Here is a 50,663-nt window from a genome sequence, read left to right on the forward strand (position 1 = left end):
TCTTGCTGGAATTAGCGAAGGAAACATGCACCAGCAGTAGGTGAAGCATCAACCAGATAATCCGATGAGATGCCGGTCTGTCTCACTCTCATGCAAAGGTAAGATCAACCATTTAATCCGCTTACCCAGGAACAGAAGGTCGATGAGATCATCGTAGCCGTTCGTGAGCGTCGGGGAGGTGTGCTGCCGATACGCGAGTTGCTCGATTGCAAGGTGCGGGGGGTGAGAGTCTTCGACCTCTCGTCGTTCTTCGAGAGGACCCAAGGTCAGATCCGGATCGACTCTCTGAGAGCGAGCTGGCTCATCTACGGTGACGGATTCAGGCAAGGTTGGGCCAGAACCTTCGTCAAACGGTGCTTCGATCTGAGCGCCTCGATCATTTTGCTCATGATGGCCGCGCCGGTGATGCTTCTCACGGCTTTGCTGATTCTCCTTGAGGATGGGGCGCCTATCTTCTACAAACAGGAGCGGGTGGGACGCGGTGGCCGTGTTTTCAGGGTCATCAAGTTCCGCAGCATGCGGCGCGACGCAGAAGGCGACGGCAAGCCGCGATGGGCCACGGCGAACGACGACCGTACCACTCGGGTCGGGAGGGTCATCCGCAAGTTGCGGATAGACGAGTTACCTCAACTGTTCAATGTCATTGTCGGAGACATGAGCCTGGTGGGGCCGCGCCCCGAGCGCCCGTATTTCGTGGATCAGTTGAGCCAGGAAATCCCCTTCTATGCAGTGCGGCATTGCGTGAAACCCGGCGTGACGGGCTGGGCGCAGGTGCGTTATGCCTATGGTTCGTCGGTCGATGATGCCGTCCAGAAACTCCAGTACGATCTCTACTACGTGAAGAACCATACGCTTGTTCTCGATACGCTGGTCTTGTTCGAGACGGTACGTGTCGTGCTCACTGGAGAAGGCGCGAACTGACCCCACGCGTGAGCGGCCGGCAGGGCATACATATCGTATTATTTGTTTGTAGGCGCGTGCTGCGCGCCTGTTCTGCCGCCATGAGGTGACACTTGTTCGAGATTGCCGCTTGGGGTAGCGGACTTGCTGCCGGCGCTTACCTGTTGTTCCTGGTGTATCTTGGCCTGGCATGGCGAGGTGGCGTGGCCGGCGCGGCGCTGATTGGCGCGGTGACGAGCAGCGTCCTGTGGGGTTTGGCGGGGGGGCTGTATTTTCTTGCCCCTTCCGCAGTGAGCCTGCACCTCGCCATTATCGTCGAGGTGCTCCGTGGCGCTGCCTGGTTCGTATTTCTTGCAGTCCTGATTGCGCCGTTGCTTGGCCAGGGGCAGCGGTGGCCTTATTTTGCTACGGCTGCAGTTGCGGTTGGCCAGCTGTGCACTTGTGTTCGTCGCCGTGTTTCCGGAGCGGGTGGGCGATCCTGTCCGCGCTGTGCTTGCCTTGCTTCTGGCAGGGGTTGTTTTCGGGCTTGTGCTCGTCGAGCAGCTTTTCCGGAATGTCCCTGTGGCGTCCCGCTGGGGCTTGAAACCGCTCTGTCTCGGACTGGCTGCGGGGTACGTCTTCGATCTGTACTTCTTTGCTGACGGCTTCCTGTTCGGCCGACCTGATGTTGATATCTGGGCGGCACGAGGGTTCGTCGCAACGGTGCTCATACCCCTGATCGCCCTTTCCGCTGCGCGTAGTCCTTCCTGGACCGTGAAGATTGCCGTCTCGCGCGAGGTCGTCTTTCACTCCACTGCGCTGGCTTTGTCGGGGGTCTACCTACTGGTCATTGCGGCGGCCGGCTACTACGTCCGGTACTTCGGTGGCGACTGGGGCCGCGTGCTGCAGGTTGCGTTGGTGTCGGCGGGTTTGCTGCTGCTGGGAGTGTTCGTATTTTCCGGGACGCAAAGGGCTCGCCTGCGGGTATTCGTCAACAAGAATCTCTTCCCGTATCGGTACGACTATCGGACAGAGTGGCTGAGGTTTACGCAGGCACTGTCATCAGCTGACGACTCAATGAATCTGGGCCAGTCCGTGATCAAGGCGCTGTCCGACCTCGTTGAAAGCTCAGGGGGAGCGCTTTGGTTGCGGGACAAGGCAGGCATGTTCTTGCCACATGCGCGGCTCAATCATCCGGCAATCGATGTTGCCGAGAGCGCGGACAGCGACTTCTGTCGGTTTCTCGATGAGAGAGAGTGGATCGTCAACCTTGAGGAGGTCCGGATGATGGGGGGGCGGACAAGGTCCGGGAACGCACTACTTCCCGAATGGCTGTCGCGGCTGCCTGACGCTTGGTTGGTGGTGCCGCTGAAATCGGCGGGCACCTTGGTCGGTTTCGTCGTACTCAATTCCGCGCGGACCCGTTTCGAGGTCAATTGGGAGGTGCTCGACCTTCTCAAGACCGCACAGCGACAGGCAGCGAGCTATCTGGCGCGCATGCAGGCTGCCGAGGCGCTGATCGAGTCGCGCAAGTTTGATTCCTTCAATCGCATGTCGGCCTTCGTCGTTCACGACCTCAAGAATCTCGTCGCGCAGCTGTCACTGATGCTCAAGAACGCCGAACGACACCGCGACAATCCGGAGTTCCAGCAGGATATGCTCGATACCGTGGTGCACGTCGAAGCCAAGATGCGCTCCCTGATGCAGCAGTTGCAGGAGAAGAAATCGGTAGAGCCGACGCGCAGGATCGATCTTGGCGCGATGCTCGAAGCCATCCGGGCGTCCAAACGGCACCAGATCCCCGAGCTCGAGCTGGTGTTGTCTCATGGTGATCGAATCGAGGTTGTGGCACATGCCGAGAGACTGCAGCGAGTCATTGGGCATGTGGTGCAAAATGCACTCGACGCCACTGCAGAGGGTGGTAAGGTATCAGTACATTTGGATTGCACAGATGCGAGTAGCGTCAGCGTTATCGTCGCTGACACTGGCTGTGGAATGAGCCAGGAATTCATCCGCAACCGCCTGTTCAAACCGTTCCAGACGAGCAAGTCGAGCGGAATGGGGATAGGCATGTTTGAGACGATGCAGTACATCCGAGAGCTGGGTGGCAGTCTGCATGTCGATAGCACGCCGAATGTCGGGACGACGGTGACGATGAAGTTATCGCGAGCGGGCCGCGGTGAGCGAAAGCAGACAGCCGAGGTGCAGGCGGAGTGATCAGGAACGCAATGAGTGACAGACCCCGAACCCTTCTCATCGTCGAGGACGATCCTGCCCTGCAAAAGCAGATGCGGTGGTCTTTCGACGGTTTCGAGACCGTGGTTGCCAGCGATCGCGAGAGCGCGATCGCGCAGATTCGTCGGCACGAACCGGCCGTGGTGACGATGGACCTCGGGCTACCACCCGAGCCCGACGATGTGGGGGAGGGATTTGGACTGCTGGGCGAGATCATGGCGCTTGCACCGGATACCAAGGTCATCGTTCTCACCGGGCAGCATGATCGCGACAATGCCTTGAAGGCTGTCGCTTTGGGGGCCTATGACTTCTTCGGCAAACCCTTCGAGCCGGACCTGCTCACACTGACCATTGATCGAGCCTTTCGTCTTCATGAATTGCAGCTCGAGAACCGTCGGCTGCGTGATTCCCAGTCGAGCCCCTTGTCGGGCCTGCTGACCCGGGACCCCGGCATGCTGAAGGTATGTCGCACGGTCGAGCGCGTGGCATCGGCCAACGCGACGGTCGCCTTGCTGGGTGAGAGTGGAACTGGCAAGGAAGTCCTGGCGCGCGCGCTGCATGCCTTGTCGCCACGCACCAAACAGCGCTTTGTCGCAGTCAACTGTGCAGCCATCCCCGAGACCTTGCTCGAGAGCGAACTGTTCGGCTACGAGAAGGGGGCTTTTACCGGTGCATCGAAGCAGACACCCGGCAAGATCGAAACTGCGAACAAGGGCACGTTTTTCCTCGACGAGATCGGCGATTTGCCGATGGCCCTGCAGGCCAAGCTGTTGCGCTTTCTCCAGGAACGGGTCATCGAGCGTATTGGCGGCCGCGAGGAGATTCCGGTCGACGTCCGTATCGTTTGTGCGACCCACCGCGATTTGAAGCAGCGGATCAGTGAAGGGCTGTTCCGCGAGGATCTTTATTACCGGCTGGCTGAGCTGGTTGTCGAGATTCCACCGCTTCGCGAGCGTCTTGGTGATGCCCTGTTGCTCGCTCACGCCTTTATTCAGCGCTTTTGTCGTGAGAACGCAAGGCCCGTGTTGGGTCTTAGCGAGGATGCGGTTGCCGCCATCGAGGGGCATGACTGGCCGGGAAATGTCCGGGAGCTCGAAAATTGTCTGAAACGCGCGGTGATCATGGCCGACGGGGTGCGTATCACCGCAGAAGACCTTGGTCTTGACGCGGCCGATGAGACGCTCGAGATGCTCAATCTCAGGCAGGTGAGAGAAGCGGCGGAAAAGCAGGCGGTCATTCGCGTGCTTGCCCGCACCAACAACAACATTGCACGCGCGGCGGAGATCCTAGGGGTCAGTCGCCCATCACTGTACGACATGATGAACAGATACGGATTGAAGAAGGAGAACCAGGATGGCTGATTCTACCCACCCGATGCGTGACGGGCGGCTACGCGTGAAGCCGGCGCGGCTGGTCATGATGCTGTGTCTGTCGGTGACACTGACTGCGTGCGGGCAATCATCGGAGGACATGCTCTCGTCTGCCCGTGACTATCTCGCCAAGAATGACATCAACGCCGCGAGCATCCAGCTGAAGAATGCGCTGCAAAAGGATGGCACGATCGCCGAGGCGCGCTATCTGCTCGGTTCGGTGTATCTCCAGCAGGGTGATGTGCCCGGCGCGGTTCGTGAGTTGCGCCGTGCCTCAGAGCTGGGCTACCCGGCGCGCGAGGTGCTGCCTCTGCTTTCGAGGGCCATGGTTTTGGCGGGGGACTTCGACCGTGTGGTCAGTGACTTTGCGAACACACAGGTTGACGACGCCGCAGCCCAGGCGCGTATCCTGACCAACGTCGGCGATGCCCTGCTTGCGCGGGCAGAGATAGCCGCTGCGCGTGGCTTCTACGAGTCCGCGCTGGTTGCGAACCCTGACGATGTCGACGCTCGCGTCGGGCTTGCTCGCAGCATGTTGTTTGCCGGTGAAGTCGACGCTGCGCTGGCCGAAGCCGAAGCGATCGTCGCGCAAGAGCCGGGAAACGCAGACGCCCATGGAATCAGGGCTGAGGTGTACCGGGTGCAGCAACGCAGAGATGACGTGATTACCGCGCTCGATGCGGCGATCGCAGGTCAGCCCGGGGCGGTCAATTATCACTACATGCTTGTATCCGTCCTGCTGGAGCAGGAGCGTTTCGAGGAGGCCGAGTCGCGCCTCGAGGCCATGAAGCGGGTTGCGCGCAATCATCCTGGCACGCTCTACCTGCAGGCCTTCATGGATTTTCGCAAGAACAACCTCGAGGCGGCCCGAGAGGGCGTGGATGAGGTGTTGCGCCAGATTCCCAACCATCTGCTCGCGGACCTGCTGGCTGGCAATATCCATTTGCGTTTGAACGACCATGTGCGCGCGCGCCAGCATCTCGAACGCGTCGTTGCACGAGCGCCTGGGCATGCGCTCGCGAGGCGCTCGCTTGCGGCCTCTTATCTGGCCACGGGAGACGCCGCCCGAGCTCGCGAAACGCTGGATCCGCTTCTCGGTGCCGAAGTTCAGGAGGTGGCCACGATGAGTCTTGCGGGCCAGATCTATCTCGCCTCGGGTGATTTTGAGCGCGCATCGGATTATTTCGCACAGGTCAGCGCCGCCAACCCGGAAGATGTTCGCGCCCGAACGAGTCTTGGTCTCGCGCGGATGGCAGGTGGTGAGTCGGAGGCCGCCTTTGCCGATCTCGAGGCCGCGGCCGCGCTGGATGAAACGGCTGCCCAGCCGGATGTCGTGCTGATTCTTTCACACCTGCGTGCTGGGGAGTTCGACAAGGCCTTGTCCGCGCATGAACAACTGGCGCGCAAACTGCCAGACCATCCGCAGACGCACAACCTCAAGGGAGGCATTCTTCTCGCCATGGGTGATCAGCCTGGGGCGAGAGCGGCGTTCGAGAAGGCGTTGGAGGCCGCCCCGGGTTTTCTCTCTGCAGTAGTCAATCTGGCCCGCATCGATCTCGCCGAGAATCGTCCGGAAGACGCCAAGGCGCGCTTGGAGGCGGTTATCTCGCAGGACCCCGCCCGACCTGACCCCTACATCCTTCTTGCAGACCTGCAGCGGCAGACAGGTGCGAGCCCTGCTGATGTCAAGGCAACCTTGCAACGCGCGGTCACTGCGAACCCAACGGCTCGTGTGGCCCGTGCTGCATTGGCGCGTCAGCTGGTGATAACCAATGAGTTGCCCCGAGCGCTGTCGATCGCGCAGGAACTCGCAGCCGCCGAACCAGACGATCCGACGGTGCTGGGCGTGCTCGCACAGGTGCAGTTTTCGATGGGCGACCGACAGCAGGCGATTTCCACGCTCAATCGCATCATTCGCCTTCAACCTCAGTCTCCGGCTCCACTGCTCGTGCTTGCCGAGGTGCAGTATGCGTCGAACGACAGGGTGGGTGCCGAACAGTCGCTACGACGGGCGCTCGGGTTGCGTGGCGATTGGCTCGAGGCTCAGCAGCGTCTGGTCGTGGTATTGGCCGAACAGGGCAAGAGCAACGAGGCCGTGGCGGTCGCGCGAGAGGTTCAGCAGCAACGGTCCGAGGCGATGATTGGTTATGCGCTCGAAGGCGATGTGCACGCCGCCGCCGGACGCTGGGAGGACGCCGCACGGGCCTATGCGTCGGCTCGGGAAAGAGGTGGTGCCACAGACGTCGCGGTCAAGGAGCACCGCTCGCTTCTCGGAGCGGGTAAACAGGATGAGGCCGCTACGGCCGCGACCCGGTGGCTTGCCGATCATCCACAGGATGTCGGGATGCGTGCGTACCTGGCTGAACAAGCCTTGGCGACTTCAGATTTCGAGGAGGCCGAGCGCCTTTACAGGGCGGTCGTGGCGTTGCAGCCCGAGAATCCGCTGATCCTGAACAACCTGGCTTGGGTAGCGGGCCAGCTTGGGAAGAACGATGCGATTGCGCTCGCCGAGCGTGCTTTGGCACTGGCCCCGGAGAGTGCCGCGATCCTCGACACCCTGGGTATGCTGCAGGTAGAGGCCGGGCAGCATGAGCAGGGCTTGAGCAACCTGCGCAAAGCGGTGGACGCCGCGCCCGACCAGCCGGTCCTCAGGCTCAATCTCGCCAAGGCATTCATCAAGATGGAGCGCAAGGCCGACGCAGCTCGAGAACTGGACGAGGTGATCCGTTTGGCGCCGGAGGGCAGCCCCATCAGTCAGGAGGCCGCCCGCATGAAGGAGGCGTTCTGAGTCTCATCCGCGCCGACTGAAGGCATCATCATTAACTGTTGAATGATTGGTATCGGAATACACATATGACAACAATCGCCGTAATCGGGTTGGGTTACGTTGGCCTGCCGCTCGCTGTCGAGTTCGGCAAGAAGTACCGCACGCTGGGTTTCGACCTCTCCACGCAAAAGGTAGCTGCCTATCGCGACTGCATCGACCCCACCGGGGAAGTGTCCTCGGAGGACTTGCGCGCCGCAACCCAGCTCGCCTGCCATACCGATCCCTCGGTGATCGCAGAGGCGGATTTCATCGTCGTGGCGGTGCCGACGCCGGTGGATGAGGCCCATCAACCAGATCTCACACCGCTGGTCAAATCCTCCGAAACCGTAGGCAGGTACATCAAGCCGGGCGCGATCGTGGTCTTCGAATCCACTGTCTATCCCGGCGCCACGGAGGAGGTGTGCATTCCGATCATAGAGCGAGAGTCGGGTCTTCGCTGGAAGGAGGGCTTCTTCGTTGGCTACTCACCCGAGCGAATCAACCCGGGCGACAAGGAGCGCACGCTGACGAAGATCGTCAAGGTGGTCTCCGGCGACACCCCCGAGACGCTTGCCAAGGTCACCGAGGTCTACGGGTCGGTGATCACCGCCGGCGTATATCCGGCAAGTTCGATCAAGGTCGCCGAGGCCGCCAAAGTCATCGAAAACACCCAGCGCGACCTCAACATCGCCCTGATGAACGAGTTGTCGCTGATCTTTCACAGAATTGGCATCGACACCCTCGAGGTGCTGAAGGCGGCCGGCACCAAGTGGAACTTCCTGCCCTTCCGGCCCGGTCTGGTCGGCGGGCATTGCATCGGCGTGGACCCGTACTACCTCACCCACAAGGCCGACATGCTCGGCTACCACCCGCAGGTAATTCTCGCTGGCCGTCGTATCAACGACGGCATGGGCAAGTATGTCGCCGAGCAGACAGTCAAGGAGATGATCAAGGCAGGCCATGCGATCAAGGGTTGCGACGTCATCGTTCTCGGACTGACCTTCAAGGAGAACTGCCCGGATCTGCGCAACAGCAAGGTCATCGACGTGATTCGCGAACTCGAGAGTTTCGGCTGCCGGGTGCATGTGCACGACGCGGTCGCCGAGTCGGCCGAGGCCGAGCACGAGTATGGTGTACAGCTCAAGCGCTGGGAGGAACTGCCGCCGGCAGCAGCCATCGTCGCCGCGGTGTCGCACCAGGCCTACCTCGATATGCCGCTCGAGGGGGTGCTCGAAAAGCTGCAACCATCGGGTGTATTCACCGACGTCAAATCCGCCTATGACCCGGAGAAGCTCGCTGCAAGCGGTGCCCGGGTGTGGCGGCTCTAATTCAGGTCTGCTAGAAATAAGTCATGGCCTCCGTGATATCCAGTTCCCTGCCGTCCGGCGTCCGCCAGTCACCTTTGTGCCTGGCATGCCATATGGTGCTTCTGGTGGGGGTGCTGGTGACCGGGGCGGTGCAAGCCGATCCGCTGCGTCAGGGCCGTGCGCAGGATCTTGCGGCCCAAGCCCTTGCGCACGAGCATGGAGAAGGGGTGGCTCGTGATCTCGAACGCGCGGCCGAGTTGTATTGCCGGGCGGCGCGGCTCGGTGATCCGGAATCGCAGTTCGCTCTTGGCTGGATGTATGCCAACGGGAGAGGATTGGAGCGAGACGACGAGCAAGCAGGCGCCCTGTTCGCGCTCGCAGCCGCGAAGGGGCACGAACAGGCTGCGCGGATGCTGCGCTTCACCGGTGACGGCGGAGGGCGCTCGCCTTCCTGTATGAGAGGTGGTGGAGGATTCCTCGCCGAAGCCTCAGGCGACCTCGAGTCCCGCATCAATCGCCTGCCGGCAGATCGCAGGGCGATCGCGGATCTGGTCGTGCAACTCGCCGAACGGCACGAGATCAGCCCGACGCTCGCTTTGGCGATTGCACTGACCGAGTCGGCGATGAACCCGGCGGCCGTTTCCCCCAAGAACGCGATGGGCGTGATGCAACTGATCCCGGAAACCGCAGCGCGTTTCAACGTTCGCAATGCCTTCGACCCCGAACAGAACATCCGGGGCGGACTTTCGTATCTGCGCTGGCTGCTCGCCTACTTCGAAGGCGACATCGCGCTCGCCGCAGCAGCCTATAACGCGGGCGAAGGGGCCGTGGAGCGGTATCGGGGCGTGCCGCCGTTTCGCGAAACTCAGGCCTACGTGCAGCGGATCATGCAGTTCGTGCAACACCCGGAACACCCCTATGACAGCAGTGTCGTGCGCCCTAGCGCGATCATGAGCACGCTGCGGCCGGTTGCCCTGGCATTGAGCGACGATTCATGACTGGTGGGCGTGATTACGACGTGGCCTTCCATCGGGGCCGCCGCGGCCTCCTGCGAGCTACGATAGGGCTGGGTGTCGGTGTGCTGTTGCCTGCCACGGCGCTCGCGCAGCTAGTCGAGGTGGTTCCCCGGATCAAGCCCTCGGTTCTTGCCGTGGGCACCTTTCAGCGCACCCGAAACCCGTCTTTCGCGTTTCGCGGCACCGGCTTCGCGGTCGGCAACGGCCGCCTGATCGCGACCAACGCTCACGTGCTGCCGGCGGTGCTGGACGAAGCGAGAATGGAGACGCTGGCGGTCGCGGTACCCGGGCCGAGGGGAGGGACTGCCGCGGTGCGACCGGCCACGCTCGCTGCGCGGGACGAGGGGCGGGATCTCGCCCTTCTCCGGATCGAGGGCGAGCCGATTCCGGCTCTGCCGCTGGATGGGGAGGCGCTGGTGCGGGAAGGGCAGGACATCGCCTTCACCGGTTTTCCGATCGGCAACGCACTAGGCTTCGCGGCGGTTACCCATCGCGGCATCATCGCCGCGATCACGCCGATCGGCATTCCGCAGGACCGCGCGCGCGAACTCAACCCGGCCCTGATTCGCCGCCTCGGAACCGACCCCTTCGATGTCTATCAGCTGGACGCCACTGCCTATCCCGGAAACAGCGGGAGCCCGGTGTTCGACCCGCAGAACGGACGCGTCATCGGTATCGTCAACATGGTGTTCGTAAAGTCGACCAAGGAAAACGTACTGAGTGACCCCTCCGGGATCAGCTACGCGATACCGGTGCGCCATCTGCGCGAGATGCTGGCGCGGTTGTAGCGTCAGTCACGGCAGCGATTGGTCCCCCCGGCAGGAATCGAACCTGCATCTGCCGCTTAGGAGGCGGCCGTTCTATCCATTGAACTACGGAGAGAGGGGCGCATTCTAGCGCGTCATGGCCTCGTATGCCATTGGTGCAGCAAGGATAGGGTGCTGTTGAGCGCCACGCGAAACGCACCGCGGATGGTAGTTCCTCACCCACCCGCTCCGTTCTTTCCGGGGACGTCGGATTTTGCTTCCAGCGAGTTTTCGCCGGTGTCGGCCTTCGCATCCCTGGGGGGCGGCAGAAAGAAATCGCGAGGGCGGGTGACCAGCCGGTGCAGCACCATCATTACCAGCTCGCGGCCCTGGGAAAAGAGAATCCGCCGGGCGCGCATCGCCACGGTCAGCGTCAGCGCGAAGCTCACCGCAAGGTTGGTCAGGCCGATCAGCAGCACGCCGAGCAGGGAGAGAACCACAAGTTGGATGGGCAGGCCGAACTCCAGCCCGACGAAGGCGTGGCCGACGTAGGCTGACGAAAAGGCGATGTGACGGATATCCAGTGGCAAGCCGAAGAGTACGCCGAGGGCCGCGACGCCGCCGAGCAGAAAGCCAAAGAAGAAGTTGCCCGCGAGCGCGCCGAGGTTACTCTCGATGTAGGTCGCGATTCGTTGCATGCGGGCTTCGCCGAACACGCGCCGAGGCCACCGCAACTGCAGCAGACGCTGCGGGATGCGTCCGTAGGCGCACAGATTGTCGTAGTAGCCGGCGATCAATCCCGACAGGAACAGACACACGCCGGCGATGCCTGCGAAGATCACCGCACCGCTGAAAGGGTGAACCTCGGAGAGCAGATGGTGGGCATAGTCAGGGGACGCGAAATGCGTGCCTGTCCCCAGATAGACCAAGCTCGCGAAGAGCATCGCCATGGGGATGGCGACGCCGACGTTGCCGAAGATAGCGCCGAACTGACTGCGTACCGTGCGCGCGATGAGTTCGACCAGCGCATGCAGGTCGGTGGGTTTGCCCTTGGTCTCGCCGATCGAAGCGGCGATCGCGTTGGCGGTCATCGCTGGCTGCTTGGTGGCCACGGTGCCCCCCAGAACGTGGATAAGCACGAAGCCGATACCGTAGTTCAGACAAAAGGTGAGCGCCTCGCTGAGCGGGGCAAAACCTTGCCTGCCAAGAATGATCTTGAGTGCCGCCATGAGTGAGATGATCAGGCCGCCAAGCGCGGCAGATCGCACGATGCCGAAGTACTCACCGCGCGTCGCGGTGATATATCGCTCGCCGGTGCGGCTTGCGCTTTCGGTCATGCGCAGCGATAGCAGGTCGACGTTCTGTCCCCAGTAGTCGGACAGCTTGTTCTTGCGACATTCGGCCCTAATAAGCTGCTTGATGAGTCGCGTGACTTGGGGCGCGATCGAGTTTATGTTGCGTTCGATACGCAGTTGGGTCAGTACTTCCAGCAGCGCGGCGATCCGCTCCAGGTGCTGGTGCAGACGCTCCAGCTTGAAGGTCAGTGACAGACTGGTGCCGAGCTTGGCGGCGCGCCGGCGGATGCGCATCACCACGTCCTCGCATTGGTCCAGCATCACCGCGAGGTGTCTTTCGTCCTCGACCTGCGCACTGCCATCCCGCCACCATTCGCGATAGTGAGTCAGGTAATTCACGAGCTCCGCGTTCTGCGCGAGAAAGGGCGACTCGTGTTCTTCGAGCGTCGGGTCGATGCGCACCAGCTCCGGGTCGAGACCGATCGAGGAGACATGGTAGGAGAGCATGCGCAGCGCCTCGATCAGTTCGTCGAGCGGGTTGGGCAGCACATCGCTATTGCGTTGATCGAGCTCGGCTTCGGCCGGATCGAAGAGGACGTTGAACAGCGCAATCCAGTCATCGTCGGGAATCGCGTTGACCCACACCTCGTCGCTGACGCGGTTGAATACAGTGGCGAGCACCCCGCCCATGTAGTCGGTGTCGATGACTTCGGGCAGGAGTCGACCTGAAACCCGCCGTGCGGTTTCCGAGAAGAATCCTGTCGAGGGCAGCAGGCCGGAAGAGACATACAGCGAGACAACTTTGCGCTCGTTGAACAACCGGACGATTGCGTTACGCAGGTTCTCGCGCAGGTCGTCCCGACGTCGGAGCGACCGTGTCAGCAAACGAAGGTTCTCGACCGCCTTGTCGGTGTCGTTTGGTCGTGCCGGGCGCAAGCGACCGACCAGTTCGCGCCACAGCGCAATCGGGTCGTGATCGGGGTTGCCGAATTGTTTCAGTACTGCTTCCATCGAGCTCCTGTCGCCTTTGAGTTGCTTGTGGCAGCTGTCGTTAGGCGTCGTTTTGTGCGCTGCATTATCCACCAATTTGTGTTTGCCGGTGCCCGGGCCGTTAGAATCACGGCTTACGTCCTATCTGCCAGATGGCCTCCCATGCCGCTTCTTTCCGTCGAAAACGCCTGTCTCGCCTTCGGGCATGTCGATCTGCTCGATAACGCCGACTTCCAACTCGATGCTGGCGAGCGAGTAGCGCTGATTGGGCGCAATGGCTCCGGTAAGTCCAGCCTTTTGCGGGCGTTGGCGGGGCTGGCTGTACTCGACGACGGTGAGATCCGGCGTCAGGATGGCTTGCGGGTCGCCTATGTGCCTCAGGAGGCCGAGTTCGTGCTGGAGAAGGATGTGTTCTCCACCGTGGCCGACGGGCTGGGTGCGGTCGCCGGCCTGCTCGTGGCCTATCACGCGGCGATGCACAAGGTGGCGGAGTCGCCCGGTGATGCAGAGGCCCTGGCGGATCTCGAGCGCGTCCAGCACGAGGTCGAGGCGGCCGACGCCTGGCGCCTCAATCAGCGGGTCGACGAGGTTCTGCTCCGCCTCGGGCTCGACGGCGATCTGGCCGTGTCGTCTCTGTCCGGTGGCGGCATCAAGCGTGTGGCCTTGGCGCGAGCGCTGGTGTCCGAGCCCGAGTTGCTGCTGCTCGACGAGCCGACCAACCATCTCGATATCGACGGCATTCTCTGGCTCGAGGAGTTGATCAGGAGTTTTCCCGGCGCGGTCGTGGTGATCACCCACGACCGGGTGTTTCTCGACAACGTTGCGACCCGGATCGTCGAGCTCGACCGGGGACGCCTTGGCAGCTACCCGGGCAATTTCAGCGACTACCAGCGGCGCAAGGCGGAGGAGCTGGACGCCGAGGAAAAGGCCAACGCCCGCTTCGACAAGCTGCTCGCACAGGAAGAGGTCTGGATACGCAAGGGCATCGAGGCCCGCCGCACCCGCAACGAGGGTCGGGTGCGGCGTCTGCAGGCGCTGCGGGGCGAGCGGGCGGCGCGACGTGACCGGCTCGGCAACGTCAAGCTTGCGGTGGACAAGGGCGAATCCAGCGGGCGTATGGTTGCCGAACTTCATGGAGTGTCCAAGCAGTATGGCGACAGAGTCGTCGTGCGGGATTTCTCCACGCGCATCATGCGTGGTGACAGGGTGGGATTGATCGGCCCAAATGGCTCCGGCAAAACCACCTTGCTCAAGCTGATCCTTGGCGAGATCGCGCCGGACAGCGGCACGGTGCGCCGTGGGACCCGGCAGAGCGTGGCCTACTTCGACCAGCTTCGCGAGCAACTCGACCCGGAATTGCCCTTGACCGAAGTCATCAGCCCCGGATCGGATTTCATTGAGATCGGTGGTGAGCGCAAGCATGTCATCGGTTACCTCGGAGATTTCCTGTTCGCGCCGCAGCGGGCGCGTTCGCCGGTCAAATCCCTGTCCGGGGGCGAGCGTAACCGTCTGCTGCTCGCCCGACTCTTTGCGCGACCTGCCAACGTCATGGTTCTGGACGAACCGACCAACGATCTCGACATCGAAACGCTCGACTTGCTCGAAGACCTCCTTTGCCAATACGACGGCACGCTGTTTCTGGTCAGCCACGACCGGGCCTTTCTCGACAATGTGGTGACGCAAGTGATCGCCGCTGAGGGCGATGGCCGTTGGGGCGAGTATGCCGGCGGCTACGAGGACTGGAAACGCGTGCGCGACGCTCGCCTCCGAGTCGAGGCTGCCGAGGCAAAGGCGCAGAAGGCCGGCCCCGCGCCGGCGATGCAGGGAGGCTCTGCAAAACCTGAACGCGAGCGCACCGCAAAGCTCTCGTTCAAGGAAAAGCGCGAGCTGGAGCAACTGCCGGACCTCATCGCCGCACTGGAGGCGGAGCAGGCGGCACACCAGCAACGCATGGGTGATCCCGCGCTCTATCAACAGGCGCCTGACGAGGTCGCAGGGATAAAAGCCCGGCTCGAGGCGCTCGAAGAGGAGATCGAGACCGCACTGGTGCGTTGGGAAGAGCTCGAGTCGCGCGCCAGCGGAGTGTGAATCCGGTGAACGACATGACCTCGTTCCTGCGGCGCCCCGGCGTCGTCATTGCATGTGGCGCACTGATTCTCACGCTGGCGATGGGTGTGCGCCATACCGGCGGCCTGTTCCTGCAGCCAATGACGCTGGATCAGGGCTGGTCGCGGGAGATGTTCTCGTTCTCGATCGCGCTGCAGAACCTCTTGTGGGGTGTGTTCCAACCCTTTGCCGGGGCTTTCGCCGATCGCTATGGGGCGGGCAAGACGCTTGTGGGCGGCGCGCTGCTTTACGTGCTCGGGCTGGTCATCATGGCCAACGCCGACACCGCGTTCGGACTCAACATGGGCGCCGGGCTGTTGATTGGTATGGGCCTGGCTGGCACGACCTTCAGCGTAGTGCTCGGCGTGGTCGGGCGTATGGCACCCCCCGAAAAGCGCAGTCTCGCGCTCGGCATCGCCAGCGCGGGGGGCAGCTTCGGCCAGTTCGCGGTGCTGCCGGTGGGGCAAGGCCTGATCGCGTCGGTCGGCTGGCAAAGTGCACTGCTATGGCTCGCAGTCGGCATTCTGTTCATCATCCCGCTGGCATTCGCGGTCACCGGCACCAACGGCGCACCGGCTGGTGGGCAGTCGGTCGGCGAGTCCCTGCGGGAGGCCACGCGTACCGCCAGTTTCCACTTCCTCTTCTGGAGCTTCTTTGTCTGTGGCTTCCAGACCGCCTTCGTCATGCTTCACCTGCCGGCGTTCGTTGTCGATTCAGGCATGAGCGCCAACGTCGGCATGACCGCAGTGGCCTTGATCGGCCTCTTCAATATCGCCGGCTCCTTCCTGTCTGGCTGGTTGGGCGGGATCTACAGCAAGAAGTGGCTGCTTGCCGGGATTTATGCCTTGCGCGTGGTGGCGATCCTCGCGATTCTGATGCTGCCGCTGACGACGGTCACGCTTTATGTCTTTGCCGCTGCAATGGGGTTGTTGTGGCTGGGTACGGTGCCGTTAACCAACGGTCTGGTGGGTCACATCTTCGGCATGAAGTATGTCGGCATGCTCTACGGCCTGGTGTTTCTCGGCCACCAGATCGGCGGTTTTCTCGGTGCGTGGTTGGGTGGCTGGATCTTCGATGCCTTCGGATCATACGAACTGGCCTGGTGGCTCGCGATAGGACTGTCGGTGGCGGCGGCATTGCTGTGCATTCCGGTGCGCGAGAAACCCCTGGCGCGCGTCGCGGAGGCGACATGAGCCTGCTGAAGAAGATTCTCGTCGCGCTGGGTGTTCTGTTGGCGCTTGCACTGCTCGCGGCGATATTTCTCGCTTACCAGCATCCGGACATGCTCATCGACTTCAGCAATCTGTTGTTCTGCGGCTGAGGGTAGCGCTAATCCTGTGAGCCGAGCAGCCGCGCGAAGGCGTCCGGCGGGGCACCCAGTCGTCTGAGCAACGCTTCTCGGTTCAGCGGGAGCAGGCGACACAACTCGTCGATATCATCCGGCAGGCCTGCGTCGTCCCAGCCGGTCGCGACATGGCGCGTGAATCGGCTTGCCAGTTCGACGTTGCGTACTCGCGGATTGTCGCGGTAGCGACTATCGAGCAGGCTGACGAGCAACTCCGGCAGTTTCCATACACGTACCAGCTCGCGCTGCACGGAAACGGCTTCGACGCCGAATACGACCTTCTGCGCGACGCTGCTGCGCAGCTTCGGGTCCATGCTCTGCATGGCGGCGACGCGCAGCATCAGCGTGGGTGCGAACACCCACAACATGATCTCGGTAGCCTCGTGGAGCAGGGTGGCCACCGTGATTTCATCCGCATCGAGATCGTGACGGAGCAGGGCCCAGTCGCGAGCGTGGCGCGCGGCCTGACGGGCACGGGCTATGAGTTGCAGCGCACCGAGCAAGGCCTTGGGATGTTCGGTGAGTTGCGCCTCAAGCGTTGGTGCCTGGCAAAAAGCCTCGAGGAACGGGTCGACCCCGATCATCATGATTGCGCGATCGATCGTTGTGATGTCGTGGTTCTGTGAGGCCCGACGATGATTCTGCAGCCAAGACAGCAGGCGCATCGTCATCAGCGGATCGGCGAGCACGATGGCTGCGAGTTCACGGCTGTTCACCGAAGTGGCCATTTCGCCGAGTGCTTCGAGCTCGCGCACCGTTCTGCGCAGCACGGGCAAATCCTGGTGCGCGAAGTACGCAACGTAGGCATCCACCGATTTCAGCGGTGCCTCGAGCATGGCCATGTGTTGCCCTCCTGATCGATATAGACGCATTATCGTCCGCCACGGTGCGAAACTGAAGCAGTGATCCTGGAAACCGCAGTTGGACGTGCTCGAGTGCACGTCCAACTGCGGTTTCCAGGATGATGCGTTTCACCGACGGGAACGCGAGAGCGTTTTGGCTATAATCACACATCCGGATCGTGATGCCGGTGTCTTCGCGACAAGTTCGTCTGACACCGCCATGCTCCCGCCGTCCAACAAAGGAGAGACGAATGATTGCGCCTTTCAAGGCATTCATCATCGAGCAGGACGAGAACAAGAAAGTGGTCAGCGGCCTGGGGACGATGGAGGCATCCCGGCTCGATGCCGGCGAGGTCACGCTGAAGGTGCATTATTCGAGCATCAACTATAAGGATGCGCTGGCTGCGACTGGCGCCGGCAAGATCATCCGCCGCTTTCCCTGCATCGGCGGCATCGACATGGCGGGCGAGGTGGTCGAAAGCAGCGATGGCCGCTTCAAACCTGGTGATCACGTCATTGCGACGAGCTTCGACATAGGTGTCTCACACCACGGCGGTTATGCCGAATACGCCCGGGTGCCGGCGGACTGGGTTGTGCCGCTGCCCGACGGGCTCGATCTCTTCGAAGCAATGGCGCTCGGGACCGCCGGGTTTACCGCTGCGCTCGGCGTCGTCCGCATGGAGGATAACGGACTGGCGCCGCACAACGGACCGGTCATCGTGACCGGCGCGACTGGTGGTGTCGGAGCTCTCGCCATCGACATGCTCGCCCAGCTGGGTTATCACGTTGTCGCGCTGACCGGCAAGGCATCCGAAACCGAGTATCTCAAGATGCTCGGTGCGGCCGAGATCAAGCTGCGCGCGGAGATCGATTTCGAAAAGACACGGCCGCTCGAAGCTGCACAATGGGCTGGCGCGGTCGACAACGTCGGCGGGCAGATCCTGCATTGGGTGCTGGCCACCATGAAGCAGGCCGGTACCGTAGCGAGCATCGGCAATGCAGCGAGCTTCAATATCTCGACCACTGTATTCCCCTTCATCCTCCGTGGCGTCAGTCTGCTCGGCGTGGATTCCGGTTACATGGGGTTCCCGACCCGACAGCGCGTCTGGGACCGGTTGGCCGGCGACCTCAAACCTCGTCATCTCGATGCGGTGACCCGCACGATCGATCTCGATGAACTGCCAGGAGCTTTCGACGCCTTTATCCGGGGCGAGGTCAAGGGGCGTACCGTAGTGCGCATTGGTGCCTGAGGGAGGTTTGAACATGCAGGCTGCCAGTGATGACCAAGTGGACCTGCCCAAGATCCTGATCGTCGATGATTCGCGGATGGTCCGCGCGAGCATCGTCAAGCAGATTCGTGGGCGTTTCGAGTTTCGAGAAGAGGCCGATGGCGAGGCGGCCTGGCAGGCGCTGGTCATCGATCCCACGGTGGAGCTGGTCCTGACCGACATTGGCATGCCGCAACTGGATGGTTACGGCCTGCTTGAACGGATTCGTGCATCCAAGCTCCCGCGCTTGCAGCATATGCCGGTCATCATCATTTCGGGTGACGAAGACGACGCAGCCCGAGAGCGTGCGCGCATGCTCGGCGCCAACGATTTCGTCATGAAGGGCACAGGCAGCACGGAGTTGCTCGCGCGACTCGATTCACTCGCACGCCTGGCTCGCGCCCGGCGCGAACTCGAAGAGAGCCGCGCGGCGCTGGCGAATCGTGCCGTGACCGATCCTACCAACGGCTTGCCTACCGAGGCCTATCTCGCCCGTCGAGGCGAAGAGGCACTGGCGATGGCTCGGCGCCACTTTGGCGAAATCAGCGTCATGGTCATCGAGATCGATCGTTTCGACGGTCTCGCCTTGCGCCATGGTGCCGAGGTGCCGCAACTGGTCGCGCGCAAGCTCTCTCGCATTCTGACAACCAAGGTGCGCCAGGAAGACACCGTTGTCGAGATCGCCCCCGGTCGTTTCGCGGTGCTCTCGCCGGTCAGTGATGCGCTCGCGTGCTGTTCTTTCGCCTTTCGCATGCAGCAGGCCATTGAAAAACTGGTCATGACGTATCGCGAGGAACGCATCCGCATCAGCGTCAGCGTAGGAGTTTCCAGCTCGTCTGCTGACGCTGTCGAAGCGATAGAGGAACTGGTGGACCTCGCGACCGAGCGAATGCTCGACGGTCAGCGTGCCGGTGGCAATCGGGTTGTCGGCGAACAGGGCGAGATCAATCGGGCGGTACTCGAACGGATGTTCGCCCGAGTCGTCAGCGTCGACCAGATGCTCGGGCGTATCCGGCGTGGCGAAAGCACCCAGGTGCTCGAGCGGTTGCCGGACGTCATCGCAACGCTGTTACCATTGCTCGAACTCATTGAATCGGAGCAGGCCTGCGGCATGCCGCTGGAGGCTCTGGCGCGATTGGCGCATAAAGACGCCAGCACGCACTGAACGCGCTTCGCTTCCGGCAAGGGCCGGGTCGGGGCGCATATTGCTTGAGTGGAAGGGAATCGTAAAGGGAGAGGAAGTTTTATGACGACATATCAAGAGTTTCACCGCCGTTCCATCGAAGACCGCGACGGTTTCTGGTCCGAGCAGGCACAGCTGGTGCACTGGAACAAGCAACCGGAGCAGATCTGCGATTATTCGCGCCCGCCGTTCGTCAAATGGTTCAAGGGGGGCGAGACCAACCTTTTCTACAACGCGGTCGATCGTCACGCTGCCGAGCGCCCTGACGCCAATGCGCTGATCTACATCTCCACCGAAACCAACGAGGAGAAGGTCTATTCCTTTGCCGAGTTGCAGCGCGAAGTCGAACGCATGGCGGCGATCTACCAGGAGCTCGGTGTCCGCAAGGGCGACCGCGTGCTGATCTACATGCCGATGATCGCCGAGGCAGCCTTCGCGATGCTCGCCTGCGCGCGCATCGGCGCGATCCACTCGGTTGTGTTCGGTGGCTTTGCGGCCAACTCGCTCGCCACGCGCATTGACGACGCCAAGCCGGTGCTCATGGTCAGCGCCGATGCCGGCATGCGCAACGGCAAACCGGTGCCTTACAAGCATCTGCTCGACGAAGCCTGCAAGCTTGCCGAGTTCCCCCCGCAGAAGGTGCTGCTCGTCGACCGGGGCCTCGACAAGGGTTTCCCGCGTGTCGAAGGGCGTGACGTCGACTACGCCGAACTGCGCGCCAAGCACATGGATGCGAAGGTACCGGTGGCCTGGGTCGAGGCCACCGAGCCGAGCTACATCCTCTATACGTCCGGTACCACGGGCAAACCCAAGGGTGTGCAGCGTGACACCGGAGGCTACTGCGTGGCGCTGGCCGCGTCGATGCAGCACATCTTCAGCGGTGATGCGGGAGAGACCATGTTCTCGACCTCCGACATCGGCTGGGTGGTCGGCCACAGCTACATCATCTACGGCCCATTGATCGCTGGTATGGCCACGATCATGTACGAGGGCACGCCGCTGCGCCCGGATGCCGGCATCTGGTGGCAGATCGTCGAGAAGTACAAGGTCAGCGTCATGTTCTCGGCCCCCACCGCAGTGCGAGTGCTGAAGAAACAGGACCCGGCCTGGCTCAAGAAGTACGACCTGTCGTCGCTCAAGCACCTGTTCCTCGCCGGTGAGCCGCTGGATGAAACCAGCCACAAGTGGATCATGGACGAGCTCGGCATCCCGGTCATCGACAACTACTGGCAGACCGAAACCGGTTGGCCGATTCTTGCGATCTGCCGTGGTGTCGAGCAGAGCCCGATCAAACTCGGTTCGCCGGCATTCCCGGTGTACGGTTACGATCTGCGCATCTACCGTGAGGATGGCACTGAGTGCGGTGCCAACGAGAAGGGTATTGTCGGCATCGTGCCGCCGCTGCCGCCGGGCAACCTCTCCACCGTCTGGGGGCAGGACGAGCGCTTCATCTCAACCTACTTCAGCCTGTTCAAGGAGCCGCTGGTCTACTCCTCGTCCGACTGGGGCATCAAGGATGAAAACGGCTACCACAGCATCCTCGGGCGCATGGACGATGTCATCAACGTCGCCGGTCATCGACTTGGTACTCGCGAGATCGAGGAGGCGGTTCAGACCCATCCAGCCGTTGCCGAGGTCGCAGTCGTCGGCGTCGCCGACGAGGTCAAGGGTCAGATGCCTATGGCCTTCGCGGTGCTGAAGGATGCGAGTGCTGCCGATACGCCCGAAAAGGCCGCCGCGCTCGAGAAGGAAGTGATGAAGCGGGTCGACGCCAGTCTTGGCGCGATCGCACGCCCGAGCCGGGTGCACTTCATCACCGGTCTGCCCAAGACTCGCTCCGGCAAGATGCTCCGCCGCTCCATCCAGGCGCTCGCCGAGGGACGCGACGCAGGCGATCTGACCACGATCGAGGATCCGAGCACGCTCGATCAGATCAAGGCGGCGCTGAAGGGCTGACGCTGACCCGTCCAGCCTGAAAGGCAAAAAAAAACGCAGCCATGAGGCTGCGTTTTTTTTGGGGGGTGACGAACACGCGCGCCAGAGTCTTGGGCGACTTAACAGGGCTGCCCGGTCAAGGTTGCGCACGTTTCAGACCGAGGTCGGCGTCCATGTCGGCGACCAGCGGGTTCCGATTGAACTGGAAGCGGCCGCGCGTTGCAGATAGTCGTAAATGCTCCGTCGGGCGACGCTTGCGCCGGTTTGTTTCTCGGAAGCAACGCAGATGCCGTCTTCCACTCGTCTGCTGGGCAAATGCAACAGGACAGCAGGCGCATTGACTCTCGGACAGAGGGTTTCCGGGCCGACGATCCGGCATCCGGCCATGCGCGTATAGTAGGCGGCGTGTCGTGGATGGACTTCCATCACGAAGTCTGTCGCGCCGTAGGTGCGGACCGCGACCCGATAGGCGGCATTGAAGAGCGACGCCAGCGCGGGCTGTGAGCCGAACTCCGGATCGGCAGCCAGGCGGGTCAACTCGCAGAGGCGCCCGCCAAGCTTGCGGTGTGCCTCGATCTCTTGCGGATACAAATGTTCGGCGAGCAAGCCTTGAGGGCCGTCACTGCGCACCGAGACGGTGGCGACCACGCGCGAACCATGCAGTGCGGCGATCGTTGTCAGCTCCTGGTCGCACTGATTTCCTCCAGTTGCGCCCAGCCTCAACCCACGTTCGGCATAGCGTTTCTCGATCAGCATGGCGACATCGGCTTCAATGGATGAGCCTCGCGACACGACGACGAAACTGACTCCGTCCGGTGGGCGCTGCGCTGTGTGAGTATCACGGCGCTCGACGGGGAAGCGCGTCGCGTCGCGGAGTCGTGTAGAGATTGAGTTGATCATGTCGCCGATTGCCTGTCGTCGTGGTGTGACTTGTGTCACGCTTCGAGTCGAAAAGCGCTTGACGATGACTATATACAATCCGTCATAGAAGAGGTGTTGAAAGGTGTAACTGGATATGCAGGATTGGCGCCGGGCACACCTTCCAAGAGATGAGTGCCTGTCAGGTAGCGACCAAGCCGGTGACGCATGCAGGGTGGCGAAGTGGCGAGCAGGGAACATCGTCGCCCGTTGCGAGCGCGCTTGAATGTTGCTTCGTCCCATTCGGCCCGGCGGTTGCTCGATGAGCCTTGTAGCCAGCTTCGATTTCGGCGCGGATCTCGTTCCAGATCGGCCTGAAGATGAATCTCATGTTCCGCGTGACCGAGTCAACATCCAGCATTGATGGCACTCTGGTCCCGCGATGCTGGACCGGGGTGCCGATGTGCTTGATATCGACGCCCAGTCGGGCGAAGTGAGTCGCCAGTCGAGGCTCCGTGAGTACGAACAGGGTTTCGATACCCTCGATCTGCGCCATCGCAATCGCGCCGAGATAAAGCCCTATTGGTATATAGGGAAATCTGGGGTTCGTGACGGATCCGAAGTCTTCCTCTTGCAGCGGCATCGGCGAGGCTGCATCGCCCCGACGGCGGCGATAGACCGAACGAACCGCGAGACGGGAAACTTCGCCGATACTGGATCGTGGCAGGCGTGACGGATCCACGATCATGCGATCGAGCGCATTGGCACAGGTCCGTTCGAATGGCAGCGGCGCATCACGATCGTCCGGCCTGGTCATGATCAGCCTGACGCAACCGACGGGGCGTCTGGATTCGCGGCAACTTCTCAGCAGACAATGGACACTATGACCGTCGTATTCGTCCTGCTCGAGCCTGTCCGGTCGAACCGCTTCGTACGCCAGTTCCTCGCAGTAGACTTCATGTCTGATGCGGTAGACTGCATGAAGCAGGCTCTGGTCGAGGGCCGGGAGGATCTCGAAGTACTTCCGGAAGCCGTGGCCGAGGTTGAAGCGGTCGAAGATTGACAATAGACCCCCCTTGCGTGTGCTTCTGTCACTCGCGGCCGCGGAGTGCGTCGATGATGCTCATTCGCGTCGCTCGCCATGCAGGAAGAATTGCCGCAAGAACGCACGCGATGATGCCCACAAACCATGCCTCGACGATGATGTCGGGTGCGAGCCTTATATAAGCATCATAGCCCATCTCGGAGTTCGGTGGAGGTGGCATCGGGATGCCGATTCCCGAGATGAACAGGGCGATCGAGATGCCCGCCACAACACCGAACGTGGCCCCGAACAGGCCAATGAGAGTGGATTCATAGACGATCAAACCCACTACGGTAGTGTTCTTGTTGCCGAGCGCGCGCATGGTGCCGAACTCCCAGGTTCGTTCCATCAGGCTCATGTTCACCGCGTTGATGACGCTGAGGCAGACCATCAGCAACACCATTGCCTTGAGAAACCCGAATTGCTGCGCGTAAAGATCAACGGTTTTCTCGTAGAAATCATTGAGCTCCCGCCAGTCGAGCACCGAGAGATCCTGTGTCGAGAGACGGGCGCGGGCGGCGCCGACGAAAGCGTCGGTGAGAGCAGTGTCATCGAGCGACACAACGAGCTTGGATACGCCACTCGTGTCGAGCAGTACCTGCGCATCCGAGAGCGCGATACGCACTGCCCGGGCATCGAAATCCTTGGAGAACGTCTGAAAGACACCCACGATTTCGATGTCCAGCGTGTTCATCGCGCCGTCGATCGTGCTGACCAGAAGCGTGGCCTTGTCTCCAGGGGCGAGTTGCAAGGCATGGGCTACGCCTTCGCCGATCATCGCCCCGAAGGAGTCGTCGGGTTGCAGCGCGCGGCCCGCCTTCATCCTCAGATGGGTGCCGAGGCGCAACTCCCGCTCAGGTTCTATACCCTCGGCGAGAATGGCGTAGTCCGTCCTTCCATTGTTCAACAGGCCAGAGAACGCAATGCGCGCCATCGCATCACGGACGCCGGGAGTCTCGAGCAGTTCGGCTCGAAGTGCCTCATGGTTTTCAAGGAGATGACGCTCGGGTGACCGGGATCCATGAGTGAAGATCGCCGCTTGCCCGATCTGGGCATGGCCGGATTGGGAATGGATCAACGCTTCGCCAAGCTGAATGAAGATGTCGCGCACGAAACCGCCTGACACGACCAAACCTGAAACGCCGAACACGATCGCCGCCAGGGTGATTGTCGTCCTGATGCGGTTGCGAAGCAGGTTGCGGAAGCTGAGCGTAAACATGTGAATGCCTTCACTGTCGCGCGCGCAGCGCGTCGACGATCTGCAGGCGCGAGGCCCGCCAGGCCGGGTAGATGGACGCCAATACCGTTGTGCTGAATGCCACGACCGAGGCGGTCGTCAGGTTCTGTGCGGACAATCGGATTCCGGCGTCGAACCCCCACGCCATACCGGGTCCGGGCGGCATGGGAATGCCGATCGCACTCAGGACGAGGGCGCAGACCACCGCGAGCGCAAGGCCCGCGACTACGCCGACCGCACCCAGAATGCACCCTTCAAGCATGAACATCGTCAGCACAGCGTGCCTCCGGGCGCCCAGAGCCATGATGGTTCCAATTTCTCCGGTTCTTTCCATCACGACCATCATCATCGTGTTCGAGATCGAGAGCACGATGATGACCGCAATGATGACGTAGATGACCCCCACCTGTTTGGACAAGAGCTCGGCGCTCTTCTTGTAGAAGTCGGCCAGATCGTGCCAGGGGACGAATTCCAGTCGCTCAGCAGCGAGCCTTTCTCGCAACAGTGTGACCGCACCGTCGGTATCCTCGGTACGGTCGAGCAGAATCAGGCGCAAATGTTCGCCCTCGGCTCGTGTCAGCGCGCGCGCGAGTGCGATCGGCACCCTGAGTGCGACATCGTCGTAGGCCTTGGTAATGGATTCGAACACCCCGACAAGCGTCGCTTCGACCGCACTGATGCCACCGTCCGGCGTGTTCGAGATCAACACCAGTCGCTCGCCCACTGCAATCTGCAGGTTGTCCGCGAGCCCGCGCCCCACGATGACCGTGTCGGTCTCCCCGGCCATCAGATTGCGACCATCCGGAAAGCGAAGCGCGGCTGACAGCAGGGCCTCGGCAGCGGGATCCACCCCTTCGCCGATGAACGAAAGCGTCTGTTCGCCCGAACTGGCCAGCCCCGAGATCAGCATGCGCGGTGCCGAGGCCGTGAAACCGGGCAGCGATGCTAGCGTCGAGAGCTCGGCGGGCGAGGGAGAGCCGAGCAGATAGGCGTGCGGGTCCGCACGACCCCCTTCGAGAAACCCCGGTTTCACGACCTGGATGTGTCCAAGCTGCGAGCGGATCGTGTTTTCCCGTCCGAACTCGAGGTTCCAGGCGATGAAACCCGACGCAAGAATCATTGCGACCATACCGAACACGATGGCAACGAGCGCGGCGCGGCTGCGGCCGACCTGCCGGATGACATTGCGCCAGGCGCTGTCCAGGGCGGGATGTGTCGCCATGGCTGGGGAAGTTTCAGCTCTGATTCGGTCGGCGAGCGAGCACGTTGTAGCAGTTGCCCGCCACCTCTTCAGAGACGATTTCAAAGCCGCTCTCCATCAGGCGCCGACGGACATCGTCCTGCTCATAAGGGGTGTAGAGAATCCCCTTGCGAATGCCCCAGTCATTGATCCACTGCGCAATCGACCTGAAGGGCTGGATTGTGCGCGGGTATAGCAGCGCGTTGGCAGCGAGCGTGCCCCCGGGTTTCAGGACGCGGAACACGTCGCGCAGTGCCCCATCGACCTCCGGGAAGCAATGCACCGAGTTGGCGATATTCACCGTGTCAAAACTCGCGTCAGGATAGGGCAGCGCAGCCGCATCCGCGTGGCGGATCGTCACGTTGGGATTGCCGGCAAAGCGTTTTCTGGCGCCATCGAGCATCGGTTCTGCGTAGTCGATGCCGGTCACCGTCACATCCGGAAGCCGCTTCAGCTTTCGCCATCTGAGCACCAACTCGAGCAAGGTGCCGGTGCCGCAAGCCACTTCGAGGTGCTGTGCACCAAAGTTCGGCCCGAAGAAGCGCAGCTGGTTCCAGATGGTGCTGTTATACGCGAAGGTGAGGATGAAGAAGCCGCGGATGTCATACCACCAGGGGGGCGAGTCGTATGCCTCGGCGATCTCGTCGCGATTTTTCTTCTCCATATTTGACCTCTTGAGGTGTCTGTGAAACTGCAAATGCGCTTCACTTATATCACTCTACAGAATCCAGAGAGCGTGTGGAGAGTGGGGCGTCTGGCAAAGATGTCTTATGAGTATATTCAAGGGTGTGGCCTTCTTGCGAGGTGTCGAAAAATTTTACACTTCCGCCGATTCGTTTCTTGATCGAATAGGTAAGTAACTAAGGAGATTACGGAAAATATTCATGGCATAGTCTTTGCTAAGAGATGTGTGAGCCCCCGGTTTCGGGGCCAACGGCCAGAAGGAGAAGAAAAAGTGATGAAGTTTGCAAAGGGTGTGCTTGCTGCCGCGTTGGTTGGGACCGCTGCGTTGTCGGCTCAGGTTCATGCCGCGCCGTTCGGCCAATTCACGGTTGATCAGACCAGCATCACCGCCGGCCTTACGCCGCTTGCGCTAGGTATAGGGTTGGGCTCGGACACATTCAACGCGGACAAGGTCACGGGGTTCTACAACGAGGTGCTGACGATCCAGGCCGACGGAAGCTTCGTGACGAATGCCTATGCCTACATGAATGCATTTTCGCGGGAGCAGGGTACGCTGCCGGCGATTGGCTCCCTGGCTGGGGCTAGTTACAATCTGTATGCAATCTTCACCTCCGAGGGTACCTACAACTTCGACACCAATGTGTTCAGTGGGTTGACCGGTGAGTTCCGCTTCTATCTTGATCCGCTCGCGAACACGCTGCTGAGCCTTGGCGCAACTGGCTCTGACCCTATCGGGGTGGCAAATGGCGCCGATGACTACCTGCTCGCGGTTGCGAAGAACATGACCTTCGCGACGGGCAACAACATCGAGCCGGGCTCCTTCAAGTTCATCTGGGATGACTTCACGCTCGAGGATCCGGCCGGCAGCAACTTCTTCATCAAGCCGGAAGACTTCTTCCTGAATATCGAAGTCACGGGCGATTTCGACCGATTCAACGTCGTGATTGATCCTGTAACACTCGTTACGACGGTCAGGCCGACTGGTGATGTCAGTGCCGTCTTCTTTGCGGTGCCTGAGCCGGCTTCGTTGGCCTTGGTTGGTCTTGGCCTGCTTGCGCTTGGTGCAGGCGCTCGTCGCAAGCGGATGCTTCCCTCGTAAGCCCTAAACGAAAGACACAGGTCTGTTCTTGGAGCGCCCCCTTTTGGGGGCGTTTTTCGTGATGGTGAATCGATATTTGGGGTAACGTACGGGTTTGGATCATCGGGCAGGGCGTTGCTTATGACTGGTTCCGCAACCCGGGTAGTTCCACCTCCTTTTTCACAGTTGTGCCCATTCGGCATCAACCGGTCGGGTTCCCACTTGTGTGCTGGACTGGACGGCTTCAAGTCATGACTTCCGAGTTTCAGGCACTGGCGGCCTTCTCCCGCAATATCGGTTGGGTTACAGAGGCTGAACAAACGTCGCTGAGGCAGGCACGCGTCGCAATCGCCGGCTTGGGCGGTGTCGGCGGAGCGCACCTTTTGACGCTCGCACGCCTCGGCGTCGGCCGGTTCAATATCTCGGATTTCGATCGGTTCGAACAGCACAACTTCAACCGGCAGGTGGGCGCGTTCATGTCGACGGTCGGAGAACCCAAGCTCGACGTTCTTGCGCGCATGGCGACCGATATCAATCCCGAGGCTGAAATCTGTCGCTTCCCCGACGGCGTGACCCACGAGAATGTCTCAGCGTTTCTCGATGGCGTGGACGTGTACGTTGACGGTATCGACTTCTTTGCGATGGATGCGAGGCGATTGATCTTCGCCGCATGCGCCGAGCGGGGCATCCCCGCGTTGACGGCTGCACCCCTCGGCATGGGCGTGTCGTTCCTGTACTTCGACCCCAAAGGGATGAGCTTTGAGGACTACTTCCGGCTGGAAGGCCACGACAGACCAGAGCAGTTTGCGCGCTTCATCGCGGGATTGTCGCCCGCGATGCTGCAGCGTGACTACCTGGTGGTGCCGGGAGCGGTGAACTTTCGTGATGAGAAAGGACCGTCGACCGCCATGGCCTGCGACCTGTGCGCTGGCCTGATGGGCACGGCGGTGCTCAAACTGATCCTCAAGCGCGGGGTAGTGAAGCCTGCCCCATGGTCAATGCAGTTCGATGCCTACGCGCTGCGCCTGAAGCACGTCTGGCGTCCCGGTGGCAACGCCAACCCGCTGCAATGGCTGCTGCTCAAGCTCATACGGCCGCGTTTGAGAGGCGAATGAGAGGCTCGGGGGAGCGACGGACGGGCGTTCGGTCGCGGCAATAGCCCGTGGGTCCGGCCGCGCTCAGCATGCTGACTCTTTTGGTTGCAGGCGCCTCTCGGAAAACGACAGTGGCCAGACGTCGCTTCGGCTTGATCAGCTGGCGCCCCGCCTCTGCGTGATGTCTGCTCCTTCACGGGAGCGGGTCACTGAAGTCTTCTAAGGTATTCGCGGGTAAACATGCGCTCCGGGAGATCGCGCAGTGCCATCGCCTCGTATTCCAGCACCGAATAGTCTCCCGGCTTGAGCGCGTCTTCCATGACGAGTCGTGTGGGCCTCATCTGCCCTGCGAGTTCGCGGAAGTTCTCGTAACGGCAGGTCTTCAGCAAACGACCCGATAGCGCGAAGAACTCGGCCCTGACAGGGCGATTATCCACGATCGAGACCCAGTACCTGACCCGGGCGTAGGTGACGCCGCGGTCCGTAGCCGCAAGCTCGAGTAAATGGCAATCGATGCCATCGAGGATTTCACGACCGCTCAGGCTTGGATCATAGTCGCCCGCAAAGTTGGCGCGTGCCAAGTCGCCGTTGGCCACCTGGCCCGTGAGGCGCTGGGCGAGGGAGAGGCGGACCGGCTGGGAGACCGTGGGCATGAAAACCCACAGGTCGCGGCCGCGCATCAGCAGTGCCTGGCCGCGTTCCGAGGCAGGAGATACGGTCAGCACGATGGTGTTATCGTTGCCGCGTGACAGTACGCGATAGCGACGCTGATCTCCCTCCACGCCGTCGTTGAAGTTGGTGACGGTAATGTCAGTCTGAAAACTCTCGCGGGGAAACCGGATTTCGTCCGCCCGTTCGACGATGGCGCGGGCATCCGCGGCTGTTTGCGACCTGGCGCTGCGTGAGAAGAACAGTGCCGGCGCGAAGGCGCCGACAGTCAGTGATGAAAGCACCGCACGACGCGTTCGAAAGCTTCGGCTCATGGGTGTATCCTTATGTGTATTGAATGACTCCGGCACGATGAGATGGCGATCGTACAGGTCGAGAACATCAGCAAACGTTACGCGCTTGGCGAGCAGATCGTCAACGCGCTTCAGGATGTCACCTTGTCGATCGAGCCGGGGGTGTTTCTCGCGATTGCCGGGCCGTCGGGCAGTGGCAAGTCAACCCTGCTCAACATCATCGGTTGTATCGATACGCCTAGCGAAGGCCGGGTATTGATAGAGGGGCGTGACGTTTCCGGTCAGACACCGGATCAACTCGCCGACCTGCGTGCGCGCACCATTGGTTTCATCTTCCAGACCTTCAACCTGCTGCCGGTATTGTCGGCGGCGGAGAACGTCGAGTATCCGTTGCTCAATCTTCCAGAACTGTCGCGTGCTGAAAGGCGCGAGCGGGTGGCGCACTATCTCGCGATGGTGGGCTTGGCAAAGTACGCAAGCCACCGCCCCAATCAGCTCTCAGGCGGTCAGCGCCAGCGGGTAGCGATCGCTCGCGCGCTGGCGACGCATTCGCGCGTGGTACTCGCCGACGAGCCGACGGCCAATCTGGACAAGGAAACCGGCAAGAGCATCCTGAGGTTGATGAAGGAGATCAATCACAAGGCGGGTACGACCTTCATTTTCTCCACCCACGACAAGCGGGTCATGAACATGGCCGACAGACTGGTTCGGGTGGAAGACGGGCGCGTGATCGCGCTGGGGATGAAGGCGGACGGGCGCTGGGTGTTTGTGCAGGACAGGCGAGACAAGGACGAAGAGGATCCCGAGATATGAGAAGAGAGGACACGACGCGACCTGCGGGCGCGAAGAGAGGGGTGTGTGCGCTTGCTCTGGCGGCCATGCTTGCTGCAGCGCCTGCGCTCGCCGATGATCTGGATGACTTGTTCGACCTCGATACCCCGCTCGACGAGAGCGCCGAGTCCTTCGGCGACCTGCTGCCGGGCGGCGGTCGTGGCTTGCGCGTGGGTGGTTACGGTGAATTCGCCGCAGCCTACACGACCGCGGACCCGGAGCGTTGGTCTCGCCTGCGCACCCGGCTGGAGCTGACCGCGAGCGGACGGTTGGGCAACGGCCCGCGCTTCAGGCTTGGGGCGCGTGCCGACTACGATGCGGCCTACGATCTCGAGAGCAGCCACTATCCGCGTGCGGTGCGTCGTGACCAGCGCGCCGAGGTGTCGATACGCGAGGCCTTCGTGGAGTTCGGCGCCGGCGAATGGGAATTCACCCTCGGACGTCAGCATGTGGTTTGGGGTGAAATGGTTGGTCTCTTTCTTGCCGACGTCGTTTCGGCGCGCGATCAGCGCGAGTTTCTATTGCCGGAGTTCGATACCATGCGCATTCCGCAATGGGCGGCGCGGGCGGAGTACTTCGCCGGCGACACCCATTTCGAGTTGTTGTGGATCCCCTACCCGAGTTACGACGACATCGGCAAGCCTGGAGCCAACTTCTATCCGTTTGCGGTTGCGCCCGGCACGCGGGTGCGCAATGCGGAACCTTCGCGCTCCCTGTCGAACACCAACTGGGGCTTGCGGGTGTCGCGGCTGATAGATGGCTGGGATCTTACGGCCTTCCATTATCAGAGCCGGGATGTGTCGCCGACGCTCTACGGTACGCAGGCTGGGCAGCTGGAGATCCGGCGTGACCGTATCCGCCAGACTGGCGGCACTTTTTCCAAGGACATGGGCACCTTCGTGCTCAAGGGTGAAGCGGTGCATACCTCGGGGCGCAGTTTCGCGGCGCCGGACCCCTTCAACATGAAGTCCGCTGCGACACTCGATTACGTTGTTGGCGCCGATGTGCCTTACGGTGATTGGCGGGTGAATCTGCAGGTCTTCGGGCGGCGCATGCTGGACCACGACCGTGCTTTCGGTTTCGACCGGAACGAAACCGGTTACACGGTGTTGGTGAATCGCGGCTTTGGCGATCGCTTCGAGGCCGAAGTGCTCTATGTGTCGAGTTTCAACCGCAGCGACTACATGCTCAGGCCCAAACTGATCTGGAACATCACCCAGGAATGGCGTGGCCAGGTCGGCGCTGACCTGTTCGGTGGACGTAAGGCCGGGCTGTTCGGCCGTTATGACGATCAGGACCGGGTCTACATGGAGGTGCGACGCTGGTTCTGAGCCCAATTCAGTCGCGCCCGTGCCAAGCGGCACCGTCAGATGGATGGCGGTGCCAGCGGTGTGCGTCGTATGTCCTGTCTGACGGATTCCCAGATCGGTTGCAGCAGTAAGGGCATCTCGGCGAGGTTGGGGGCGACATCGATGATTACCGGGATTTTGTCCGTGCCGTCGGCATGGGCACCGTCTGGCTCATGCATCCGGATGCCAAGTCGAACCAAGTGACTCGCCAGGCGTGGGCTCGATAGCATCACCAGGGTTTCGAGACCGACGTCCGCGGCGAGCGACAATATGCCGAGAAAGAGTCCGATCGGTATGAAGGGAAAACGCGGTTGCTCCCGTGTCGCGAAGTCCTCGCTCTGCAGAGATATGGGTGCCAGCGCCTCTCCGTGTCGCCGTCTGTGGCTTGCGCGAATGGCCAGCATCGAGATCTCGCCGACTCGTCTGCGGTCGGGCAGCACGGGTTCTGAAATCGATCGGGTGGCGGATTCGAACGGCAGGAGCGTGTCGGCGGCGAGGCGTTCGGCAAGAATCAATCGAGCGCAGCCGATCGCCTCGTGAGGCGGTGCAGAATCCCGAATCAGACAGTGGAGGCTGGCGTCGTCGAACGCGTCACTGAGGCGTCGGTCTGGGCGATGCGGAGCAAGGCCAAGGTCGTCGCTGAAGACTTCATGGCGGATACGAAACACCGTATCGAGTGAGGCGGTATCATGCGCCAGCTCGACCGTGAAATATTTCCTGAAGCCATGGCCGAGGTTGAAGCTTTCGAATAAAGGCAAACACAGGCTCCAGTGAAGTCAGGTCACGCCGAGACAGCCGGAACGGCCAGAGCGGAGCTCTGTGAAATTGCCGGATGCTGGTTGTCTGAAACGGTTAACCGGGGCGAATCCGCTGCCGGTCGTTGGCGTTGATGGGTGGTGAATCATACACAAATGAAAACCGCCCTTTCGGGCGGTTGTGTTTGATTGCCGTTAGGCGCAGACGCTGGAGTTGACTCAGTCGGCGAGTTTGCGGCGACGGGAGGCGAATCCCAGACCGGCGAGGCCGAGGCCGAGCAGGGCCAGGGTGCCGGGCTCAGGAACGTACCGCGCGTCGATCCGGGCCTGGATCCAGAGTGTGCTGATGCCGGGTGAGTACACACCATCCTCGGATACCCACTCACGGGTATAGATGTCAAAGGTTCCGTCATCGCTTCCAGGGAAGTAGCCGGTATAACCATCAGCACCAACTTCAAGAATTGCGGCTGAGAGATCCGGGCTGAGGAACTGGAAGCTGAGCGTATACTGCCACTTGTCCTGGGTCAGGAAGACGAACGAGCCGGTGAGCGGCTGGATGTTGAAGACGTCGTCGCAACGGGTTTGGAGGGGGTTGAGACCCACGCATTGTGCTTCGGTAGCGGTATTGAGGGTCTCGTCGAAGCTGATCTTTTGCGTGTCGAAGAGATCAACGAAGGGATAATCGGTCAGCAGGAAGCGTGAGAACAGGTCGACCGTGTTCATGTAACTACCGCCCGCCGTGATCACATTGTTGGTGTGGACGACCTGATCGACGGTCGTCCAGCCCCCATTGGTGGTGATGTCGCCGGCAAAGTGCGTCAGCGTGAGGTTGCTCTTCGCGTTCAGAGGATTACTCGGCGTGCCCCACGACAGGCTTCGTCTGGTATTTGCAGGATCGTCAGCGTCCGCGTACACCAGACCGCAGGTCCCGCCGCCGTCGCAAGTTGCGCTACCGTCGATGAAGCCGCCCGAGGTCTGGAAAGCGAAGTCGTTAATGAGCGCGGCGCTGGCATTGGGCGCAATCGCGCCGAGCGCGAGAACTCCGGCGCCGATCAGCGCGGACTTCAGTGTCTTGAGTGTCGTGGCCATTTTGAGTTACCTCCTTGAGTGAGTCTGCGGGGTAACATAAGCATGCGCCGTGCCAGAATTTAAAAAACGAGTTAAAACATATTGATACGGGAGGTGGCGATTGGGTTCGTGTGTGCCCGGCGAGCGCGCTGTAAAATTTCTCGACACTTGAAGGACGCCCGCTGGACGAGCTTCGCGTAGCCCGTGCCCGGATGGTTAAAGGCGTGCCGAGGGCGTTCCCCCCTCGTTCAGCATAGGTTCTTCGCGGCTTCCTTCCTGGAGCGGGCCGGTGAGTGTTTGTTTCTACCCCTTGTCTTGGCTATGCTGCTCGTTCCCTTGGTTCAACCCGGTGACGAGAGCACTCAAATGAGCGACATGCAAAGAGACTTTTCCCAATGCTACGGCTACGACTTCGACCAGCTCGAGATCGGCATGAGTGCGGCGATCGGTCGTACGGTCAGCGAGGCGGATATCCTCATGTTCGCCGGTGTGTCGGGTGACACCAATCCGGTCCATATCGATGAAGAGTTCGCGGCCGCGACGATGTTCGGCGGTCGCATCGCCCATGGCATGTTGTCGGCGAGCTACGTCTCCACGGTGTTCGGCACCAGGCTGCCCGGGCCTGGGTGCATCTACCTGTCCCAGTCGCTGCGTTTCAAGGCGCCGGTCAAGGTCGGAGACACGGTGGAGGCGCGGGTGACGGTCACCGAGCTGAATCCCGCGAAGCGCCGGGCCAAGTTCTCGACGGTGTGCACGGTGGCTGGAAAGGTGGTGCTCGACGGTGAGGCGGAGCTGATGGTGCCTGCCCGCTGAGAGCTCTGTAAAGTGAAGAAGCCGTCAGCCATGTCTTCTGGTCTGATCGTTGTCATCCTGTCGCTGCTGCTCGGCATCCAGCCGATTACCACCGACCTCTACCTACCGGCCTTGCCGGCAATGACCGAGGCGCTTGGCGCGCCGGTGGCGATGGGGCAACTGACGCTGAGCGCCTTGCTGCTCGCGTTCGGCGCGTCGCAACTGGTCTGGGGGCCGCTTTCTGACCGTTTCGGCCGGCGGCCGATCCTGTTGATCGGGTTGAGCCTGTACATGGTGGCGGCGGTGGGCAGTGCCTTTGCCGGTTCGATGGTGCAGCTTGTGATCTGGCGGGCGCTGCAGGGTGCCGCGATGGGGGCGTCGGTGATGTGCGCACGGGCGATCGTGCGAGATCTCTATACCCCCGAAGCGGCGGCAAGGGCGATGAGCAAGGGCTTGTCGGGCCTCGGCGTGATCGCCTTCCTGAGCGCCCCCCTGGGCGGACTGCTGGCGGATTGGTTCGGATGGCGCGCGACGCTGCTGGTGCTCGCGGTTTTCGGGGCCGGGGTGCTGGCAACGGTCATGCTGCGCTTCGAGGAGACAGTGCGCGAACCCAATCCGCGCGCGCTCAACCCGGGCGTGCTGGTGTCGGTGTGGGCACATATCCTGTCCCAGCATGCCTTCTGGTCGTTTGCGCTGCTCGCGGCAGCGACTTACGGGGGGCTGTTCACCTTTCTTGCTGCGTCCTCTTTCGTGCTGATCGAGATCCATGGGGTTTCCAGGACGGGCTATGGATTCTGGATGGCGTCGATGTGCGCAGCCTATCTGCTGGGCACTTTCATGTGTCGGCGCTGGCTGATTCGCCATGGGATCAGGCGTACGGTTGCCATCGGTGGCGGGTTCTCGATCGTCGGCGGCACGCTTTTCGGGCTGCTCGCGCTGGCCGGGGTCCACTCCGTGTGGGCGATCATGTTGCCGCACTACCTTTTCATGATTGGGCACGGGGTGCATCAGCCCTGCGGCCAGAGCGGCTCGGTCGCGCCGTTTCCGCGATCGGCCGGTGCGGCGTCGGCGATGGGCGGATTCCTGATGATGGTCGTGGCCTTCGCGATGGGCATCTGGCTGGGCCGCGCGATGGACGGCACCGTCTTCCCCCTCGCCAACGGGATGTGGTTCTGGGGTGTGCTCACTGCGGCCGTTGCCTGGCTGCTGGTAGGCCGGACGGTCGATCCGGCGCCTGACCCCGCGCCCGCGGATGCACGCCGCTGAGCGATGACAAGAGAGGTCGGGTGACGTAGCGAACGGTTGCTGCAGGGTCAACAACTCGAATGCGGCCTGAGACGAGGGGCAGGGTGCGTATGGTGGCCGTCCGTCACTGCTTTGGCCGTGCGGATTTCTTCAGTCGGTAATCCAGTTGGGGTCGGGTCATGCCTAGCGCGCGGGCGGCAGCCGAAAGGTTGCCGTTTGCCTTCTGCAGCGCGCACTCGAGCAACTGCCCTTCGAAGGATTCGAGGTCGATACCGCTTTCCAGGATGCGTTGGCACAAATCCTCAGCAGGGCGGCCGCCTTCGGTTTCGAGCAGTCCGGCGCTGTCCGGAGATTCATGGGTACGTCCTGAGACCTCGCCGCCAATGAAAAGGTGTTCGGCTTCGATCGCGCCGTTGTTCGGGCTCAGAATCACACCGCGTTCGATGATGTTTTCGAGTTCGCGGACGTTGCCCGGCCAGTCGTGTCGCTTGAGCGCCTGCATCGCGCGCTCGGTCACTCCGGCGATGCGCTTGCCGTGCAGCGTGCAATAGCGGTCCAGCATGGCCTCGACCAGTGGCGGGATGTCGGCGATGCGATCGCGCAGCGGCGGGATGGTGACTGGATACACGTTCAGCCGATAGAACAGATCGCGGCGAAAGCGACCTTCCTGCACCGCGGTCATGAGATCCACGTTGGTCGCGGCGACCAACCGGACGTTGATCTTGCGCACGCGTTCGTCGCCGAGACGCTCCAGCTCGCCTTCCTGGACCACGCGCAGGAGCTTTGCCTGGGCAGGCAGGGGGAGTTCGCCAATCTCGTCGAGAAACAGCGTGCCACCGTCGGCGCGCTCGAACTTGCCGGCGCGCGAGGCGTGTGCACCGGTGTAGGCGCCCCGTTCGACACCGAACAGCTCGGATTCGATCAGGTCATGCGGCAGGGCGGCGCAGTTCACCGCGACGAAGGGCGCGGCATTGCGCGGGCTCATCTCGTGAAGTGCACGCGCGAAGCGCTCCTTGCCGACCCCGGTTTCGCCGAGCAGCATGACCGTGACGTTGGTGTCGGCCGCCTTCTCGATGAGGTCGAAGGCGTGGCGGAAGCCCGCGGAGGCACCGATCAGGCTCGTGACCTTGCGCGGGCAGTTGAGTGAAGAGCGCAATGTTTCGACCTGTTCGCGCAGTTCCAGGAGCTGGCTGACGATGGAATCCGCTTCGTAGTAGGGCGTGTAGTCGTCCGCATCCGGCCACTCCTCCACCGGTCGGCCGACGATTCGGCAGTGATTCGTGCCCATCGCCGCGCATTCGACTTCCTTGAAGAGGATGAACCGCCCCATGAAGCCGGTGGTATAGCCTGAAGCGTAGCCGATCTGCATCCAGCAGACCGGGTGGTGGGCCTGGCCGTGTTCTTGCAGATGGACCTCTGCCTCCCAGGAGTGCTCCCAGATGAACTCACCGTGAAAGCGCCCGCTGGCCACGTCCATGTCCAGCTTTACGGCCTCTACCTGGACGCTGCCTTCCAGCATATGCAACTGCGGACCGACCACGAAGGCGTCCTGCTCACTGAAGCCTGCGCGGACCTTCTTTGCCAGCTCTGCGTCACGCAGGCCGGACGCAAAACCCATGCGGGTGAGTATCCGGCGTGCCTGCTCCGCGCCGACGGATTCGACGAGTTCCTTGCGCAACTCGGCCAGCGCCGCCGCGTGCATCAGCACCATCCGGCTTTCGTCCAGCCAGATGAGGCCGTTCTCCGACGAAAAGCGGATCAGGCGTCGCAGATCGGCATTACCGGGGAATCTGATGTCCGCCACGTGTCCTCCTTCTTGTGTCGCGCTTCGGTCGTGTGATCCGACGTGACGACTCGGGGTCGTCTTCAGGCGATGCGCGCGGTGCATTCTGACACGGACTGTCCCGACATGTTCCTCTTCGAGACGCGTTCGCGCAAATGATGAAGCCGGTCGGCGTAATTTCATTTTTTGGTGAATCGCTCCCGGTTCGGTGGGGGGCGTGCGTCACCAGCAGGCCTGCTATCCTATTGAATCTCGAGATTTTGGGCAAATGGCACAAAACTTGATAGCCTGAGCGACGTGAGTTTGGCTTATGCACAGCCGCAGCCCTCACGAGCAGACCGATCAGGTCCAGAGAAGCCCTCCACGGCGACAAGGATGGAGACATGGACAAGCGACACTCGATCCACATCGAGCAGACCGGCGAGGTGTTCACCTGTGCCGACACACAGAACGTGCTCAGAGGCATGGAAGCACTCGGACGGCGGGGTATTCCCGTAGGCTGCCGGGGCGGAGGCTGTGGGGTCTGCAAGATCCGCGTCACGTCGGGTGAGTTCAAGGTGCGCAAGATGAGCCGCGCCTACGTCAGCGAGGCGGAAGAGGCCGAGGGCATCGTGCTCGCCTGCAAGACCTTTCCGCTGAGCGATCTTTCGGTGTCGGTAGTCGGGAAGATGGTCAAGAACCTGACCCGTCCGCTTCAGCCCGCAGGTACGGGCGATCCGTCTCACTCCCCATCCGGGACCGCGGCGTCCGCCTGAATCCCTCCGGCCCTCCGATCGGGGCCAACACGACGACCCGTCCCCCTCCCAACCTCCCTTTTGAGGGGGAAGGCGCTGCACCGGCTCCGCACTTGCGCACCGCAGTCGGAACATGCACCAACCCGTTTGATTGCCGGTTTGATAGCCCGTTCGGCACCAGTAGCCGAGGCGACCTTGTGGGCATGCACTCGCCAAGTCCTTGTTGCAGTGCGAGAAAGCGCCTTCATGAAATGGTGACCTCAATCCAGGCATTTAATCAATTGATGAAGGAATAGAGGCATTCAATGTTCCGTAATCTCGAGAAACTGTATAGATGTCGAGTAACGACAGTCACTTAGGAAAATTGGCACGAAGCTTGTTAGAGGGTCAGGCACATCGAATCGGTATTCACCTAGACAGGGGCAGGGATGAGCCAGGAAAAAACCACCATGGATCTCTCACGCAAGTTCGTCCGGCTGGTTGAGCGCAGGGAAGACGGACTCGTCGAATTCGAGTTCTCGATCGGAGACCCGGAGCTCTACGCCGAGATGCTTTTGCCGGCGGACGCCTATGAGGACTTCTGCCGGATCAATGCGGTGACCGTGCTCGAAGGCGAGCGAGAGGAAGTGGAGCAGGACTCCGGCCTGGGCTGGAGTCTCCACGAGGCCAATACGCGACGCTATTGACGCATCAGGGCGCAGTCGCAGGACCAGACAGTTTCAGGCAGCACCACAACAAGCAAAGAGGAGACATTCAATGCATATCGATTTGCGTACGGTCACGATCACACCGCTGCGCCACACCTTTGATCATGTCGCGCGCCGTCTGGGCGCGGACAAGCCGGCCTCCCGCTATCAGGAGGGCACCTACGACATGCAGGCGACGGCCAACTTTCACTATCGGCCGACCTGGGATCCGGATCACGAGATCTTCGACGCCAGCCGCAGCGCCATCCGCATGGCCGACTGGTACACCTTCAAGGATCCGCGCCAGTTCTACTACGGCGCCTACACCATGGCACGTGCGCGCCAGCAGGACACCGCCGAGTCCAACTTCGACTTCGTCGAGTCGCGCGGCCTGGCCGAGGCCATGTCGCCCGAACTGGTCCGCACCGTGCTCGACCAGCTGATGCCGCTGCGTCATGTCGCCTGGGGCGCGAACATGAACAACGCCTCGGTCTGTGCCTACGGCTACGGCACCGCCTTCACCCAGCCGTGCATCTTCCAGGCCATGGACAACCTCGGCATCGCGCAGTACCTGACTCGCATGGGCCTGCTGCTCGGCGATCAGGAGGCGCTCGACGCCGGACGCAAGGCCTGGCTCGAGGACGATCGCTGGCAGGGGCTGCGGCGCTACGTCGAGGACACCTTCGTGCTCAAGGACCCGTTCGAGCTCTTCGTGGCGCAGAACGTGGCGCTCGACGGGCTGATGTACCCGCTGGTGTTCGAGACCATCGTCGATGACGTGTTCGCCTCTCAGGGCGGTACCGCAGTCGCGATGCTGACCCAGTTCATGACCGAGTGGTCGGCCGAGACCCGCAAGTGGCTCGACGCCACGATGAAAACGGCAGCGGCCGAATCGGACGAGAACCGCGCATTGCTCGAGGAATGGACCCGCAAGTGGCGCGACCGTGCCGCCGCCGCCCTGACACCGGTGGCGACGATCGCGCTGGGCGCGAAGGCGGACGAGGTGGTCGGCGAAGTCACCGAGCAGTTCAACAAGCGGCTGGCCAAGGCCGGTCTTGCGCTCTGAGGAGACATCGACATGCCGAACATCATGCTCGTTCTGCAGGCCAACGAAGAAACCCGCCCCATCGTCGAAGCGGTGGCCGAGGACAACCCGCACGCCCGGGTCGACCATCAACCGGCGATGGTCAAGATCGACGCCGAGGACAGGTTGGCGATACGCCGTGAATCCATCGAGGAGAAGCTCGGTCGCCCCTTCGATCTGCAGGAGCTGCACATCAACCTGATTACCTTGTCCGGCCACATCGACGAAACCGACGACGAGTTCGTGCTGAGCTGGAACAACTGAACCAATACCGGAGGAGATACCCGATATGGACATGAAAGTAGCGAAGAAGAAGCTCGGCCTCAAGGAGCGCTACAGCCACATGACGCGCGGTCTGGGCTGGGACACGAGCTATCAGTCGATGGACGACGTCTATCCCTATGCCAAGTACGAGGGCATCAAGATCCACGACTGGGACAAGTGGGAAGACCCTTTCCGCCTGACCATGGATGCCTACTGGAAGTATCAGGCCGAGAAGGAGAAGAAGCTCTACGCCATCATCGACGCGTACAACCAGAACAACGGACACCTGTCGGTCACCGATGCGCGCTATCTCAACACGGTCAAGCTCTTCCTCACCGGCGTGAGCCCGCTCGAGTACATGGCGCATCGTGGCTTCGCCCATGCCGGACGCTCGTTCCCCGGCGCCGGTCCGCGCATCGCCTGCCTGATGCAGTCGCTCGACGAGCTTCGCCATGCGCAGACCCAGGTCCACGCGATCTCCAACTACAACAAGCACTACAACGGCTTCCACGAGTTCCGCCACATGCACGACAGGGTCTGGTATCTGTCGGTGCCCAAGAGCTTCTTCGACGACGCCGTGACCGCGGGGCCGTTCGAGTTCATGGTTGCGATCGGCTTCTCGTTCGAGTACGTGCTGACCAACCTGCTGTTCGTGCCCTTTGTCTCGGGCGCGGCCTACAACGGCGACATGGGCACGATGACCTTCGGCTTCTCCGCCCAGTCGGACGAAGCGCGGCACATGACGCTCGGCCTCGAGGTGATCAAGTTCATCCTCGAGCAGGATCCGGACAACCTGCCCATCGTGCAGCGCTGGATCGACAAGTGGACCTGGCGTGGCTACCGGGTGCTCGCACTGGTGGCGATGATGCAGGACTACATGCTGCCCAAGCGGACGATGAGCTGGAAGGAGGCCTGGGAGGTCTATTTCGAGGAGAACGGTGGGGCGCTGTTCAAGGATCTCGCCCGCTACGGCATCAAGATGCCGGAGTGCGCGAAGACCATCGCCCTCGAGAAGGATCACCTGTCGCATCAGACCTGGGGCACCTTCTACAACTACGGCGCGGCTGCCGCCTTCCACACCTGGGTGCCGGACGAGGACGAGATGAACTGGCTGTCGGCCAAGTATCCGTCGAGCTTCGACAAGTACTACCGTCCGCGGCTCGAGTACTGGCGCGAACAGGCGGCGCAGGGCAATCGTTTCTACAACAAAACGTTGCCGATGTTGTGCACTACCTGCCAGATCCCGATGCTGTTCACCGAGCCTGGCGACCCGACCAAGACCTGCTATCGCGAGACTACGTTCAAGGGCGAGAAGTATCACTTCTGCTCCGATCACTGCAAAAAGATCTTCGACGACGAGCCGGAGAAGTACGTGCAGTCGTGGCTGCCGGTGCATCAGATCTACCAGGGTAACTGCTTCCCCGAGGGCACCGACCCGACCGCCGAAGGCTTCGATCCGCTGGCGGCGGTGCTGCAGTACTACCACCTGGAGTTCGGGCGCGACAACCTCGACTTCGAGGGTTCTGAGGATCAGAAGAACTTCGACGCCTGGCGGGGCATGGCGACCCGTAACACCTGATCGTGGCGCTCCGCTGTCGATGCGGCGGCGGAGCCTGCGGGATGACAAGCACAAAGGAGACAAGACATGGCTGTTGCCGCCGTCAAGGAGTACGACTTCGCGCCGCTCGACCGGCACGAGAATTTTCACGGGAACCAGTTGCTGTTCATCGGTTGGGAAGACCACCTGATGTTCTGCGCACCGTTCGCCTTTCCGTTTCCGCCGGACATGCCCTTTCGTGCGGTGATCGAGCAAGTGCTGCCGGGTGCTTTCGGTTATCACCCGGACTTTGCGCAAATCGAGTGGGCCAAGGCCGAGTGGTTCAAGTCCGGCCATCCCTGGCAGCCGGATTTCGACAAGTCGCTGGCCGACAACGGGCTCGGTCACAAGGACGTGATCCGCTTCCGCACGCCGGGCCTCACCGGCATCAAGGGTTCCTGCAGCTAATCCGGTTGCCGGGTCGACCGCCAGACGCGGCCGGCCCGGTCCGGTGCGACGCCAAGAGACAAGTGACATGAGTTACGAACTGACCATCGAGCCCCTGGGCGAGACGATCGAGGTCGAGGAAGGCCAGACCATTCTGGATGCAGCCCTCAGGGCCGGCATCTGGTTGCCGCATGCCTGTTGCCACGGCCTGTGCGCCACCTGCAAGGTGCAGGTGGTCGACGGTGAAGTCGAGCACGGCGAGGCCTCGAGCTTCGCCCTGATGGATTTCGAGCGTGACGATGGCAAGACCCTCGCGTGCTGTGCGACGCTGGAAAGCGATGTGGTGATCGAGGCCGAGGTCGATGAAGACCCCGACGCGCGGTCGATCCCGGTCGAGGATTTCCCGGGGACCATCACGCGCATCGTCGATCTGACCCCCACCATCAAGGCGGTGCACATCGCGCTCGACAAGCCCATCGACTTTCAGGCCGGGCAATACATCAACTTCACCATTCCCGGCGAGCACGCCACCCGCGCGTTCTCGCTGGCCAACCCGCCGGGTGCCGGCAGCGAGATCGAACTCAACATCCGCCTCGTCCCCGGCGGCAAGGGCACGACCTGGATTCACGAGCGCCTCGCCGCCGGGGACCGCGTGCAGTTGTCCGGCCCTTACGGACGCTTCTTCGTCCGGAGATCGGGAGAGGGCGGGGCGTTGTTCATGGCCGGCGGATCCGGGCTGTCGAGCCCACGCTCGATGATTCTGGATTTGCTCGCCAGCGGCGACACGCGGCCGATTACGCTGGTCTATGGCCAGCGCACGCGCGCCGAGCTCTACTACCATGAGGAGTTTCTCGCGCTGGCCGAGGAGCACTCCAACTTCACCTATGTCGCCGCCTTGTCGGACGAGCCGGCCGGGTCGGACTGGAGCGGGTTCCGCGGTTTCGTGCACGAGGCTGCGCGAGACCATTTCGACAACGACTTTCGCGGCAACAAGGCCTATCTGTGCGGCCCGCCGGCAATGATCGACGCCTGCATCAACACCCTCATGCAGGGGCGGCTGTTCGAGAACGACATCTACACCGAGAAGTTCTTTTCGGCCGCCGATGCCCAGCAGGTGCGAAGCCCGTTGTTCAGGCGGATATGATTTCTGGGTGAGATGTAAATCTCGAGAAAAATACTGTACTCCGAAATAAAGTAGTTGTATCGTTCGATAAACAAGGTAAGCAAACCCATCCCGCCGGCAACACCATCTGTCCGGCAGGGAATCAAGTGAGGAGACTGAGATGGCAATGACTGGCGTACTGCGTCCCGGACACGTGGCGATTCGGGTGCTCGACCTCGAAGAGGGCATCAACCATTACAAGAACGTGCTCGGGCTGATCGAAACCGGTCGCGACAAGCAGGGCCGGGTCTATTTCAAGACCTGGGACGAGCGCGACCACAACAGCGTGATCATCCGCGAGGCCGACCAGGCGGGCATCGACTTCTTCGCCTTCAAGGTGGCTGACAAGGCTACGCTCGACAAACTCGATGCGGATCTGAACGCGTACGGCGTCAAGACCGAACGGATTCCGGCCGGCGAGATGCTCGAGACTGGCGAACGGGTGCGTTTCGAGATTCCCTCAGGGCACCAGATCGAGCTCTACGCCGACAAGACCGATGTCGGCAACGGCATGGCCTACGTCAATCCCGACCCCTGGACCCAGGACGCCGAGCGCGGCATCGCACCTATCCGCCTGGACCACTGCCTGCTCTATGGCCCGGACATCGAGAAGGTGCAGGACATCTTCGTCAACGTGCTGGGTTTCTACCTGGTCGAGCACGTGGTTCTGGAAGACGGTGAGACCGATCTTGGAATCTGGCTTTCGTGTTCGACCAAGGCCCACGACATCGCCTTCGTACGCCATCCCGAACCGGGCAAGCTGCATCACATCTCCTTCCTGCTCGACAGCTGGGAAAAGGTGTTGCGCGCCGCCGACATCATGTCGATGAACAAGGTCTCCATCGACATCGGCCCAACCCGTCACGGCATCACCCGTGGCACCACGATCTACGCCTTCGATCCGTCCGGCAACCGCTTCGAGACCTTCTGCGGCGGTTACCAGAGCTACCCGGACTGGAAGCCGATCAAGTGGACCTGGGACGAAGTCGGCGCCGGCATCTTCTATCACGACCGCGCGCTCAACGAGCGCTTCCTGTCGGTCGTGAGCTAAGCCGGGCAGGGGGTGTTCGCACCCCCTGCAGTGCGACCGGGTCGAACTCTATCGAGCCGCTTCGCAGGGTTTCGTCTCAAGCAAGCGGCAGGGCGGCCAGCCGTGTTTTCCGGGAGAGCGTCAGCGTTCGTTTGCGCGACGCTCGAAGAAGTCGGGCGGCATTCTCTTGATGGCTTCGAGCGTGCGCAGGATGTGCTCCGCTAGGATCGCGCAGGCCGTGTCGGCGTCGCGTTCGATGGTCGCCTCGAAGATCGCCTGATGCTCGGCGTGGATATCGCGGGCAATCGTCTGCCGGAACAGGGCAATGCGGCGATAGCGCTCGGACTGCTGGTAGAGGATGTTCTGGAAATGGCGAATCCAGCGCGACGGACAGGCAGCGATCAGGGCTTCGTGAAAGCCACGGTTGCGGGCCTCCCATTCCTCGAGAGAGGGGGCGGTGTGGTCGGCGAGCTTTTGCTCGGCGCGGGTGAGGCGGTGAAACGCGGCCACGACCGAGGCTTCCCAGACATCGTCGCCGAGGGCGATGGACTGACGCAGCGCATCGCATTCGAGCAGCACCCGGGTGCGGGTGATGTCCTCGAAGTCCGAGATCGAAATCGGTGCCACCCGGAAACCGCGTTGCCCCTGTCCGATCACCAGGCCATCGGTGGCGAGCATCAGCAAGGCCTCGCGCAGCGTGCCGGCGCCGACCTCGTAGTCGTCCTTGAGGTGCTCCACCCGCAGCTTCTCGCCGGGCGGACGGATGCCCTCGATGATGTCTCGCCGGAGTCGATGGTAGGCCGCCTCGACCAGCGTTTTGGGTTCGGGTGTGCCGCGCGTTTCGGCGAGGGCCGCGTCGTTCATGGATGTTTGTCCGGATATTTGGAATGCGTTACCGGGGATTCTAGTCGATCCCGAAGTACACGCAACAATTCTTCAAAATCCCGAGAAAACGGCTTGACGGCGAGATTTAACGGAGGTAACTTGGCGCATCGACGTTGGTGTGCCCTGGAGGACGACGATGAAAACCACTCTGCAGCAATCGAACATCACCCTGGAGGCCGCCCTGGCAGCCGCTCAGGCTGCGGTGGCGAAAGCCGAATCGCTGGGCGTGAGGATCAATGTCGGCGTGGCGGACGCGGGCGGCCATCTCGCCGCCTTTCTGCGCATGCCGGGTGCCTTCATTCAGTCCATCGACATTGCCATCGACAAGGCCTACACCGCCGCCGGTTTCGGCTTTCCGACCGCCGACTGGATGAAGGTCGCCGGTGACGACGAAGGCCTGAAACTGGGCTTTTCGGCACGTCCGCGCATGGCGGTGTTCGGTGGCGGACTGCCGGTACGGATAGGGGGAGAACTCGTCGGCGGCATCGGAGTGTCCGGTGCGTCGGCCGAACAGGACGAAGCGTGCGCCCGGGCCGGACTCGAGGCGATCGGCGCGGATGCAATCTAGGAGCGACAAATGAGCATCAAGGACGTTCACAACTTCATCAACGGTGAGTTCGTCGCCACCGAGCGCTTCTTCGACAAGCGCACACCGGTCGACAACAGCCTGATCGCGCGGGTGCATGAAGCCGGCAAGGCCGAGGTCGACGCCGCCGTTGCCGCCGCACGGGCTGCGCTGCACGGGCCGTGGGGTCGCATGACGGTGGCCGAGCGGGTCGATCTGCTCAACGCGGTGGCCGACGGCATCAACCGACGCTTCGACGACTTCCTGCAGGCCGAATGCGCTGACACCGGCAAGCCGCGCAGCCTCGCCAGCCACATCGACATTCCGCGTGGCGCGGCCAACTTCAAGATCTTCGCAGACGTCATCAAGAGCGTGCCCACCGAGTTCTTCGAGATGGCCACCCCGGACGGTCTCGGCGCGCTCAACTACTCGCTGCGGCGTCCGGTGGGCGTGGTCGGCGTCATCTGCCCGTGGAATTTGCCGCTGCTGCTGATGACCTGGAAAGTCGGCCCGGCGCTGGCCTGCGGCAACACCGTGGTCGTCAAGCCGTCGGAAGAAACGCCGCAGACCGCAACCCTGCTGGGCGAGGTCATGAACGAAGTCGGCATGCCCAAGGGCGTGTACAACGTGGTCCACGGCTTCGGGCCGGATTCGGCGGGCGAGTTCGTCACCTCCCACCCCGGCGTCAACGCGATCACCTTCACCGGCGAAACCCGCACCGGGTCGGTGATCATGAAGACGGCGGCCGAGGGCGCGCGCCCGGTGTCGCTGGAGATGGGCGGCAAGAATCCGGCCATCGTCTTCGCCGACTGCGACTTCGACAAGGCCATCGAGGGCACGATGCGCTCGGTGTTCGCCAACTGCGGCCAGGTGTGCCTCGGCACCGAGCGGGTCTACGTCGAGCGGCCGATCTTCGAGCGCTTCGTCGAGGCGATGAAGAAGGGCGCCGAAGGGCTGCGCCTCGGCCGGCCGGAAGACCCGCAGACCGGCCTCGGGCCGCTGATCTCGCAGGAGCACCGCGACAAGGTGTTGTCCTACTACGCGCGGGCGACGGAGCTTGGTGCGACGGTAGTGACCGGCGGCGGCGCCCCCGACATGCCGGCCGAACTCGCCGAAGGCGCCTGGGTGCAGCCCACCTTGTGGACCGGCCTCGACGACAGCTCGCCGATCGCCCGCGAGGAGATCTTCGGCCCGTGCGCCCTGATCCAGCCCTTCGACGCCGAGGACGAGGTCATCCGTCGTGCCAACGACACCGAGTACGGTCTCGCGTGCTCGATCTGGACCGAGAACCTCGCCCGCGCCCATCGCGTGGCCGGGCAGATCGAGGCCGGCCTGGTGTGGGTCAACTCCTGGTTCCTGCGCGACCTGCGCACGCCGTTCGGCGGGGCCAAGCAGTCCGGCATCGGCCGCGAGGGCGGGGTGCATTCGCTCGAGTTCTACACCGAACTCAAGAACATCTGTATCAAGCTGTGAGGGCTGCGCAAATGGATCGCAACACAATCGAAGCGCTCGGCGACGAGCTCTACCAGGCGCTGGTCAGCCGCGAGGTGATCGCGCCGCTTACCGAGCGTCACCCCGGCATCACCATCGAGGACGCCTACCATGTGCAGCAGCGCATGATCGCGCGCCGCCTTGAGGCGGGCGAGCGGGTGGTCGGCAAGAAGATCGGCGTGACCTCGCGCGCGGTGATGAACATGCTCGGCGTGTATCAACCGGACTTCGGCTATCTGCTCGACGGCATGATCTACAACGAGGGCGAGGCCATCCCCGCCAACACGCTGATTCAGCCCAAGGCGGAAGGCGAGATCGCCTTCATGCTGAAGAAGGACCTCAAGGGCCCGGGCGTGACCGCTGCCGACGTGCTCGCCGCCACCGAAGGCGTGATGACCTGCTTCGAGATCGTCGATTCGCGCATCCGCGACTGGAAGATCAAGATCCAGGACACGGTCGCCGACAACGCCTCCTGCGGCGTGTTCGTGCTCGGCGAGGCGCTGGTCGATCCGCGCCGGGTGGATCTCAACACCTGCGGCATGGTGCTGGAGAAAAACGGCGAGATCGTCGCCACCGGCTCCGGCGCAGCGGCCCTGGGCGCGCCGGCCAATGCGGTCGCGTGGCTGGCGAACATGCTCGGTTCGCTGGACATTCCGCTCAAGGCCGGCGAGGTCATCCTCTCGGGTTCGCTGGCCGCCATGGTGCCGGTGACCGCCGGCGACAACCTGCGCGTGACCATCGGCGGCATCGGCGGTTGCTCGGTGCGCTTCGTTTGACCGGGTGCAGCGTCGTGCGGCGCGCGTGGTCCTCCCTCTCCCTCTCTGGTGGGCGCCGGACACGCTGCATTCCTTTTTGAACAGGAACTGGACATGAAGAAGATCAAATGTGCCCTGATCGGGCCGGGCAACATCGGCACCGATCTGCTCTACAAGCTGCAACGCAGCCCGCTGCTCGAGCCGGTGTGGATGGTCGGTATCGACCCCACCTCCGAAGGCCTCGCCCGCGCCCGTGACATGGGCCTCAAGACCACCTCCGACGGCGTCGACGGCCTGCTGCCGCATGTGCTGGCCGACGGCGTGCAGATCGCCTTCGACGCCACCAGCGCCTATGTGCATGCCGAGAACAGCCGCAAGCTCAACGAGCTGGGCGTGATGATGATCGACCTCACCCCCGCCGCGATCGGCCCCTATTGCGTGCCGCCGGTGAACCTCGTCGAGCACGTGGGCAAGCGTGAAATGAACGTGAACATGGTCACCTGCGGCGGCCAGGCCACGATTCCCATGGTCGCCGCGGTCTCGCGGGTGCAGGCGGTGGAGTACGGCGAGATCGTCGCTACCGTCTCCAGCCGCTCCGTCGGCCCCGGCACCCGCAAGAACATCGACGAATTCACCCGCACCACCGCCGGCGCGGTCGAGAAGGTGGGCGGCGCCAAGCAGGGCAAGGCCATCATCATCATCAACCCGGCCGAGCCGCCGCTGATCATGCGTGACACCATCCACTGCCTCACCAAGGACGCCCCGGACGAAGCCGCCATCCGCGCCTCGGTCGACGACATGATCGTGCAGGTGCAGAAATACGTGCCCGGCTATCGCCTGGTCAACGGCCCGGTATTCGACGGCAATCGCGTGTCCATCTTCATGGAAGTCGAAGGCCTGGGCGACTACCTGCCCAAGTACGCCGGCAACCTCGACATCATGACCGCGGCCGCCGCCCGCACTGCCGAGATGTTCGCCGAGGAAATCCTCGCCGGCAAACTCACCCTCGAACCGGTGCGCGCCACCGCCGCGGCCTGAAGGAGACCACCATGAACCTGAGCGGAAAGAAAGTCACCCTGCACGACATGACGCTGCGCGACGGCATGCACCCCAAGCGCCACCTGATGACGCTGGAGCAGATGCGCACCATCGCCACCGGGCTGGACGAAGCCGGCGTGCCGCTGATCGAGGTCACCCACGGCGACGGCCTCGGCGGCAGCTCGGTCAACTACGGCTTCCCGGCCCACACCGACGAGGAATACCTCTCGGCGGTCATCCCGCTGATGAAGCAGGCCAAGGTCTCGGCGCTGCTGCTGCCGGGCATCGGCACCGTCGACCATCTTCGGATGGCGCACGAACTCGGCGTCGCGACCATTCGCGTCGCTACCCACTGCACCGAAGCGGATGTCTCCGAGCAGCACATCGGCCTCGCTGCCAAGCTCGGCATGGACACCGTCGGCTTTCTGATGATGAGCCACATGAACAGTGCCGAAGGCCTGGTCACCCAGGCCAGGCTGATGGAAAGCTACGGCGCCAACTGCATCTACATCACCGACTCGGCCGGCCACATGCTGCCCGGTGACGTGAAGGAAAAGCTCGGCGCGGTGCGCGACGCCCTCAAGCCCGACACCGAACTCGGCTTTCACGGCCACCACAACCTCGCCATGGGCGTGGCCAACTCCATCGCCGCCATCGAAGTCGGTGCCACCCGCATCGACGCCGCCGCAGCCGGCCTCGGCGCGGGCGCCGGCAACACCCCGATGGAAGTGCTGGTGGCGGTGTGCGACCGCATGGGCATCCAGACCGGGGTAGACGTCTTCAAGATCCAGGACGTGGCCGAAGACCTCGTCGTGCCCATCATGGACTTCCCCATCCGCATCGACCGCGACGCGCTCACGCTGGGCTATGCCGGCGTGTATGGCTCCTTCCTGCTCTTCGCCAAGCGCGCCGAGAAGAAGTACGGCGTGCCCGCACGCGAGATCCTCGTCGAGATGGGCCGCCGCGGCATGGTCGGCGGCCAGGAAGACATGATCGAAGACACCGCGCTCAATCTCGCCAAAGCCAAACAGATCCAGGGAGCCGCAGCATGAAGCTCGACCGCGCCACCATCGAAGCCCTCGCCGAACACCTCGAAACCTGCGAGCTGGAAGCGAAGGACACCCTCAAGATCACCGACGACCATCCCGACATGGACTGGGATGACGCCTACGCCATCCAGGACGAAATCCGCCGCCGCAAGGTCGCCCGCGGGGCGAAGATCATCGGCCTCAAGGCCGGGCTCACCTCGCACGCCAAGATGAAGCAGATGGGCGTCGAAACCCCGGTGTTCGGCTTCCTCGCCGACTACTTCAGCGTGCTCGAAGGCGGCGAAGTCGACACCGCCAAGCTCATCCACCCCAAGGTCGAACCGGAGATCGCCTTCGTCACCAAGGCCCCGCTCAAAGGGCCGGGCTGCCACATCGGCGCGGTGCTCGCCGCTACCGACTTCGTCATCCCCGGCATCGAAGTCATCGACAGCCGCTACCGCGACTTCAAGTTCGACCTCAAGAGCGTCGTCGCCGACAACACCTCGGCCTCGCGCTTCGTGGTTGGCGGCAAAATGGGCAACGTCGCCGACCTCGACCTGCGCACCCTCGGCAT

44 protein-coding genes, 1 tRNA gene and 1 pseudogene are annotated in these 50,663 nt (G+C 62.2%); 33 read left to right on the plus strand and 13 right to left on the minus strand.

Annotated elements, in window-relative coordinates:
• Positions 1 to 132 precede the first annotated feature (132 nt).
• The 7 genes and pseudogenes from GPA21_RS02540 to GPA21_RS02570 form a co-directional block, all read left to right on the plus strand.
• Positions 133 to 921 (plus strand): annotated as a pseudogene (locus tag GPA21_RS02540) (TIGR03013 family XrtA/PEP-CTERM system glycosyltransferase); the annotation flags it as partial.
• A gap of 402 nt (positions 922 to 1,323) precedes the next feature.
• Positions 1,324 to 3,096: an XrtA/PEP-CTERM system histidine kinase PrsK gene (prsK, locus tag GPA21_RS02545; protein WP_246261711.1), complete on the plus strand. Its 1,773-nt coding sequence runs from the start codon at positions 1,324 to 1,326 to the stop codon at positions 3,094 to 3,096.
• Positions 3,097 to 3,107: 11 nt separating this feature from the next.
• On the plus strand, positions 3,108 to 4,475 hold the full coding sequence (gene prsR / locus GPA21_RS02550; protein ID WP_168986648.1) for a PEP-CTERM-box response regulator transcription factor: 1,368 nt from the start codon (positions 3,108 to 3,110) through the stop codon (positions 4,473 to 4,475).
• On the plus strand, positions 4,468 to 7,272 hold the full coding sequence (prsT, locus tag GPA21_RS02555) for an XrtA/PEP-CTERM system TPR-repeat protein PrsT (protein WP_168986649.1): 2,805 nt from the start codon (positions 4,468 to 4,470) through the stop codon (positions 7,270 to 7,272). The genes prsR and prsT overlap by 8 nt, the downstream gene beginning before the upstream one ends.
• A gap of 65 nt (positions 7,273 to 7,337) precedes the next feature.
• Positions 7,338 to 8,618, plus strand: coding sequence for a nucleotide sugar dehydrogenase (locus GPA21_RS02560; protein WP_168986650.1), 1,281 nt, complete (start codon positions 7,338 to 7,340; stop codon positions 8,616 to 8,618).
• 23 nt (positions 8,619 to 8,641) lie between these two features.
• The gene (locus GPA21_RS02565) at positions 8,642 to 9,595 is read left to right on the plus strand and encodes a transglycosylase SLT domain-containing protein (protein ID WP_246261713.1); all 954 of its coding nucleotides are present in this window, start codon (positions 8,642 to 8,644) and stop codon (positions 9,593 to 9,595) included.
• Positions 9,592 to 10,401 (plus strand): S1 family peptidase, encoded by an 810-nt coding sequence (locus GPA21_RS02570; RefSeq protein WP_168986651.1) that lies wholly within the window; start codon positions 9,592 to 9,594, stop codon positions 10,399 to 10,401. The genes GPA21_RS02565 and GPA21_RS02570 overlap by 4 nt, the downstream gene beginning before the upstream one ends.
• Before the next feature lie 19 nt (positions 10,402 to 10,420).
• Here the strand turns inward: GPA21_RS02570 and GPA21_RS02575 are convergent.
• A tRNA-Arg gene (locus GPA21_RS02575) sits at positions 10,421 to 10,495 on the minus strand.
• Between the two features lie 100 nt (positions 10,496 to 10,595).
• Positions 10,596 to 12,665 (minus strand): site-specific recombinase, encoded by a 2,070-nt coding sequence (locus GPA21_RS02580; RefSeq protein ID WP_168986652.1) that lies wholly within the window; start codon positions 12,663 to 12,665, stop codon positions 10,596 to 10,598.
• Between the two features lie 141 nt (positions 12,666 to 12,806).
• Here GPA21_RS02580 and GPA21_RS02585 point away from each other — a divergent pair, with 141 nt between their 5' ends.
• Genes GPA21_RS02585 through GPA21_RS21140 form a run of 3 tightly spaced genes read left to right on the plus strand, consistent with a single transcriptional unit; the run spans position 12,807 to position 16,071 of the window.
• The gene (locus GPA21_RS02585; RefSeq protein ID WP_168986653.1) at positions 12,807 to 14,732 is read left to right on the plus strand and encodes an ATP-binding cassette domain-containing protein; all 1,926 of its coding nucleotides are present in this window, start codon (positions 12,807 to 12,809) and stop codon (positions 14,730 to 14,732) included.
• Positions 14,733 to 14,746: 14 nt separating this feature from the next.
• A complete protein-coding gene (locus GPA21_RS02590) occupies positions 14,747 to 15,943 on the plus strand; it encodes an MFS transporter (RefSeq protein WP_168986686.1) in 1,197 nt (398 codons plus the stop codon).
• Positions 15,940 to 16,071 carry a hypothetical protein gene (locus GPA21_RS21140; protein WP_281355898.1) on the plus strand — a complete coding sequence of 44 codons (132 nt, stop codon included), beginning with the start codon at positions 15,940 to 15,942 and terminating at the stop codon, positions 16,069 to 16,071. The genes GPA21_RS02590 and GPA21_RS21140 overlap by 4 nt, the downstream gene beginning before the upstream one ends.
• Positions 16,072 to 16,079: 8 nt before the next feature.
• On the opposite strand, the gene GPA21_RS02595 is transcribed toward GPA21_RS21140, so the two are convergent.
• Positions 16,080 to 16,937, minus strand: a complete 858-nt coding sequence (locus GPA21_RS02595; protein ID WP_168986654.1) for an HDOD domain-containing protein — start codon at positions 16,935 to 16,937, stop codon at positions 16,080 to 16,082.
• A gap of 254 nt (positions 16,938 to 17,191) precedes the next feature.
• On the opposite strand from GPA21_RS02595, the gene GPA21_RS02600 reads away from it, so the two are divergent.
• From GPA21_RS02600 to GPA21_RS02610, 3 genes are all read left to right on the plus strand, one after another.
• Entirely contained in the window at positions 17,192 to 18,187 is a 996-nt protein-coding gene (locus GPA21_RS02600) for an acrylyl-CoA reductase family protein (RefSeq protein WP_168986687.1), read from the plus strand.
• A gap of 13 nt (positions 18,188 to 18,200) precedes the next feature.
• The gene (locus tag GPA21_RS02605) at positions 18,201 to 19,370 is read left to right on the plus strand and encodes a GGDEF domain-containing response regulator (RefSeq protein WP_168986655.1); all 1,170 of its coding nucleotides are present in this window, start codon (positions 18,201 to 18,203) and stop codon (positions 19,368 to 19,370) included.
• Between the two features lie 81 nt (positions 19,371 to 19,451).
• Positions 19,452 to 21,344 carry a propionate--CoA ligase gene (locus GPA21_RS02610; protein WP_168986656.1) on the plus strand — a complete coding sequence of 631 codons (1,893 nt, stop codon included), beginning with the start codon at positions 19,452 to 19,454 and terminating at the stop codon, positions 21,342 to 21,344.
• A gap of 132 nt (positions 21,345 to 21,476) precedes the next feature.
• On the opposite strand, the gene GPA21_RS02615 is transcribed toward GPA21_RS02610, so the two are convergent.
• The 5 genes from GPA21_RS02615 to GPA21_RS02635 all read right to left on the minus strand — a co-directional run bounded on the left by GPA21_RS02615 (position 21,477) and on the right by GPA21_RS02635 (position 26,406).
• Positions 21,477 to 22,223, minus strand: a complete 747-nt coding sequence (locus GPA21_RS02615) for an N-acyl amino acid synthase FeeM domain-containing protein (RefSeq protein WP_168986657.1) — start codon at positions 22,221 to 22,223, stop codon at positions 21,477 to 21,479.
• Positions 22,224 to 22,383: 160 nt separating this feature from the next.
• A complete protein-coding gene (locus tag GPA21_RS02620; protein ID WP_168986658.1) occupies positions 22,384 to 23,247 on the minus strand; it encodes a PEP-CTERM/exosortase system-associated acyltransferase in 864 nt (287 codons plus the stop codon).
• Positions 23,248 to 23,272: 25 nt separating this feature from the next.
• Positions 23,273 to 24,484 (minus strand): ABC transporter permease, encoded by a 1,212-nt coding sequence (locus GPA21_RS02625; protein WP_168986659.1) that lies wholly within the window; start codon positions 24,482 to 24,484, stop codon positions 23,273 to 23,275.
• Positions 24,485 to 24,494: 10 nt separating this feature from the next.
• Positions 24,495 to 25,724 (minus strand): ABC transporter permease, encoded by a 1,230-nt coding sequence (locus GPA21_RS02630; protein WP_168986660.1) that lies wholly within the window; start codon positions 25,722 to 25,724, stop codon positions 24,495 to 24,497.
• A 13-nt stretch (positions 25,725 to 25,737) separates the two neighbouring features.
• Entirely contained in the window at positions 25,738 to 26,406 is a 669-nt protein-coding gene (locus tag GPA21_RS02635) for a class I SAM-dependent methyltransferase (RefSeq protein ID WP_168986661.1), read from the minus strand.
• A 246-nt stretch (positions 26,407 to 26,652) separates the two neighbouring features.
• On the opposite strand from GPA21_RS02635, the gene pepA reads away from it, so the two are divergent.
• Both pepA and GPA21_RS02645 read left to right on the plus strand, forming a co-directional pair.
• Positions 26,653 to 27,525, plus strand: coding sequence for a flocculation-associated PEP-CTERM protein PepA (gene pepA / locus GPA21_RS02640; protein ID WP_168986662.1), 873 nt, complete (start codon positions 26,653 to 26,655; stop codon positions 27,523 to 27,525).
• Positions 27,526 to 27,755: 230 nt separating this feature from the next.
• Entirely contained in the window at positions 27,756 to 28,619 is an 864-nt protein-coding gene (locus GPA21_RS02645; protein WP_168986663.1) for a ThiF family adenylyltransferase, read from the plus strand.
• A gap of 185 nt (positions 28,620 to 28,804) precedes the next feature.
• Here GPA21_RS02645 and GPA21_RS02650 read toward each other — a convergent pair whose 3' ends face one another.
• Complete coding sequence (locus GPA21_RS02650) at positions 28,805 to 29,581, minus strand: outer membrane lipoprotein-sorting protein (RefSeq protein ID WP_168986664.1); 777 nt, start codon at positions 29,579 to 29,581, stop codon at positions 28,805 to 28,807.
• 42 nt (positions 29,582 to 29,623) lie between these two features.
• Here GPA21_RS02650 and GPA21_RS02655 point away from each other — a divergent pair, with 42 nt between their 5' ends.
• A complete protein-coding gene (locus GPA21_RS02655; RefSeq protein WP_168986665.1) occupies positions 29,624 to 30,373 on the plus strand; it encodes an ABC transporter ATP-binding protein in 750 nt (249 codons plus the stop codon).
• The gene (locus GPA21_RS02660) at positions 30,370 to 31,722 is read left to right on the plus strand and encodes a DUF1302 family protein (RefSeq protein WP_168986666.1); all 1,353 of its coding nucleotides are present in this window, start codon (positions 30,370 to 30,372) and stop codon (positions 31,720 to 31,722) included. The genes GPA21_RS02655 and GPA21_RS02660 overlap by 4 nt, the downstream gene beginning before the upstream one ends.
• A gap of 35 nt (positions 31,723 to 31,757) precedes the next feature.
• On the opposite strand, the gene GPA21_RS02665 is transcribed toward GPA21_RS02660, so the two are convergent.
• Both GPA21_RS02665 and GPA21_RS20585 read right to left on the minus strand, forming a co-directional pair.
• Entirely contained in the window at positions 31,758 to 32,498 is a 741-nt protein-coding gene (locus tag GPA21_RS02665; protein WP_168986667.1) for a PEP-CTERM/exosortase system-associated acyltransferase, read from the minus strand.
• 216 nt (positions 32,499 to 32,714) lie between these two features.
• Positions 32,715 to 33,584, minus strand: a complete 870-nt coding sequence (locus tag GPA21_RS20585; RefSeq protein ID WP_211163389.1) for a THxN family PEP-CTERM protein — start codon at positions 33,582 to 33,584, stop codon at positions 32,715 to 32,717.
• Between the two features lie 345 nt (positions 33,585 to 33,929).
• Here GPA21_RS20585 and GPA21_RS02675 point away from each other — a divergent pair, with 345 nt between their 5' ends.
• Both GPA21_RS02675 and GPA21_RS02680 read left to right on the plus strand, forming a co-directional pair.
• Positions 33,930 to 34,376 carry a MaoC family dehydratase gene (locus GPA21_RS02675; protein ID WP_168986668.1) on the plus strand — a complete coding sequence of 149 codons (447 nt, stop codon included), beginning with the start codon at positions 33,930 to 33,932 and terminating at the stop codon, positions 34,374 to 34,376.
• Positions 34,377 to 34,406: 30 nt separating this feature from the next.
• Complete coding sequence (locus GPA21_RS02680) at positions 34,407 to 35,621, plus strand: multidrug effflux MFS transporter (RefSeq protein WP_168986669.1); 1,215 nt, start codon at positions 34,407 to 34,409, stop codon at positions 35,619 to 35,621.
• 103 nt (positions 35,622 to 35,724) lie between these two features.
• Here GPA21_RS02680 and GPA21_RS02685 read toward each other — a convergent pair whose 3' ends face one another.
• On the minus strand, positions 35,725 to 37,404 hold the full coding sequence (locus GPA21_RS02685) for a sigma 54-interacting transcriptional regulator (RefSeq protein WP_168986670.1): 1,680 nt from the start codon (positions 37,402 to 37,404) through the stop codon (positions 35,725 to 35,727).
• A gap of 362 nt (positions 37,405 to 37,766) precedes the next feature.
• Here GPA21_RS02685 and GPA21_RS02690 point away from each other — a divergent pair, with 362 nt between their 5' ends.
• The 8 genes from GPA21_RS02690 (at position 37,767) to GPA21_RS02725 (ending at position 44,348) form a co-directional block, all read left to right on the plus strand.
• Positions 37,767 to 38,138: a 2Fe-2S iron-sulfur cluster binding domain-containing protein gene (locus GPA21_RS02690; protein ID WP_168986671.1), complete on the plus strand. Its 372-nt coding sequence runs from the start codon at positions 37,767 to 37,769 to the stop codon at positions 38,136 to 38,138.
• Between the two features lie 428 nt (positions 38,139 to 38,566).
• Positions 38,567 to 38,803: a phenol hydroxylase subunit gene (locus GPA21_RS02695; protein WP_246261715.1), complete on the plus strand. Its 237-nt coding sequence runs from the start codon at positions 38,567 to 38,569 to the stop codon at positions 38,801 to 38,803.
• Positions 38,804 to 38,873: 70 nt separating this feature from the next.
• Complete coding sequence (locus GPA21_RS02700; protein WP_168986673.1) at positions 38,874 to 39,869, plus strand: aromatic/alkene monooxygenase hydroxylase subunit beta; 996 nt, start codon at positions 38,874 to 38,876, stop codon at positions 39,867 to 39,869.
• A 12-nt stretch (positions 39,870 to 39,881) separates the two neighbouring features.
• A complete protein-coding gene (locus GPA21_RS02705; protein ID WP_168986674.1) occupies positions 39,882 to 40,151 on the plus strand; it encodes an MmoB/DmpM family protein in 270 nt (89 codons plus the stop codon).
• A gap of 25 nt (positions 40,152 to 40,176) precedes the next feature.
• A complete protein-coding gene (locus GPA21_RS02710) occupies positions 40,177 to 41,730 on the plus strand; it encodes an aromatic/alkene/methane monooxygenase hydroxylase/oxygenase subunit alpha (RefSeq protein WP_168986675.1) in 1,554 nt (517 codons plus the stop codon).
• Between the two features lie 66 nt (positions 41,731 to 41,796).
• The gene (locus tag GPA21_RS02715; protein ID WP_168986676.1) at positions 41,797 to 42,156 is read left to right on the plus strand and encodes a phenol hydroxylase subunit P4; all 360 of its coding nucleotides are present in this window, start codon (positions 41,797 to 41,799) and stop codon (positions 42,154 to 42,156) included.
• 67 nt (positions 42,157 to 42,223) lie between these two features.
• A complete protein-coding gene (locus GPA21_RS02720; RefSeq protein WP_168986677.1) occupies positions 42,224 to 43,279 on the plus strand; it encodes an NADH:ubiquinone reductase (Na(+)-transporting) subunit F in 1,056 nt (351 codons plus the stop codon).
• Between the two features lie 139 nt (positions 43,280 to 43,418).
• Positions 43,419 to 44,348 (plus strand): catechol 2,3-dioxygenase, encoded by a 930-nt coding sequence (locus tag GPA21_RS02725; RefSeq protein WP_168986678.1) that lies wholly within the window; start codon positions 43,419 to 43,421, stop codon positions 44,346 to 44,348.
• 120 nt (positions 44,349 to 44,468) lie between these two features.
• Here the strand turns inward: GPA21_RS02725 and GPA21_RS02730 are convergent, their stop codons facing one another.
• Positions 44,469 to 45,191: an FCD domain-containing protein gene (locus GPA21_RS02730; RefSeq protein WP_168986679.1), complete on the minus strand. Its 723-nt coding sequence runs from the start codon at positions 45,189 to 45,191 to the stop codon at positions 44,469 to 44,471.
• A 157-nt stretch (positions 45,192 to 45,348) separates the two neighbouring features.
• Here GPA21_RS02730 and GPA21_RS02735 point away from each other — a divergent pair, with 157 nt between their 5' ends.
• The 6 genes from GPA21_RS02735 to GPA21_RS02760 form a co-directional block, all read left to right on the plus strand.
• Positions 45,349 to 45,780, plus strand: coding sequence for a GlcG/HbpS family heme-binding protein (locus GPA21_RS02735; RefSeq protein WP_168986680.1), 432 nt, complete (start codon positions 45,349 to 45,351; stop codon positions 45,778 to 45,780).
• A 15-nt stretch (positions 45,781 to 45,795) separates the two neighbouring features.
• Entirely contained in the window at positions 45,796 to 47,250 is a 1,455-nt protein-coding gene (locus GPA21_RS02740) for a 2-hydroxymuconic semialdehyde dehydrogenase (protein ID WP_168986688.1), read from the plus strand.
• Between the two features lie 11 nt (positions 47,251 to 47,261).
• Complete coding sequence (dmpE, locus tag GPA21_RS02745; protein WP_168986681.1) at positions 47,262 to 48,044, plus strand: 2-oxopent-4-enoate hydratase; 783 nt, start codon at positions 47,262 to 47,264, stop codon at positions 48,042 to 48,044.
• An 87-nt stretch (positions 48,045 to 48,131) separates the two neighbouring features.
• Entirely contained in the window at positions 48,132 to 49,061 is a 930-nt protein-coding gene (locus tag GPA21_RS02750) for an acetaldehyde dehydrogenase (acetylating) (protein ID WP_425483691.1), read from the plus strand.
• A gap of 11 nt (positions 49,062 to 49,072) precedes the next feature.
• Positions 49,073 to 50,113 (plus strand): 4-hydroxy-2-oxovalerate aldolase, encoded by a 1,041-nt coding sequence (gene dmpG, locus GPA21_RS02755; protein ID WP_168986683.1) that lies wholly within the window; start codon positions 49,073 to 49,075, stop codon positions 50,111 to 50,113.
• Positions 50,110 to 50,663: FAA hydrolase family protein (locus GPA21_RS02760; protein WP_168986684.1), on the plus strand; the 554-nt coding region annotated here is incomplete at its 3' end. The genes dmpG and GPA21_RS02760, both read left to right, overlap by 4 nt.

It is taken from the genome of Azoarcus taiwanensis (genome assembly GCF_012910885.1).
GTDB lineage: Bacteria > Pseudomonadota > Gammaproteobacteria > Burkholderiales > Rhodocyclaceae > Azoarcus_F > Azoarcus_F taiwanensis.

What these genes read in the sequence shown, in the direction of transcription:
- GPA21_RS02710 (WP_168986675.1), top strand. Translation starts at nt 40,177, where the DNA reads ATGGACATGAAAGTAGCGAAGAAGAAGCTCGGCCTCAAGGAGCGCTAC.
- GPA21_RS02615 (WP_168986657.1), bottom strand. Translation starts at nt 22,223, where the DNA reads ATGATCAACTCAATCTCTACACGACTCCGCGACGCGACGCGCTTCCCC.
- GPA21_RS02585 (WP_168986653.1), top strand. Translation starts at nt 12,807, where the DNA reads ATGCCGCTTCTTTCCGTCGAAAACGCCTGTCTCGCCTTCGGGCATGTC.
- GPA21_RS02725 (WP_168986678.1), top strand. Translation starts at nt 43,419, where the DNA reads ATGGCAATGACTGGCGTACTGCGTCCCGGACACGTGGCGATTCGGGTG.
- GPA21_RS02560 (WP_168986650.1), top strand. Translation starts at nt 7,338, where the DNA reads ATGACAACAATCGCCGTAATCGGGTTGGGTTACGTTGGCCTGCCGCTC.
- GPA21_RS02675 (WP_168986668.1), top strand. Translation starts at nt 33,930, where the DNA reads ATGAGCGACATGCAAAGAGACTTTTCCCAATGCTACGGCTACGACTTC.
- GPA21_RS02570 (WP_168986651.1), top strand. Translation starts at nt 9,592, where the DNA reads ATGACTGGTGGGCGTGATTACGACGTGGCCTTCCATCGGGGCCGCCGC.
- dmpG (WP_168986683.1), top strand. Translation starts at nt 49,073, where the DNA reads ATGAACCTGAGCGGAAAGAAAGTCACCCTGCACGACATGACGCTGCGC.
- prsT (WP_168986649.1), top strand. Translation starts at nt 4,468, where the DNA reads ATGGCTGATTCTACCCACCCGATGCGTGACGGGCGGCTACGCGTGAAG.
- GPA21_RS02635 (WP_168986661.1), bottom strand. Translation starts at nt 26,406, where the DNA reads ATGGAGAAGAAAAATCGCGACGAGATCGCCGAGGCATACGACTCGCCC.
- GPA21_RS02590 (WP_168986686.1), top strand. Translation starts at nt 14,747, where the DNA reads ATGACCTCGTTCCTGCGGCGCCCCGGCGTCGTCATTGCATGTGGCGCA.
- GPA21_RS02690 (WP_168986671.1), top strand. Translation starts at nt 37,767, where the DNA reads ATGGACAAGCGACACTCGATCCACATCGAGCAGACCGGCGAGGTGTTC.
- GPA21_RS02605 (WP_168986655.1), top strand. Translation starts at nt 18,201, where the DNA reads ATGCAGGCTGCCAGTGATGACCAAGTGGACCTGCCCAAGATCCTGATC.
- GPA21_RS02735 (WP_168986680.1), top strand. Translation starts at nt 45,349, where the DNA reads ATGAAAACCACTCTGCAGCAATCGAACATCACCCTGGAGGCCGCCCTG.
- GPA21_RS02720 (WP_168986677.1), top strand. Translation starts at nt 42,224, where the DNA reads ATGAGTTACGAACTGACCATCGAGCCCCTGGGCGAGACGATCGAGGTC.
- GPA21_RS02660 (WP_168986666.1), top strand. Translation starts at nt 30,370, where the DNA reads ATGAGAAGAGAGGACACGACGCGACCTGCGGGCGCGAAGAGAGGGGTG.
- GPA21_RS02695 (WP_246261715.1), top strand. Translation starts at nt 38,567, where the DNA reads ATGGATCTCTCACGCAAGTTCGTCCGGCTGGTTGAGCGCAGGGAAGAC.
- prsR (WP_168986648.1), top strand. Translation starts at nt 3,108, where the DNA reads ATGAGTGACAGACCCCGAACCCTTCTCATCGTCGAGGACGATCCTGCC.
- GPA21_RS02730 (WP_168986679.1), bottom strand. Translation starts at nt 45,191, where the DNA reads ATGAACGACGCGGCCCTCGCCGAAACGCGCGGCACACCCGAACCCAAA.
- GPA21_RS02705 (WP_168986674.1), top strand. Translation starts at nt 39,882, where the DNA reads ATGCCGAACATCATGCTCGTTCTGCAGGCCAACGAAGAAACCCGCCCC.
- GPA21_RS21140 (WP_281355898.1), top strand. Translation starts at nt 15,940, where the DNA reads ATGAGCCTGCTGAAGAAGATTCTCGTCGCGCTGGGTGTTCTGTTGGCG.
- GPA21_RS02645 (WP_168986663.1), top strand. Translation starts at nt 27,756, where the DNA reads ATGACTTCCGAGTTTCAGGCACTGGCGGCCTTCTCCCGCAATATCGGT.
- GPA21_RS02595 (WP_168986654.1), bottom strand. Translation starts at nt 16,937, where the DNA reads ATGGCCATGCTCGAGGCACCGCTGAAATCGGTGGATGCCTACGTTGCG.
- GPA21_RS02655 (WP_168986665.1), top strand. Translation starts at nt 29,624, where the DNA reads ATGGCGATCGTACAGGTCGAGAACATCAGCAAACGTTACGCGCTTGGC.
- GPA21_RS02630 (WP_168986660.1), bottom strand. Translation starts at nt 25,724, where the DNA reads ATGGCGACACATCCCGCCCTGGACAGCGCCTGGCGCAATGTCATCCGG.
- GPA21_RS02625 (WP_168986659.1), bottom strand. Translation starts at nt 24,484, where the DNA reads ATGTTTACGCTCAGCTTCCGCAACCTGCTTCGCAACCGCATCAGGACG.
- GPA21_RS02700 (WP_168986673.1), top strand. Translation starts at nt 38,874, where the DNA reads ATGCATATCGATTTGCGTACGGTCACGATCACACCGCTGCGCCACACC.
- GPA21_RS02580 (WP_168986652.1), bottom strand. Translation starts at nt 12,665, where the DNA reads ATGGAAGCAGTACTGAAACAATTCGGCAACCCCGATCACGACCCGATT.
- GPA21_RS02565 (WP_246261713.1), top strand. Translation starts at nt 8,642, where the DNA reads ATGGCCTCCGTGATATCCAGTTCCCTGCCGTCCGGCGTCCGCCAGTCA.
- GPA21_RS02650 (WP_168986664.1), bottom strand. Translation starts at nt 29,581, where the DNA reads ATGAGCCGAAGCTTTCGAACGCGTCGTGCGGTGCTTTCATCACTGACT.
- dmpE (WP_168986681.1), top strand. Translation starts at nt 47,262, where the DNA reads ATGGATCGCAACACAATCGAAGCGCTCGGCGACGAGCTCTACCAGGCG.
- GPA21_RS02610 (WP_168986656.1), top strand. Translation starts at nt 19,452, where the DNA reads ATGACGACATATCAAGAGTTTCACCGCCGTTCCATCGAAGACCGCGAC.
- GPA21_RS20585 (WP_211163389.1), bottom strand. Translation starts at nt 33,584, where the DNA reads ATGGCCACGACACTCAAGACACTGAAGTCCGCGCTGATCGGCGCCGGA.
- GPA21_RS02680 (WP_168986669.1), top strand. Translation starts at nt 34,407, where the DNA reads ATGTCTTCTGGTCTGATCGTTGTCATCCTGTCGCTGCTGCTCGGCATC.
- GPA21_RS02715 (WP_168986676.1), top strand. Translation starts at nt 41,797, where the DNA reads ATGGCTGTTGCCGCCGTCAAGGAGTACGACTTCGCGCCGCTCGACCGG.